The sequence below is a fragment of the Roseobacter sp. MED193 genome (assembly GCF_000152965.1).
In the GTDB taxonomy this organism is placed as follows: domain Bacteria; phylum Pseudomonadota; class Alphaproteobacteria; order Rhodobacterales; family Rhodobacteraceae; genus Pseudophaeobacter.
In genome coordinates this window covers 1,630,973-1,685,843 of record NZ_CH902583.1, presented here as the reverse complement: position 1 = coordinate 1,685,843, position 54,871 = coordinate 1,630,973, and the positions used below count along the sequence as shown (strand labels likewise).

Sequence of the window (54,871 nt, the reverse complement as noted above, 5' to 3'; positions counted from 1 at the left end):
GGATGGTTGGGATGAAATTCTAGCGATGCAGCTGGATTATCGTCACCGCCCCTGCAATTTTGTGGAAATAATGCCACGTTTGACCGAAACACAGCGACGGAAGTAACGCAGCCGCGCGTGTAAATCTGCAAGACAAAGAGTATATTCAAAGGTGAAGGCCACCAAAGAAGTGGCATTTTAAGGCTTTGACGGTGATCTGTCAGGGCTGATTATACGTAATAATCGGTAGCACGGCGGATCTCCGGCCACCAAAGGGAATAGAGCATGCGCTTTCTGCGGCATAGTTTGACAGGTTTGTTTCTCGCGGCGGTCACGGCTGCGCTCTTGCTTTATGCAGGGCAGATGGTGGTTAGCGCGGTGCAGTCGCGACTGAATGCAGAACCGCGTAAGCCCCCGGTGCGGGAGCGTGTCTTTGCGGTAAACCTGGTCACGGCAGAGTTGCAGGAGATCACACCGGAACTGATCGCCTTTGGGCGGGTGGAAAGTCGCCGAACGCTGGAACTGCGTAGCGCCCAGGGCGGGCGGGTTACGGTTTTGTCCGACAGCTTTGAAGAGGGCGGCAGGGTCAGCGCTGGCGAAATCCTGGTGCAGATTGACCCCTCGGATGCACAGGCTGCTTTGGAACAGGCTGAGGCTGACATGCTGGATGCCCGGGCTGAGGAACGCGATGCAGGGCGGGATCTCATCCTGGCCAATGATGAGTTGGCGGCGACGCAGGATCAGGCGCAATTGCGCGCCCGGGCGCATCAGCGCCAGTTGGATTTGCAGGCCCGTGGGGTCGGCACCACAGCAGCCGTGGAAGCGGCAGAGCTCACTGCGGTGCAGGCCCGCCAGACTGTGATTTCGCGCCGTCAGGCCGTCAGCCAGGCCGAGGCCCGCGTTGATCAGGCAGCCACTCGCGTTGCGCGCAGCCAAATTGCTCTCGATACGGCAAAACGTGACCTTGCCGATACCACCCTGCGCGCCCGTTTTGGTGGCAGGCTACAGGCCGTTACCCTGGTCGAGGGGCGCTTGGTCTCTGCCAATGAAAAGCTGGCAGAATTGGTCGATGCGGATCAGTTGGAGGCTGTTTTCCGGGTCTCGACCTTGCAATATGCGCGTCTCCTTGATGCAGAGGGGCATCTGACCCAGGCGCCTGTGCGGGTGACACTGGATGCGGCAGGCGCCGGGCTAGAGGCCACAGGCCAACTGTCGCGCGCCAGTGGCGCGGTCGGGGAGGGACAGACCGGACGTCTGCTCTATGCCAACCTGGATCTGGCACCGGGGTTCAAGCCGGGCGATTTTGTCACTGTCAAGGTGAGCGAGCCACCGCTCGCGGCCGTGGCGCGGGTGCCGGCCTCTGCGTTGGGTTCGGACGGGACTGTGTTGGTGCTGGGGGCAGAGGACCGATTGGAGGCGCTGCCGGTAGAGTTGATGCGCCGTCAGGGCGATGATGTGCTGATCCGTGGCGCGGGCCTTTCGGGGCGTCAGGTGGTCACTGGCCGCACGCCGCTCTTGGGGGCGGGAATCCGGGTGCGTCCCCTGCATCAGGGGGCCGAAGCCACGGGCGCGCCAATGCCAGAAATGATCGAGCTCTCCCAAGAGCGCCGCGCCAAACTTGTCTCTGCCGTCGAAGGGAGCGCGCGCCTGCCGGAGGCGGCGAAAGAACGGATCCTGGCGACCCTGGCCAAGACACAGGTGCCCGCCAAACTGGTTGATCGGATCGAAGCCCGGATGGGGGGATAAGCCATGCGTGATCTGTCTCGCCCGGCTGGTGGCCTGCTGAGCTATTTTACCAGACACCGCACCGCTGCGAACCTGCTGTTGCTGGTCCTTTTGCTGCTGGGCACTGCAGCGATCCCAAAGATGCGGGCGCAGTTTTTCCCAGATGTGATCGTGGAAACCGTCACCGTTAATGTGACCTGGGACGGAGCTGGACCAGAAGATGTTGACGGGGCCATTGTGCAGCTGTTGGAGCCCGCCCTGCTGGCGGTGGATGGCGTCGAGGAAAGCACGGCTTCCTCGCGCGAAGGCAGCGCCTCGATCGTGCTGGATTTTGAACCTGGTCGAGATATGGCCCTGGCGGCGGATGAGGTTCAAACGGCCGTAGATGCAATCACCAGCCTGCCGGAAGAGGCAGAGGAGCCCAGGGTCCGGCGTGGCGCCTGGCGTGACCGGGTAACAGATGTGGTGATCACCGGGCCGCTTGCGCCGGATCAGCTTGGGCTTTTAGCGGATGAACTGGTGGTGCGCCTGTTCGAGGTCGGCGTCACCCGCACCACCATTCGCGGACTTGCCGCGCCACAAACCCTGGTGGAGGTGCCCTCTTACAGTCTGATCACCCATGATATTTCCATGAGCGATATTGCCAACGCCATCGCGGCTGAGGTCGATGCCGACCCCGCAGGCGATGTGACCGGGGCCAATACCCGGGTGCGGACTGGGCGCGAAAAGCGCAGTCCGGAAGAAATCGAAGGCATCGTGCTACGCACCCAGGCCGATGGTTCGGTGCTGACCATTGGCGATCTGGCGCGGGTCACCCGCGAAGGGGTGGACCGCAACAGATCCTATTTTGTCGGCGAAAACCCGGCCATGTCGATCCGAGTGGATCGTTCGGATCAGGGCAATGCAATTGCCATTCAGGCCCAGGTGCAAGAGGTGGTCGATGCGCTGCAAACCACCCTGCCGAAGGGCGTGACCGCAGAGCTGATCCGAACCCGCGCTGCTGCGATTTCGGACAGGCTGAATATCCTGATCGACAACGGCCTGATGGGCCTTGGGCTGGTCTTGGCACTGTTGTTCTTGTTCCTCAATAGCCGCATCGCATTCTGGGTGGCTGCGGGTATTCCGGCGGCGATGTTTGCCGCCGTTGCGCTGATGTATGCCGCTGGTATCACAATCAATATGATCAGCCTTTTTGGGTTGATCATTACCCTTGGGATCGTGGTGGATGATGCCATTGTGGTGGGAGAACACGCTGATTTCCGGGTGCGCCGCCTGAATGAAACCCCGATGCAGGCGGCTGAAAATGCCGCCCGTCGCATGGCGATGCCGGTCTTTGCCGCCACTCTGACCACCATCATTGCCTTCTTTGGGCTCACGGCCATTGGCGGGCGCTTTGGCGATCTGATCCGCGACATTCCCTTTACCGTGATTGCGGTGCTGGCGGCCTCTTTGATGGAGTGTTTTTTGATCCTGCCACACCACATGGCCCATGCGCTGACCCATGCGCAAAAGGATCATTGGTATGACTGGCCCAACCGCATGGTCAATCGCGGCTTTCGCTGGGTGCGCGATCACCTGTTCCGTCCCTTGATGTCGCTGGTGGTGCAGGCGCGCTATGTGGTGGTGGCGGGTGCAGTGACCATTCTGGCCAGCCAGATGGCCCTGTTCATTGGCGGCGATGTCAAATGGCGGTTTTTCAACGCGCCGGAACGTGGCTCTGTCACCGGTAATTTTGCCATGGCCGAAGGTGCGACCCGCGCTGACACCTTGATGATGATGGCGGAGATGCAGCGTGCCACCGCCGCCACCGGTGCCTCCTTTGCAGAGCGCTATGATGGCATCAACCCGGTGGATTTTGTCATTGCCGAGGTCGGCGGTAATGCCGGGCGCGGTATGTCTGGGGTGGACGCCAAGGATAAAGATCTGTTGGGCGGCATCTCGATTGAGCTGATCGACGCGGATCTGCGGCCTGGCTATTCCAGCTTTGCCTTTGTGGCCGAACTGCAGGAGGAGGTGCAAAACCATCCGCTGGTCGAATCCGTCAGTTTCCGCAGTTGGCGTTCGGGGCCCGGAGGTGACGCGCTGGATGTGCAATTTTATGGCGCCGATGTGCAGACCCTGAAAGCGGCCTCTGAGGATCTAAAAACCGCGCTGCTGCGCTACCCGGAGGTTTCTGCGGTGGAGGATAACCTCGCCTATGACAAGGAAGAGGTGGTGCTGGAGCTGACCCCGCAGGGACAATCGCTGGACTTTACCATCGACACCCTGGGACGGGCGCTGCGGGCCCGGCTCAATGGCATTGAAGCCGCCACCTATCCGGATGGCCCCCGTAGCGCCGAAATCCGGGTTGAACTGCCCCGCGATGAGCTGTCAGCAGACTTTCTGGAGCGCACTCTGATGCGCAGTCCAGCCGGCATCTATGTGCCCCTGTCGGATATTGTGTCGGTGCAGCAGCGCACCGGGTTTTCAACTGTGCGGCGTGAAAACGGCATTCGCCTGATCAGCGTCACCGGGGATATCTCCGAGGATGATCCTGCCCGTGCCGCTGATATTGGCAAGGCGCTGGAGGAAGAGATACTGCCAGATATTGCCAGCCGCCGACAGGTGGAATGGCGCCTTTCGGGCCTCAGCGAGCAGGAGGATGATTTCCTGAATGACGCGCGCACCGGGCTGGTCCTCTGTCTTGCGGGGATCTATCTGGTGCTGGCCTGGATCTTTGCCAGCTGGACGCGGCCCATTGTCGTTATGGCGATCATTCCCTTTGGCCTGGTTGGCACGATCTGGGGACATTATCTCTGGGGGGTGCCGCTGAGCATGTTCACGGTGATTGGTCTGTTGGGGATGACCGGAATCATTATCAATGATTCCATCGTTTTGGTGACCACCATTGATGAATATGCCGAAACGCGAGGACTGGTTCCGTCAATCATTGACGGGGCGGCAGACCGGCTGCGGCCGGTGATGTTGACGACCCTGACCACCGTTTTGGGGCTGGCGCCTTTGATGTATGAAAGCTCGCAACAGGCGCAGTTCCTGAAACCTACTGTCATTACGCTGGTCTATGGTCTGGGCTTTGGCATGCTGCTGGTGCTGTTGGTGGTGCCGGCTCTGGTGGCGATCCAGCGGGACATGGCGCGGCCGTTGACAGCGCTGCGCCGGGCTTTGCGTGGAGGCGCGAACCCGCTGCGCTGGCTGGTCCTGGGCACCGCAGTAATGCAGTTAGGTTGGCTGGGCATCAGTCTTGGTTGGGCCATGGCGAATGGCACCTTGCATCCTGTTTTGCGCAGCGCCTGGCCCGGTCTCGGTGCAGTGGAGCCACTGCGGGCGGGGGTGCTCATGGCCTTGGCAGGTATCGCGGCCTTGTCGCTGCTGGCCTATTTACTCTCGGCGTTGGTCTATGGGATCCGGCGTCAACGGTCAGCCTAGCGCGGCCGACCTGCGCCTGTGTTTAACCTTGCTGGGACATCCTGCGCTGGGCCAGGCGGGCGACGTCACCGACCTGGTCGATCAGCTCTAGCCCCCGGTTTTCGATTTCATCCACAGGCAGCCAGCAGGCCTGCAGGGCGTCATCATCTGGCACGGGGGTGCCGCTTTCATAGGCGCAGAGCACAGCCGTCAGCAGGTATTGTTTTTGCACCATACCGACTGGGTCGCGCAGCAGCACATCGACATTGGTCAGGTACTCCAGGGGACGGGCAATAACGCCTGTTTCCTCAAACAGCTCGCGGGTGGCTGCCTGCAGCGCGGTTTCGCCCATCTCTACATGGCCGCCAGGAAAGCCCCACCAGCCGATATTGGGCGCGGTTTTGCGTTGGATGAGAATGACCTGCCCCAGGTGATAAACCACAGCGATGGCCCCAAGCACGGGGCGGGCGGGCGGGATCAAGGACATCTGCGGACCTCTCCGCACCTATCCTGCGCTGCAGCCGGAAATATCCACCGCATGTTTCTGGCCCAACACGGTTATTCGCAGTTGTGATCGGTCCACTGAGGGCAGAGCCCCCACGTTTGCTGGCAGCAGCTCGGAGGTGGCAATCAGGATGCCCCCGCGGCGATGGGTTGTGGTGGCTCCGGCGAAGAGATGGGGCGAGCCTGCTTCGATCACCGCGACCTCGGTGCCGCCGGCGCTGGGCATGGTGATGCGGGCCTCGACCTCGATGCCGTATTTGGTTGGCTTCAGGCGACAGGTGCTGGCGGAGACCCCGGCCTCGCGGGCCGAATAGGGGCGGCTGGCCAGAGCAGCCACAATAGCGGGGTTGCGCGTGGCACCGGCATCAAGCTGATGATCAAACGAGAGTTCAGAGGGCACGCAGACATCCTTGCAGATGCCGAGCTCCATCCGGCCCTTGAGACGTACAGGGCGGCCGGGTTTTTCCGGCGTGATCCGAAGGGGGAGTATCAGTTGATCGTGATAGCCAATGGTCTGGTAACCGGAGGTCGAAAACACCTGCGGAGCGGGCCAGGTCATCGACATCTCACCAACATTACGCGAACCGCGCCAGGTAAAACGCGGCGGAATGCCCGCCTCACCAGGAGCACGCCAATAGGTCTTCCAGCCCTCCTGAAGCGTCAGACGCAGAGCCCCTGTATAGGTCCCGTCGGAGGAGAGACCACCGTCCAGAATTTCGACCTGTACCAGCTCATCCATGCTGTTGGGCAGGGCGCTTTGCGCCTGAGTGGCTTGGGGGGGCAGTGCCGCGGCGAACAGGGCCAAAGCAGCGGCCATCAGACTGCGCAGACCAAGGGCCAGTTTTGGCGCGGAAGCTACAGTAGCGAAATGAGTTTTACATGCGATCATAGGAATATACATGGCCTCTTGAGGGGCAATTGCCAAGTCACGATCTGGTTAAAGGCCCATCTGCGCTGTTGTGACCTGATCGGCTGGAGCCTCTTGCACCTTGGGAAACAGGGCGGCATGCTAGAAAAGGTTGTCGGCACCAAGGGAAAGGGCGCACATATGGATCTCACCGGGAAGTTATTGATCGCAATGCCAGGCATTGGTGATCCTCGGTTTGAGCATTCCGTCATTTTCCTGTGTTCCCACAGCGATGAGGGGGCCATGGGGCTGATCATCAATAAGGTTGCCCCAGAGCTGCAGTTGGGCAACCTGCTCGAGCAGCTGGAAATTCCGGTGGCGGAAGAAGACAGGGGCCAAGAGGCAATCCGTTTTGGCGGGCCGGTCGAAACCCAGCGTGGCTTTGTGTTACACTCACCGGAGTATGAATCCAGCATCAATTCTTTGGTGGTTCCGCCAGGCTATGGCATGACCGCGACTCTGGATATTCTGGAGGATATTGCCCAGGGGAATGGCCCGGATAAACTTTTGATTATGTTAGGCTATGCAGGCTGGGGCCCTGGGCAGTTAGAGGCAGAAATCATAGCCAATGGCTGGCTCACCGCGGAAAGCACCGATGCGTTGATTTTTGAGACAGCAGACAGCGACAAATGGGGCGCGGCGCTGGGCTCACTGGGGATTGACCCGCTGTCGCTCTCGGCCAGTGCGGGCACGGCCTGAGCTGTGCAAGCGCATTAGGTTTCAGCTGGGGTGTCGCGTGGCGCGGCGGCGCGGCGCAGCCGGTCATTGATGGCGATTCCCAGACCCGTCTCTGGGATTGGGGCCACAGCGATGGGCAGCCCCTGTGCATCCAGACGATGCAGGTGGCCAAAGAGATTGGCGGCCGCCTGTGCGAGGTCGCCAGTGTCTGACAAGGAGAGATCGCAGGCGCGGGCGCCGCTGTAGGGGCCAAATCCCAGGTAGCATTCGCCCGCGCGGGGCGAGGTTGCATCGAGCCGCACCCGCTCTTGTGGCGCATAATGCGACAAAAGCTGGCCGGGGGCTGTCAGGGGGTCGTGGATGTCGCGGCTTGCCAGGGGCTGGCCCAGGACCGCCTCGATCTGCTCAGCGGCCAGGCCACCGGGGCGCAGCAGCATGGGCGCGTCACCGGCTAGGCCAACAATGGTGGATTCCAAGCCAACACTACAGGCGCCATCCGCAACCACAGCGGCAATGCGCCCCGCAAGCCCTGCCATGACATGATCTGCCGTTGTAGGACTGATCCGTCCAGAAGAATTTGCCGAGGGCGCGGCCACAGGGACGTCCAGTTCCGCCAGCAGTTTCTGCGCTGTTGGATGGGCGGGCACCCGCAGTGCCAGCGTGTCGAGCCCTGCTGTGACCAGCTCTGAAATGCCATGATCAGGGGCCAGGGGCAGGACAAGGGTCAAGGGGCCTGGCCAGAATGCCTGGGCCAGGGTTTCGGCCCAGGCGTTCCAAATGACGTACCGCTTTGCGGCCTCAACCGAGGAGACATGGGCAATCAGTGGGTTGAAACTGGGGCGCCCCTTGGCGGTATAGATCGCCGCGACCGCATCGCCGCGCCGGGCATCGCCGCCGAGACCATAGACGGTTTCCGTTGGAAAAGAGACGAGCTTTCCCTGCCGCAACAGCTGCGCCGCGCGGGTCAGGTCGCTGGCAGAGGCATCCAGCACCAGCGTTGCATTTTTGGCAGTATCTTGAGGCATTTTCGGTGACGCGGCGTTTTGGTTGATTGTGGGAGGGCGAAGGTTAGGTAATCGGTCAGCTAAACAGACAGCGCTACAGACATACCGGGCGGTTTGGGTAATGCCAAGCCTGAGCCCGCGATTCTCCCTAAGGCCGACAAGAGGACGCCCATGACCTTCCGTGCTCCCGTGACCGAATATGAATTCCTGCTCAATACCGTGATCGGCTTTGACCAGATCACCCAGACTGATCGATTCAGCGAGGCGAGCAGTGACTTGGTCACGGCCATCCTGACCGAGGCAGGCAAGCTCTGTGATGAGGTCATGGCACCGCTGCAACGTGGTGGTGATCTGCAACCAGCGAAGTTGGAAAACGGGGTGGTGCGGACCTCGCCTGGATTTGGCGAAGGGTTCAAGGCCATCGCAGAGGGCGGCTGGATCGGTATGAGTGCCGCGCCCGAACATGGCGGCATGGGGCTGCCGATGACCCTGACCGCAGCGGTCAACGAAATGATGTCAGGCGCCTGCCTGTCGCTACAACTCGCCCCACTGATGAGCCAGGGGCAGATTGAGGCGCTGGAGCATCACGCCAGTGATGCGCTGAAAGAGATGTACCTGCCAAAACTGATCTCGGGTGAGTGGACCGGCACCATGAACCTGACAGAGCCGCAGGCGGGCTCTGATGTGGGCGCGCTTAGCTCTAAGGCCGTACCCAATGGCGATGGCACCTATGCGGTGACGGGTCAGAAGATCTATATCTCCTGGGGTGATAATGATTTTGCCGAGAATGTCTGCCATCTGGTGCTGGCGCGTTTGCCCGATGGGGTACCCGGCACCAAGGGTATCTCGCTGTTTCTAGTGCCAAAATATATTCCCAATGCGGATGGGTCTCTGGGCGCAGCCAATTCTTTGGGTGTGGTCAGCCTGGAGCATAAGATGGGCCTGCATGGCAGCCCGACCTGCGTGATGCAGTTTGATGGTGCCAAGGGTTGGCTGGTCGGAGCCGAACACGCCGGGATGGCGGCCATGTTCACCATGATGAACAATGCGCGCCTGGGTGTGGGCGGGCAGGGGGTCGGCGTCGCCGAAGGGGCCTTCCAAAAGGCGACCGCCTACGCGCTGGAGCGCAAACAGGGCAAGACGCCTTCGGGGTCCATCGCAGATCATGCTGACGTGCGCCGGATGTTGATGGAAATGAAGGCGGATACCTATGCGTCGCGGGCTATCATGCTGGCCTGCGCCCATGCCATCGATATGGGCAATGCTACCGATGAGGCCGACTGGAAGGCGCGGGCGGCTTTCCTGACGCCGATTTCCAAGGCCTTTGGTACAGATACGGGCATTCGGATCGCTGATATGGGCATCCAGGTACATGGCGGCATGGGCTTTATCGAAGAAACCGGCGCGGCGCAGTTTTTGCGCGATGTGCGGGTGACCTCGATCTATGAAGGCACCAATGGCATTCAGGCAATGGATCTAGTGGCCCGCAAGATGATGGATGGCGGTGATATGGCGCATCGTATCATTGATGAGATCGAGGCCCAGGCCGAGGGCGCGCGGGCGACCCATCCCAACATGGGCGAGGCAGTCTGGCAGGCCTGCGAATCCTTGCGTGAAACCACTGAATGGCTGGTGGAGCAGGATGACCTGCAGGATCGTTTTGCCGGAGCGGTGCCTTATCTGCGGGCCTTTGCCCGGGTTCTGGGTGGCCATTACCACCTGACGGCGGCCATTGCCGACAAGGGTGGCCCGCGCGAAAAACTGGCGCGGTTCTACATCAAGCGGATGCTGCCAGAACATGCTGGCCTGCTGACCCATGTACAGGAAGGTGCTGCCGGCACCATGGCGCTCACCCTAGAAGAACTGGCAGGCTGATCATGGCAAGCGTTCCCGAAGTTGGCCCGCGTACCCCCTGGACTGAACCGCCTGAACTGGGTGAGGCGATCGAGGTCGCCGAAGGGGTGCTGTGGATGCGGCAGCCGCTGCCGATGAAGCTGGATCACGTCAATATCTACGCCCTGGACGAAGGCGACAGCTGGACCGTGGTAGACACCGGGTTCAACACCCGCAAAAGCCGCGAGATCTGGGAGACCCTGATGGCAGGCCCGCTGAAGGGCAAGCCGGTGAGCCGGGTTGTTGGCACCCATCATCACCCCGATCACATTGGCTTGGCGGGCTGGTTTCAATCGGAATACGGCGCCGAGCTGGTCACCAGCCGCACCGCCTGGCTTTTTGCCCGCATGCTAACGCTGGATGTGCAGGAAACCTGGCCCGCCGAAACCCTGGCCTACTACCGCTCGGCCGGGATGGATGCAGAGATCTATGACAAACGCGTCGCCGATCGACCGTTCAATTTCTCCGATATGGTCTATCCGATGCCGCTGGGCTTTACGCGTGTGCAGCAGGGTGACGTCTTTCGCATGGGTGGTCGCGATTGGGACGTGCATATGGGCAATGGCCATGCGCCCGAACATGCCACCTTCTGGAGTCGCGATGACAATCTCGTGATCACTGGCGATCAGATCCTAGCTTCGATCAGCCCCAATATCGGCGTCTATGCCACCGAACCTATGGCGGATCCTCTGGGGGAATGGCTGGAGGCCTGCGAGCGGCTGGCACCCCTATCCCGCCCGGATCATCTGGCACTGGGGGGGCATAAGCTGCCCTTTACCCGTTTGCCGCTGCGTATGCGGCAGTTGATCGACAATCACCACGGGGCGCTGGACCGGCTGATGAACCATCTTGAAACACCTCAGACGGCGGCGGATTGTTTTGCGCCACTGTTCAAGCGTAAGATCGGCGAAGGCGAATATGGGCTTGCACTGGTGGAGGCCGTGGCCCATGTCAATCATCTGTACCGCACAGATCGTGTCAGCCGCGTCAAACGCGAGGATGGCGCCTGGCTGTATCAGAGCAAGACTTAAGCGCCGGGGCAGCTTCTCGGCCAGGGAATACCAGGGGAGTGAGTGACCATGGACAATAAGATTTCTACCAGCGCCGAGGCGGTCGAGGCGGCAGCAATGCCCTGCGTGCACGAGGTGCATGCGGATCCGGAGGCCAAGAACGGCCTTACTGAGGTGCCTGAGACGCTGCAAAAAACCGATGATGCCAAAAGCCAGGCGCGCTGGGCCTATGAACGGCTGATCCTTTACATCCAGAACTTCGAGAAGCAGCTGGATGGCGAGCACGAGGTTGCCATGGGCTTTGTTGGCGGCGACGCCGGGGTGCTGCGGATCGAGGGTATGGGCTATTACGACCCTGATATCGTGACTTTTTATGGCACAGATGGCACGGGTGGAAAGACCCAGCTGGTACAGCATGTGAGCCAGATGAACGTGATGCTGCGGGCTCTGCCAAAACCCCGCCAAGAAGTGCCTGCCAATCGTATCGGCTTCCGTCTGGCCAGCGATCTGGAGAGCTGATTTCTCTTCAGGCTCGTTGATGCCCCACGGCTGGTCCTGGCCGGGGGCGGGGTAGGCAGGATTTGATTCGGCACAAAGCCAGATATGCCAACCAGATCCTACGGGCAGGGGCTGTTGTGCCTGCCGGGCGCAGGGCAAAAGGGGCGGCGGATTGGTCGCAGCTCCGGGTTTTTGCCCCCCTGCGCGCCAATGACGTGGTGACAGGCAATTTGAAATCCAGTATTCAGCAAAAAACATTCGCGAATAGAAAGATCCGTCATGGCTGAACATAAACACGGCACCATGGACTGCAAAGTTCAAGAAGACACCTATGCAGGTTTCATCACCTTCACCACGCGTTTCACTATCTTCCTGGTGTTTCTGGCGCTGTTTCTCGCCGTGTTTGCAACCTGATCCTTGCAAATGACATCTGGTAAAGCGGTTGCGCGCCGGGTGCCGAGTCGTATTGGCTTGGCCACGGCTCTTTTGGCGGGTTCTATTGTACTGGCGGGCTGCGAGGCCCAGAAAAAGCCCAATGCCGATGCAGCGACACTTGCAGCAGCATCCTATACTCACAGCGGGCCACCTGCGCTGACCTTGTTCACCATGGTCAACAACCGGACGGGCTCCGGTGGTCATACATCGCTGATGATCAATGCCTCTGAGCGGGTGATTTTTGACCCTGCCGGATCCTTTTATGCCGATGTGGTGCCAGAACGGAATGATGTCCTGTTTGGCATTACGCCCGCAGTGGTTCTTGCCTATCGTGGCGCCCATGCCCGCAGCACCCACCATGTGGTGGTGCAGCGCCTCGAAGTCACCCCTGCGCAGGCGCAGTTGGCCTATGAACTGGCGGTCTCAAATGGTCGGGTGCCCGGGGCCTATTGCGCCAATTCCACCTCCTCCATCCTGCGCCAAATTCCAGGGCTGGAAGGTTTGAAGACCACATTCTACCCTGTGAAGCTGTCCGAGCAGTTTGGTGCGCTCCCTGGTGTTGTCACCACAAAATACTATGAGGATGACGACGCGGATCTGCAAAAGGCCCTGGCAGAGGGCAATGTGGTCCTGAATTACGAGACCACGCAGAGCGAATAGCGTTGTGTACAGCGGAAATTAGGCGGCTGAGCACGGGTAACCGGCTCAGCCGTTTTTTTTGAGCAGTTGAGGCGAGGGTCATTCTACGTTCGCCAAGATCGCCTCAATCATAGGTCTGGTGAATTCTGTCTCCGGAGAGTCCGTTTTGTCTTTCTTGCGATGATATTCACCAGCGTCAAAAGCTTCATAAATCTCATAGAACGGAGAGGGCACCATCCCGCCGTTGAGGTGTCCCACCAGAACAGACCAAAGATCGTTCATGATGGAACCGCAGCGGGTGTAGCAGAGTATACCGCGTTGGTATCTCCGGGCGACTTCCAAGCTGAGAGAGTTGTAAAACACCTCTTTTGAAAGATCTTCAGTCAGGGAGCGAACATGGTTTTCCGTGATCCTTTGACCAGGAGATTCAGAAGCCAGGGTAATCAAATCGTCAAGCTTATGATTCATGGTTTTCCCTTTTGATCGACCGGGGTCTTGCAATTCTACCCAAGCAAAAACAGCAGCAAAAACCCACTGACACCGCTGAGCAGTGCCCAGAGCACATTGCGGGTGAAATAGCCCACCGCGAAGGTTAGGGCGGCGACCGCCAGATGTGGTAGGCTGGTTTCTCCGCCTGTGGGGGAGGGCCAGACCACCAGGGGCGTGACCAATGCCGGCAGGATGGCCACCGCTGTGTAGCGCAGATGCCGCATCAGCCAGTCCGGCATCTGTCTGCCGCCCATAAAACCGATAAAGGCAAAGCGCAGCACATAACTGCCCAAGGCCATGCCGATGATCACGATCCAGAGGCTGGTTTGGTCAAATGTGCTCATGGCGCAGTCTCCTGCTTGGCTTTGCTACGGGCGGTGGCCTGTTCCAGCCAGAGTTCGGTTTGGGCGCCGGCCATCATGCCGGCCAGACCGGCGACGATCAGACCCAGATTATGCGGCATCAGCGTGGCGGGCAAAGAGGCGACAATGGCCACAAAACAGGCAACCATATGGGCAGGCGTGCGCAGCATCGGCCCGATCATCGCCAGAAAGGCCAGCGGCAGGACAAAGTCCAACCCCCAGCTTGCCGGGATCTGAGCGCCAACCCAGGCCCCGACCACGGTGGCTGCCATCCAACTGGGGGCAATCACCGAGGTGGTGCCAAAGAAATAAGCCATGCGCTGGGGCACGCTCATCTCAGGTTCGTCTTCGAACTTTACGATCGACAGGGCATAGGATTGATCCACGGTCAGATAGGCCGCAATGGCGCGCTGCCACATCGGCGCTGCGCCAAGGTAGGGCGTCAAAGACGCAGAATACATTCCCATGCGCAGGTTCACCGCCAGCGCCGAGGTGAGCACGATCAGCAGAGGCGTGTTCTCTTGCAGCAGTTGCAGAGCGGTGAACTGGGCAGCGCCGGCGAAGACTGCGAGGGAAAAAGCCAGGGCCTCAAGGACATTTAGTCCCGCTTCGGCGGATAAGACCCCAAAAAGCAGGCCAAAAGGACTGGCCACAAGCAGAAATGGCAGGCTATCGACCAGTCCTTTTAAAAACAGGGATTTCGTGGTGGTGCTTGCCATGTGCGCGTCCTAGATTGACTGCCGAATAGCTAGGCAGCTTACAGAGGTTTTGCAATTGGTAATAAAATCTGACCTCACAGAAATTCTGGCCGAGTATCTGATTGCGCCTGATCCAGGCCGCGCAGGGCTCACCCGTCCGGTGCAGGGGCGGGATGAGCACGGCAGACTTGTGGATCTGTCGGTGGTAGAGGAGCGCCCGCTGACCATCTATCTGAACCGGCAGGAAATTGTCACCGCCATGACCATTGGCGACTACCCCGAATATCTGGCGCTGGGCTTTCTGCGCAATCAGGGCATGTTGCTGCCCGATGACGTGGTTACGCGGGTGGATTTTGACGAAGAGCTGGAAACCGTGGTGGTGCGTACCGCAGTGGAGACCAGTCATGAGGAAAAGCTACAGAAAAAGACCCGCACCTCTGGCTGCGCCGTGGGCACTGTCTTTGGCGATATGATGGAGGGGCTGGAGAATGTGCAGCTGCCCGCCACTCCGGTTAAAACCTCCTGGCTCTATGCGCTGGCCCATAAGATCAACCGCACGCCCTCGCTCTACCTTGAGGCCGGGGCGATCCATGGCACCGTGCTGTGCCACCGCGACCGCCCGCTGGTCTATATGGAGGACGTGGGCCGCCACAATGCGGTGGATAAGATCGCCGGCTGGATGCTGTCAGAGGGCGTCTCAGCCTCGGATAAGATCCTTTATACCACGGGGCGGATGACCTCGGAAATGGTGATCAAGACCGCGATGATGGGCATTCCGGTGCTGGCTTCGCGCTCTGGCTTCACCGCCTGGGGGGTTGAGATCGCCCAGCAGGTGGGCCTCACCCTGATTGGCCGCATGAAAGGCCAGCGGTTTACCTGCCTCTCTGGCGATGAGCGGTTAGAGCGTGACATGGACCCGCGCGACGCGCCGGTTGAGGCAAAGAAACACAAAAGAAAGGGTGAGCAGTGATGCAGCCGTTGCTGCCTGGGCTCCTTTGCAAGGGAATTTAATGTGACAAATGTCGAATTGAGCTTTTCGTTGACCAAACCGGAGGCGCGAGAAGGTCTGATTGTCCGAGATCGGTTGCGAAGCGGTTTGAGGTCTAGCCTATGGGTGCGGCTTGGAAAACAACTTCTTCTAGGTTTGTTGTTGAGTTTTTTAGGGGTTCTGTGTAGCCGGCTTTTTGGCCAGACAGATCCGACTCCCGGCATGTTTGGAGTACTGCTCGGGGCTGTCACAATTTTAATCATCTGGCAGGTCAGATGGATGAAGGCTATCAGCTCAGCCGCAGAGGAATTGGCGGATTTTTCCACGACGCATGGCCCGACAACGGCGGTATTTAATGCATCAGGTATGGAACTTGTTTCCTCAATGGGTCGGGCGAAGTTGCCTTGGTTTGCGATCGCTCAAGTCCTGACAGCCAAAAATGTGACAGTGCTTCGGTATGGCGCACAATCGATTGTCGTTCCTCATCGCTGTCTGCCAACCGGATTGGAAGCGCTCGAGTTTGATAGGCAGCTCGAAGCCTGGAGGGCCAGCACATGACCAAACCCCTTGGTGTAATCCTCGCAGGCGGTCTTGCCACGCGCATGGGCGGCGGCGACAAGGGACTGCTGCAGATCGGTGGTCAAAGCCTGCTGACTCGTGTGCGGGACAGGCTGGCACCGCAGGTTTCCGGCCTGGCGCTGAACGCCAACGGCGATGCGGAGCGCTTTGCTGATCTGGACCTGCCAGTAGTAGCAGACAGTATTGATGGTTTTGCCGGACCTCTTGCAGGCGTTCTGGCGGGGCTCGACTGGGCGGCGGAGCAGGGAGCAGAAGCAATCATTACCGCCGCTGCCGATACGCCGTTCTTCCCGACCAATCTGGCGGCGCAGCTGGTTGCAGCCTCTGAAGGGCAGAAACATCCGCTGGTGCTGGCCACCACTCCGCGCACCGGCGAAGAGCTGAAATCTGGTGGGCGCAGCAAGGTCAACCGCCACCCCACCTTTGGCCTCTGGCCAGTTGCCCTGCGCGAGGACCTGCGCACGGCCTTGAACGACGGGCTGCGCAAGGTGGTGCTCTGGACCGATCAGCACGGCGGGCGCGAAGCCCTGTTTGAGGCCCAGCCCTTTGATCCCTTTTTCAACGTCAACACGCCCGCGGATCTGAAACGGGCAGAGGAGTTGCTGAGATGAAACTCTATGGTGTCACCGGCTGGAAGAACTGCGGCAAAACCGGGCTGATGGAGCGGCTGGTGACTGAGTTCACCGAACGCGGCCTGAGGGTCTCCACCATCAAGCATGCCCATCACAGCACCGATGTGGACCAGCCCGGCACCGACAGCCATCGTCACCGCATGGCCGGCGCTTCCGAGGTGGTGCTGGCCTCGACCCATCGCATCGCCATCATGCAGGAGCTGCGCGGCGCAGAGGAGCCGCCCCTTTCAGAGCTGCTGGCACGGCTCTCTCCGGTGGATCTGGTCTTGGTTGAGGGCTACAAGCGTGAGCCTCACCCCAAGATCGAGGCTCACCGCGCTGCTGCGGGCCAGCCCCTGATCGCACCGCAGGATGCCAGTATTCGCGCCCTGGCCAGCGATGTGCCGCTGAACTGCGAACAGCTGGTTTTTAATCTGGATGACACCACAGCGATTGCGGATTTTATCGCCGCAGAGTTGACGCTTTAGCTCCCTCTTTTGAAAAGGCAGGACGCCGATGACCCTGACCCCACCTCCGCTGCGCAATGATTGTTTTTCCCTGCCCGCAGGTGTTGATTGGACCCCAGTAGACGAAGCCCTGGCGCTGCTGCGGGATCGGGTGCGGAGGGTGGTCTCCAGTGAGAATTTGCCGCTGGACAGGGCACTGGGGCGGGTGCTGGCAGCGGATGTCATCGCCAAACGTTCAAACCCGGCGCTGCCAAACACGGCGGTTGACGGCTACGGTTTTGCCGGAGCCATGGCTGAGGGCACACATGTCCTGCCCCTGGTGCAGGGGCGCGCCGCGGCCGGGCTTGCCTATGAGGGGGCTGTGCCTGCAGGGAAGGCCATCCGTATTTTGACCGGGGCGGCTCTGCCAACTGGGGTGGATACGGTTATTCTGGAAGAGGACGTGACCCTGGGGGAAGGCGAAATTGCTTTTCGTGGACCGCTCAAGCAGGGCGCCAATACCCGCAAGGCAGGCGAAGATTTTAGCACGGGCGAAGTAATTCTGACCGCTGGCCGGGTCATCACCCCAGCAGACTTGGCTCTCGCAGCTGCCGCCGGGGTTGACGCGCTTGAGGTCTATCTGCCTCTGCGGGTTGGTGTACTTTCTACCGGGGATGAGCTCTGCGAGGTTGGTGAAACGGCAGCCCCTGGCCAGATCTATGATGCCAACCGACCCATGCTGCTGGCCCTTCTGCGGCAGATGGGGTTTGTCCCGGTGGATCTCGGCCGGGTGGCTGACGATCGCGCGACCCTGCGCGCCCGGCTGGATAAGGCCGCTTCCGATGTGGATGTGATCCTCACCAGTGGGGGCGCCTCGGCAGGGGACGAAGACCATGTCTCTGCGTTGCTGCGCGAAAGTGGGGCGTTGCAGGAGTGGCGCATCGCCCTGAAACCTGGACGCCCCCTGGCGCTGGCTGTCTGGAACGGCGTGCCGGTCTTTGGCCTGCCAGGAAATCCAGTAGCCGCCCTGATCTGTACGCTGATCTTTGCCCGTCCGGCCATGGGACAAATGGCGGGTGCCAAATGGCTGCAGCCGCAGGGTTTTGACCTGCCAGCAGCTTTTACCAAACGCAAAAAGCCGGGTCGACGCGAGTATCTGCGCGCAAGAGTGCGCGACGGACAGGCCGAGGTGTTTAAATCCGAAGGCTCTGGCCGTATTTCGGGTCTAAGCTGGGCCGAAGGTCTGGTGGAGCTTGAGGATGGCGCCCTGGAGATCAATCCAGGTGATCCTGTGCGTTTTATTCCCTACGAAAGTTTCCGCCTGTAAGATCCGCTTGATGCGAGGCTCTGACTCGCGCTGCGAGATATTTAACGCCAAATGACGAGGGCCCCAAGTTTCATTGGCCCAAAATACCCTGGGGGTGAACGCCTGTGGCGCGAGGGGGTAAAGCCCCCATTCTTTGAGTGACGGGAGAGCTAGTCGAAAGTTCCCGCAACCCGCCCCACTAGCATAAAGGCGCGGGCGGTGCGGGTATCGCCCAGGGCGGTGATTTCGCCATCGCTGGCCTCAGCTTCAAACTCGGCGAACATCCGGTCAAAGCGGCGCAGGAAATGATGTGCCGCATCGCGAAAGATCGGATCCTGTTTCATCCGTGCCGAGGTCAGTGCCAATGAGGTGCGATCCCGTACGCCGCCCAGTGCTGCGACAGCTCGGCCACGGGTGCCCTGGGCAAATTGTCGCCAGATTTCAGGGCGCGCCATATCGGGGCGCAGGTCATCCATGTAGATGCCATCCTGGCTCAGCAGGGTCAGGACATCCTGGGCCGCCTGTACCACCTGCGAGGCCTTGCGATCCTTGAGCGCTGCGCGCAGGGCGGTGAAGCCCTCCTCGTCTTCTGCTGTTTCCGGGAAATTCAGCGCCCGAATGAACTGTTCTGCAGGCAGGGGCAGCGCCATATCCTCGGCTGAGGTACCAAGGGCAAGACTGCCCTGATCCTCTGTGGCCAGCTTCGTTGCTTCTGCCGGTATCGCGGGGCGGGCAGGCGCATGACGGCTGCTCTGGAATGTGGCCAGAGCGGTTTCCGTCTTGCGGGTTGCCTCTGCGATTTCTTCCAGCTTCTGGCTTACCGTTGGCTCACTGGCGGCTTCGGATTGCTGAACGTGGGTGAGATAGCTGTGGCGCAGACTGTCAATCGCAGCCTGCAGACGCTGGCTTTCGCTGCGCATCACCCGCGCCGATCGCAGCGCCGAGGTGCCGACCCAGATCATCACCAGTGGCATCACAACGGCCAGAACGGTCAGCACGGTGGGGGTCCAATGGGTAATACCCTGATCTGCCGGAGCCAGCAGAAACAGGGCCAGAACCAGCAAGAGCCAGAGCGCCGACAGCAAAATGGCCACCAGTTCGGCGCTCCCCATTCCGGCATCCGACTGGGCCGTTTCGGCACCGCGTCCCGTAAGCGAAGTGGGGCGTTTGGAGGCATCCTGGACGGTCATAAGCAGGCTCGCAATCCGAAGCTGGGGCTCTGGTTTCTAGTGGGTTTAAACAAGGCTAGCGGTTTCACTGGCAGAGGCAAGAGGAACCGCGCCGGGGGGCTCTTTAAGCTTAGTGGTTCAACCGTAGTGGATGGTCAGGATCTCATAGCCACGCACACCACCCGGCGTGCGGACTTCGACGCTGTCGCCTTCTTCCTTGCCAATCAGGGCGCGGGCAATGGGCGATTTGATGTTCAGCAAACCAGCCTCGACATTGGCTTCATGCTCGCCAACGATTTGCCAGGTTTTTTCTTCGTCGGTGTCCTCGTCAACCAGGGTGACCTTGGCGCCAAATTTGATCGAACCAGACAGTTTGGCGGGGTCAATCACATCGGCGAGGCTCAGAATCCCTTCCAGCTCTTTGATACGGCCCTCAATAAAGGACTGCTTCTCGCGGGCAGAGTGGTATTCGGCGTTTTCCGACAGATCGCCCAGCTCGCGGGCTTCGGCAATCGCTTTGATAATCGTTGGGCGTTCCACCGATTTCAGGTTCTTTAGCTCAGCTTCGAGTGCGGTGTGACCCGCAGAAGTCATTGGGATCTTTTCCATATCTAGGGTCCAGGTCGTTTGGCTAACGCAGTAGCGCTTGGGTCATATGTGATGTCGGGTCTACCAAAGCCAGAGCCCCGCAACAGCACTGCAGCGGGGCCCGTCTTTTGTGTTGGCATTTACCTGACCCAATCTGGGCAGAAATTTCAAGGGGGCGTAGTGCGCTCTCCACAGGCAAATCGGCTCAATCAGCGGATTTTACTGGTTTTGTTACTGTCTTGCGCGGAAAAATGCCGTGATCCGGGATGTTGGGCAGGTCCGCCTGCCATAAAAGATCAATCATCATATTGCACCGCTTCGTATTCGATGCCGTCAGCATCGTGGAAGTAGAAACGACGCCCTGGCTCATAGTCGCCATGGTTTTTTGGCGTAAAACCGGCGGCCTTCACAGCGGCTTCGGTCGCGTCGAGGTTGTCGACCACAACGGCCAGATGGTTAAGGCCACCAGTGGTCTGGTAACTTTCAGGGGCCTCCCCTGGCGCGGAAGGGGGGGCATAGAGAGCCAGGTAGCTGTTTGCGTTGCCCACATGCAGGCTGCGTCCGCCATTGATCGAAGGGCCAGACCAGCGGGTGTGCCAGCCAAAGACCTGAGCCATCCATTCAGCAGTGGCTTCGGGGTTGCTGACGGTGACATTGGCATGTTCCAGAATCGCGCTCATTTGGTGTCTCCTTTTTGAGTGACGTTGATTTATGAGTCGCCTTACGATAATTTCTAAACCTAACTTTAGCTCAAGCAGTTTTTTGCGCTTTTTTGAGAGGAACGCAAAATGGCAAAATCCGCAGGGGTGGCGATTGGCTACCTGTCCGAACGCTCTGGCCTCGCGGTCTCGGCTATTCGCTACTATGAGACCCAGGGGTTGCTGGAGCCCTGGCGCAATGCTGGCGGCCAGCGCCGGTTTCATCGGGCAGATATTCGTCGCCTTAGCTTCATCATGATCGCGCAGCAGTTTGGCTTTTCTCTGCCGGAGATTCGCGGTTTTCTGAAAACCCTGCCTGGTGGGCGCACCCCGACGCCTGAGGATTGGGCGCGAATCTCGACTGGGTTTCGCGATCACCTGGATGCGCGAATCGAAACGCTGCAAAAGATGCGCGATAATCTGGACGGTTGCATTGGCTGTGGCTGCCTATCCTTACCAAAATGTGCGCTTTATAATCCCCAGGATCAGGCGGCGAAGAAGGGCAAGGGGCCGAGATATCTGATGGGGGACAGTCCAGAGTTAGATGCGGCGCCGGAAAAAGGGGCGTGAACGGCGAAAATGGCCCATGCCCCTGCGGCAAAGCGCGGTTCTGAGGTAACTAACGCAGAGTTTGGATTGACCTTGTATGTTGCCAAACGCTAAGCAACCGCGAAAGAAAATTACTCCCAGCTCACTCCCAGACATGGGATCGGTAGCGAATACAATAGCCAAGGAGCAGCTCTATGGCCGAGATCGAACGCGAAACGATGGAATATGACGTAGTGATCGTTGGGGCAGGCCCGGCCGGTCTGTCTGCCGCGATCCGTCTGAAACAGCTGGATGCCGACCTAGAGGTCGTGGTTCTGGAAAAGGGCTCCGAAGTGGGCGCCCATATCCTATCTGGTGCGGTTCTGGACCCCTGTGGCCTGGATGCGCTGATCCCCGACTGGAAGGAAAAAGGCGCACCACTCAATACGCCCGTAAAAGAAGACAACTTTTATATGCTGGGCGAAGCTGGTGAAATCCGCGTTCCAAACTTCCCCATGCCGCCGCTGATGAACAACCACGGCAACTACATCGTCTCGATGGGCAATGTCTGTCGCTGGATGGCCGAGCAGGCCGAAGAACTGGGCGTTGAAATCTTTCCAGGCATGTCCTGTTCTGAGCTGGTCTATGGCGACAAAGGCGAAGTCAAAGGCGTGGTTGCCGGTGTCTTTGGTTTGGAAGAGGACGGCTCTTACGGTCCCAACACCGAGCCAGGAATGGAGCTGCACGGCAAATATGTCTTCCTGTCGGAAGGTGTGCGCGGCTCGCTGTCAAAAGAGGTGATCGCCAAATATGACCTGCAGGCCGGCAAGGACGTGCAGAAATACGGCGTTGGCATGAAAGAGATCTGGGAGATCGATCCCGCGAAACATAAGGAAGGCACTGTCACCCACACCATGGGTTGGCCGCTGAACTCCAATGCGGGCGGTGGGTCGTTCATCTATCACCTGGAGAACAACCAGGTTTATGTCGGCTTTGTGGTTCACCTGAACTACAAAAACCCGCATCTGTACCCCTATATGGAATTCCAGCGCTTCAAGCATCATCCAATGGTGGCTGAACTGCTGAAAGGTGGCAAACGCGTCGCTTATGGCGCCCGTGCCATCACCGAGGGCGGCTATCAGTCTATGCCAAAGCTGGTTGCCCCCGGTGTGGCGCTGCTGGGCTGTTCTGCAGGCATGGTCAACGTTCCGCGCATCAAGGGCAACCACAATGCCATGCTGTCAGGCAAAGCAGCAGCCGAGGCCGCCTTTGCCGCGATCAAGGCGGATCGTTCAGGTGATGAACTGCCAGACTACGAGGTTGCTGTCCGGGATGGCGCAATTGGCAAAGACCTGAAAATGGTGCGTAATGTTAAGCCCATGTGGTCCAAGTGGGGGCTGATGGCCTCGCTTATGCTGGGTGGTCTGGATATGTGGACCAACAACATTCTGGGTCTGTCCTTCTTTGGCACCATCAAGCACGGCAAAAATGATGCTGAGGCAACCGAGGAAGCCTCCAAGCACCAGCCGATTGACTACCCAAAACCAGATGGGGTGCTTTCCTTTGATCGCCTGACCAATGTGTCTTTTGCAGCGACCAACCACGAGGAAAGCCAGCCTTGCCACCTGCGTCTGGCTGATCCGAACCTGCCCATCGGGACCAACCTGCCAAAGTTCGACGAACCCGCGCAACGCTACTGCCCTGCGGGTGTCTACGAGGTGGTGGAAAAGGACGGCAAGCCCGAGTTCGTGGTCAACTTCCAGAACTGCGTGCACTGCAAGACCTGCGATATCAAAGACCCAAGCCAGAACATCACCTGGACCACGCCCCAGGGCGGCGACGGGCCGAACTATCCAAACATGTAAGTTCCGGCTTGGCAGGGACAGCAACAAAATGGGCGATCTTACGCTTGTGTTGCCGGTTTGATCAGGAAATCACGTAAAATTGGGGCGGCCTTCGGGTCGCCCCATTGCGTGTCACCAGGTCCCGCACTACGATTCGGTTTGACGCGAGCCGCCCACGTAGAGGAGAACTCCAGGTGCCGATTTCACATTTTCGCAGCCTTACGGCGCTGGCCTTGGTTGCCTTATCAGCATCAGGAAGCCTTGTAACCGCCCAGCAGGCTTCGGCCGAGGGTCTGGCGGGTTCCTATCTGGCCGGGCGGGCTGCCACTTTTGAGAGCGATTTTTCCGCCGCTGCAGATTACTACACCCGGGCGCTGGTGCGTGACCCTTCGAACCCACTGCTGATGGAAAACGTGGTCTTTGCCCAGTTGGCGCAGGGACAGATGAAAAACGCCATCCCAGTGGCCGAACGGCTGCTGCAAAGCGGTGCACGCAGCCAGGCAGGCAATATCGTCATGGCAGGTGGCTTTGCCCTCGCGGAGGATTTTCAGGCCATCCTGGATCGCGATCTGGACACCCGCGCTATTCATCCCCTTGTGGATGGTCTGATCGAGGCCTGGGCGCAGATGGGCGTTGGATCTGTAGACAAGGCAATTGCGGTTTTTGATCGCATCGGTGAGGAGGAGGCTCTGCGCCCCTTTGCGGCCTATCATAAGGCCCTGGCATTGGCCTCTGCCGGCAACTACGGCGGTGCCGAGGAGTTGTTTGCCGCCAATGACGGGCAGCTGACTCGATTGTCGCGGCGCTCGGCCTTGGCGCGGGTCGAAATTCAGTCGCAACTGGGCGAATACGAACTGGCTTTGGCGACCTTGAATGGCAGCTTTGGCTCCGGTAGCGACCCGGCGCTTGACGATATGCGCACCCGCCTGGAGGCCGAGGAGGCGCTGGGCTTTTCCATTGCCAGCACGGCCCGCGACGGAATCGCTGAGGTCTTCTTTACTCTGGCGGCGGTGATGAACGGCGAAGCGGCCAATGATTTTGTGCTGATGTATGCTCGTGTTGCCTCTGCGCTGAGCCCGCAACATGTGGATGCGGTGCTGCTGAGCGCCGAGCTGTTGGATCAGCTGGGGCGCTATGAGCTGTCGATCGCGACCTATAAACAGGTTCCCAGCGATCACCCCGAATACTACGCCGCCGAGATGGGCCGCGCCGAAGCGCTGCGCCGCGCTGCAAAACCGGATGCCGCCGCCGAGGTGCTGGAGCAATTGGTCGGAGATTTCCCCACCCTACCGCAGGTTTCGATCAGCTTGGGCGACCTGTTGCGCCAGCAAGAGGACTATGCCGGGGCGATCTCTGCCTATGATGCGGCCCTGTCCAATATGTCCGACGACTCTCGCAGTCGTTGGTTTCTGCATTATGCCCGCGGTATTTCCTATGAACGTCTCAAGGACTGGCCAAAGGCGGAGGCTGATTTCCGCGCGTCACTTGCGCTGCGTCCAGACAGCCCGCAGGTGCTGAACTATCTCGGCTATTCGCTGATCGAAAAAGAGGATAGCCCCGACAAGCTGGACGAGGCTTTGGGGATGATCGAACAGGCGGTCGCTGCACAGCCGAATTCGGGCTATATTGTCGACAGTCTGGGCTGGGTCTTCTACCGCTTGGGCCGCTACGCTGATGCCGTCGGTCATATGGAACGCGCAGTGGAACTGATGCCGGTGGATCCGGTTGTGAATGACCATCTTGGCGATGTCTACTGGGCGGTTGGTCGCCTGCGCGAGGCTGAATTCCAGTGGAAACGCGCGCTGTCTTTCATCAAATCCGGCGAAGGCGATGGTGAGGCAGACCCGGACCGCATCCGCAGCAAGCTGGAGCTGGGTCTTGACGCGGTATTGGAACAGGAAGGGGCTGCGCCTCTTCAGGTCGCCAATGGCGATTAAGGTCTTTGCGCCTGCCAAGATCAACTTGACCCTGCATGTGACTGGCCAGCGCGCCGATGGCTATCATCTGCTGGATTCGCTGGTTGTCTTTGCCGATTTCGGAGACCGGTTGAAGCTGGAGCCTGGTCCCGAGATGCGGATCGACCTCAGCGGGCCCTTTGCTGCAGGCGTGCCGCAGGATGAGCGCAATCTGATCTGGAAGGCCGCCGAAGGCGCAGGCTGGTCTGGTGCCATCCACCTCAATAAGCAGCTGCCCCATGGGGCTGGCATCGGCGGTGGCTCTTCGGATGCGGCGGCCCTGCTGACGGCCCTGGCCGCTCAAGGTATTGAGATCCCGGCGGACCTGCCCCTTTCGCTGGGCGCTGACCTACCGGTCTGCATGGCGGCTTCAGCCGCAAGGATGCAGGGGATTGGCGAGCAGATCACCCCGGTGGACTTGCCCGCACTGCCCGCGCTCCTGGTCAATCCCGGCTGCCATGTGCCAACAGGCGCGGTGTTTTCCGGTCTGCGCAGTCGTAACAACGCGCCCATGTCGGTTGAAATTCCGCGGTTCAACAGCGCCAGTGACTGCGCGTCTTGGTTGGTAGGGCAACGCAACGATTTAGAGGCCCCGGCGCGTGTCGCAGCACCTGAAATTGACCAGGTTCTGGGCGATCTGACGGCGAGCAGAGGCAATCTGCTGTCACGCATGTCCGGCTCCGGCGCCACCTGCTTTGCACTCTACCCGACCACAAAGGCGGCGCATATGGCAGCCTATGAGATCGGTGCCGAGCATCCCGACTGGTGGATCCAGGCGGTCACCCTGCGCTAGGGGCGGCCCCTAGAGCTGCAGGTGTATGTGGTCGTCATGTCGGGCGGCGCGACAGCCCTGAAAGCGGATCTTGTCGCTGGTCAGCCCCAAGGATTGCTTGAGATGCGGTTCGATAAAGATCTTGGCCACGCGCTGATCGCGCGCCAGGGTTTCGACAAGCAGCCTATTGCGCTGTGGCTCCAGCTCAAAAGTCTTCCATAGAGGCTGCAACCAATCCAGATCCCAGCGCAGGGACAGCAGGGTGTCTGGGCAGTTCGTTGGCCCTTGTTCAAAGGCGAAATAGCCGATCGGGCTGCGGACTTGGCCCGAATAGTGGTCCCCGGCAGCATCTGCATAGTAGAAAGCCAGGTCAACCTTTTCGCCATCGTCATGGGACAAATGCGGCAGCAGGGGAAAGCCGGTGAGAAAGGGGAAATTGGCATCCAAGACAAGCGTCTGGGTGCCGGGGTAGCTCTCTTCCACCTGACTTGAGGCCTCTTCCAGCACGGCCTTCAGTTCTGGCGTGACATAGGTCCGGTTGGTGGCGCAGTAGAACCAGGACTGCACCTGCAGCGGGCCGCGTTCAAAACAGGATAGTGCCGTTCTGCCGGTCAGCGGTGCCACCCAGACTGCAAGGAGAGCCAGACCGACATAGAGCGCGGCAAACACCGCGAAGGGGTGGCGAGACAATCGTGACAGGGCCCAGGCAATGCCGCCCAGCTGGGTCAGAGCCGTGAGAGCGGCAATGATGCAGGCGTGAAGGGCAAGGCGCAGCATGGGCAGGCAAATCAGCTTCTGTTCAATAGGGTAAAGGGTTTGGCGGAGAGCTAAGCACAAATGAAAACGCCCGCAAAGCTGCGGGCGTAAGAATTTTTGATTTACCTGTGGGACAGAGCCTAGTGCAGGCGCGAGACCACATATTCTGCCAGGTCGTGCAGCATCTGGCGGATGGGGTGATCCGGCAGGGCGCTCAAGGCCTCTGTGGCTTTTTCCGCCCATAGCAACGCGTCCTGGCGGGTGGCCTCTAGCGTGCCGTATTTCGCCATCAGAGCAAGAGCCTGCTCCAGGTCACCCTCTTGCTGTTGGCCCTTTTCAATGGTGCGAATCCAAAAGGCGCGTTCTTCGTCGGTGGCTTGGGCAACGGCCTTGATCACCGGCAGGGTCAGCTTGCGTTCGCGGAAATCGTCGCCGATGTTTTTGCCAGTGGTGGCTGCGTCGCCTTGATAATCCAGCAGGTCATCCGCAATCTGGAAGGCGATGCCAAGCGCATCGCCGTAGTCAAATAGCCCTTTGATCTGCGTCTCTGGCGCCGCAGCGATGACACCGCCCACCTGAGTTGCGGCGGAGAATAGCGCTGCCGTCTTACCGCGCACAACTTGCAGATAGACCGCTTCATCGGTGGCGAGATTAGAGGCTGCGGTCATTTGCAGCACCTCGCCCTCGGCAATGGTGGCCGAAGCATTGGCCAGAATATCCAGAACCTGCAACGAGCCGGTTTCGACCATGAGCTGGAAGCTGCGGGAGAACAGGTAATCGCCTACCAGAACCGAGCTTTTGTTATCCCAAAGCAGGTTGGCAGTGGGGCGACCACGGCGTTGGCCGCTTTCATCCACCACATCATCGTGCAGCAATGTGGCGGTGTGGATGAACTCCACCGTGGCCGCCAGCTTGACGTGATGTGCACCCTCATAGCCACAGAGCCGCGCTGCGGCGAGGGTCAGCATGGGGCGCAGGCGTTTGCCACCGGCCCCAACCAAATGCGCTGTTACTTCGGGAATGCGTGGCGCATGTTCCGAGGCCATGCGGGTTTGGATCAGCGTATTCACCGCCTCCATCTCATCGCTCAAAGTGGCGGCGAGCAATTCGTGTGGTTTTTGACTTGTGACTTGGTTCATTGCTTTCCCGGCTTTCAGGCTCGACAAGACCGCGACCTTGCCCTTAGATCCATCCCCATGAAAGAACTTTTGCGCAGCACCGATCCGACTGTCCTGGCCTTTGCATCCGCCCTTCTTGAGGGAGAGGATATAGACTGCTTTCAGATGGACGTAAATATGAGCATACTCGAAGGTGGCATCGGGATTTTTCCGCGCCGCCTGATGGTGCGCGATGAAGATTATTCCCAGGCCAAGCGCGCAATGGTGGACAACGAAATTCCGCTTGGCAATGAGACATGACCAAGCAGGGGGAGCCGGATCCAAGCGTTGAAGGGGGCTTTCCCGACGAGGACCTGTCTCTGAATGATTTCCTGGGCGGCCGGGTGCAGCTGTGGCAACCCCGTGAGGGCTATCGGGCCGGGGTGGACCCTGTTTTGCTGGCTGCGGCGATTCCTGCGCGGGCAGGGGAGCGTGTGCTGGAACTGGGCTGTGGCGGTGGTCAGGCTTTTCTGTGTTTGGCTGAACGGGTGCCGGGATTGGCGATCACCGGGGTTGAGTTGCAATCCGATTATGCCGTTCTTGCCCGGCGCAATGCGGCGCACAACGGTCAGAGCGTCGAGGTGGTTGAGGCAGATTTGGCAGCGTTGCCCAAAGATCTGCGCCAACGCCAGTTCGATCAGGTTTTGGCCAACCCCCCCTATTATCGCGCTGGCGCCCATAGCCCAGCGGAAGATGTCGGCCGTCAGATTGCATTGGGCGGAGATACCCCGCTGGAGATCTGGATTGACACCGCTGCGCGGCGACTGACCCACAAAGGCTATCTGCATATGATACAGCGGGCGGATCGACTGCCTGATATCCTGAGCGCCTGTATGGGGCGCCTCGGCTCGCTTGAGGTGCTGCCACTGGCGCCGCGTCAAAACCGTCCAGCAGAGCTGATATTGCTGCGTGCCCGTAAGGGAGGCCGTGCCGATTTCCGCCTTCATGCACCGCTGATCCTGCATGAGGGGGCGCGTCATTTGGCCGATACGGAGAGTTACCGTGCCGAGGTGCGGGAAATTTTGCGCCAGGGCACGCCTCTAAGTTGGCCCGCGGCAAGATAGGTGCCTACGGTGCAAAATGCAAGCTTTCGACGTGAGCTTGCTGCGCAGGTAGGCCAATTTGATTCATAAAAATAACGCTTTTGGCGGGCTTTGGCCGATGTGACAATTTCATGAAAAAACTATGCGTCTGCGGCGTGACAGTTGGCAAAACTTATGGTCCACTCAAACCAACCCCGCAGGTTCGGGGTTGAACGTCTCGCTTTAAAAGGAGGAACGCCATGAGCCTCAGCTCGCATCTCACCGAACTGAAAAAGAAGCATGACCACCTAAGCATGGAAGTTGAGCACGCCCAACGATCACCCAGTACGGACGGGTTGGAAATCGCCGGGATGAAGAAACAAAAGCTCAAACTGAAAGAAGAAATTGAGCGCCTGTCGAGCGCTACAGAGACAGCATAAACGCCAATCGGCCTTGGGGCGGGTGCCCTGGGTGATCGCATACCAGAGTTTTTCAGGGCTGCCGGAAATGGCGGCCCTTTTGTTTGGCGCCCCTTCAGGCGTTTTGGAAGCGGGTCTGGTTAGCCGCTCTTTGCCGCGATTGCCGCGCCTGCGGTGATCAGGGCCGCGGCCAGCGCCAGAGCCCAAGAGGGATTCGCCACCCCTGCCAGAACCAAAACCAGGGTCGACAGCAGGGGCGCGGCATAAGAGCTGGTTCCCAGCAACTGAATATCGCCCTGTTTGACGCCAATATCCCAGACATAAAAGGCCAGTCCTACCGGCCCCAGGCCCAACAACAGGGTTGAAGCCCAGCCAATTGTGCCTTTTGGCCAGACGGTCTCCTCGACCATGAAATGTAATCCCCAAGAGGCGAAAGCAGTGATCAGGCAGAAGACCGCGACGGAACTGGTCGGGGCGGAGCCAACCAGGCGCGATAGCACCGAATAGCCCGACCAGGTCAGCGCACAGAGGAAGGCAAGGACATAGCCTGGCAGGAACTCGACCTGAAAGCCGCCAGAACCGCCGGTGATGATGGCGGCAGCCCCGGCAAAGCCCAGCAGGGCCCCGATCAGATGACCTGCGCGCAGACGCTCCCCCGGCAGCAGGCCGGAAAACAACACGATCAATAGTGGCCAGAGGTAGGCAATCAGTCCCGCCTCGGCGGCAGGGGCAAGACGCAGAGCGGAAAAATACAGCGCGTGATAACCAAAGAGCCCAACAGAGCCAAAAGCATAGACTTTCCAGGAGATCTCCCGCAACTGGCCCAGCCCCCCTGTACGCGCGGTCCAGATCAAGCCCAGGGTGCCACCTATGGTAAAACAAATCGCATTGAGAAGCAGTGGCGGTACCGGCGCCGAACCAACCGTGAGCAGGGCGAGCAGCGCCCAGAGCAGAACAGCGACAAACCCAACTGCTGTGGCCTTGGTTCGGGTCATAATGCGGGGATCTCCTCGACCGGGACAATGGTGAATTGGTCGGATATATGCGCGGTTTTTTCGATCTCGGCCAGAAACCAATCGCGAAATGCTTCGATCTGCGGACGTTTTTCTGCACCGGGCAGGCAAAGAAAGCGAAACCGGGCCTTGGTTTCGATGGCGATCTTGAAAGGCGCTACCAGACGGCCTTCTTGGAGATCCGCGATAATCATCGGGCGCCGACCCAGCACAACCCCCATGCCGGCAACGGCGGCGTTGATGGCGTGGTCAGCATTGGAAAAATGGGTGCCGTGCTGCGGGGTGAATTTTATCCCCACGGCGCGAAACCAGGTGGGCCAGTCACAGGGCGGCTGCAAGAACCCGATAGAATCATCAAAGATAAGCGGCGCCTCTACCAGGCTTTGGGGGGTGGGAAACTGTTCCGCAAGTTCGGGCGTCATGACCGGTGTGAGCCATTCCTTGCGAATGGGAACGGAATAGAGATCTTCATCCAAACCATAGCCAAAGCGGATCGCCACATCGACGTCATCACGGGCCAGATCCATATTACGCAGAGTGGCAGAAAACCTCAGGTCAATCTCGGGGTGGGCACGGGCAAAATCATAGAGCCGGGGGGCCAGCCATTTTGCCGTCAGCGCAGGGCCTGCGGTCACCGTGAGGGTGCTGTTATCCTGTAGCCTTTTGGTCGCGATCCAGGCGGCAGACAGGGTCTGAAACCCCTCTGCTGCGCCGGGTGCCAGGGTGCGCCCCGCTTCGGTCAGCTCCACCGCGCGGTTAAGCCTGCGAAACAGCGGAGTGCCCAGGTGCTCCTCTAGGGACTTGATTTGAAATGATAGGGCGGCCGGTGTCACGTTTAGCTCGGAAGCGGCCTGAGCAAACGACATATGCCGGGCGGCGGCATCAAAGGCCCGCAGGGCGGTGAGGGGGGGGAGGCGATCTGACATGTTCACACAAGTAATATTTAACTGAAGCTTTGGAAAGTCTCGTTTGTGGCTTTTAGCTTAAAGGGGCATATTGGTTTCAGATAGACATTATTGATCCGAACGGAGGCCGATACGATGGGATACTCAGCAAATAGTAACGTCAAGCAGGCGATGGAACGTGCTCATGCGGAGCGCAGCCAGGCGCTGTTTTCGATCCTGGCCTGGGTGTTTGGGTCACGTAAATCCGGCACCACAAGGACCGCAGGTTTTGGAATTTCCCGCTGGGCATAGTGCACATGTTCTTACGGGATTAAAAAAGGGCCGGTCTGTAAAGACCGGCCCTTGCTTCTTTGTGCAGAGGCAAAATCAGACGAAGAACTGACCGCCATTGGCCGAGATAGTAGAGCCATTGATGAAGCCCGAGTCGTCTGAAGCCAGGAAAGCGACGCAGCGGGCGATTTCTTCGGGCTCACCCAGACGACCTGTTGGGATTTGCGCCACGATCGAATCGCGGACCTTTTCTGGCACAGCCATGACCATTTCAGTGGCGATATAGCCAGGGCAGATCGCATTGGCGGTGATGCCGGCGCGCGCACCCTCCTGCGCGAGGGACTTGACGATTCCCAGGTCTCCGGCCTTGGTCGCTGCATAGTTTGCCTGGGCAAACTGGCCCTTTTGACCATTGATCGAAGAGATCACGATGACACGGCCAAATTTGCGCTCGCGCATGCCGGGCCAGATCGGGTGGACGGTGTTGAACACGCCGGTGAGGTTGGTGTCGATGACCTCCTGCCACTGTTGGGGTGTCATCTTGTGGAAGGGCGCGTCGCGGGTGATGCCGGCATTGGCGACCACGATGTCGATAGGGCCCAAATCGGCCTCAACCTGGGCGATGCCTGCCTGGCTTTCCTCATATGAACCAACGTTCCATTTGTAGGTCTTGATGCCGGTTTCTTCGGTGAACTTTGCCGCCGCTTCGTCGTTGCCCGCGTAGGTCGCGGCCACAGTGCAGCCCTGGTCCTTTAGGGCCTGCGAAATTGCTGCGCCAATGCCGCGTGAGCCGCCGGTGACGAGTGCAGTACGTGCCATTCAGTCTTCCTCCAATTCGAGATTCTCTCGGTAATCTTGCTACCCATTGATAATGCTTTACGCAACAATATTGCGCAATGGATTTTTGCCGCAATGCCGCGTAAATTGTCGCACTTGCAGCAAAAGGCCGGTGTTACAATAAAAAGGGCGCCAAATTGGCGCCCTGTTCTATGTCAAAGACGAACGCTCCGTTATGGGCGCTCCAGACACATGGCAACGCCCATGCCACCGCCGATGCAGAGGGTGGCAAGACCTTTCTTGGCGCCGCGCCGCTTCATTTCAAACAGCAGCGTGTTCAGCACCCGGCAGCCCGAGGCGCCGATGGGGTGGCCAATAGCAATAGCACCGCCGTTGACATTGACGATGGCAGGATCCCAGCCCATGTCCTTGTTGACGGCGCAGGCCTGGGCGGCAAAGGCCTCATTGGCCTCGACCAAATCCAGATCGCTGACGGACCAGCCCGCCTTGTCGAGCGCTTTGCGCGAGGCATAGATCGGGCCAACGCCCATGATCGACGGGTCCAGGCCAGCCGTAGCGTAAGAGGCAATACGGGCCAGGGGCTCAATACCGCGTTTCTCGGCGTCATCGGCGCTCATCAACAGTGTGGCAGCAGCACCATCGTTGAGACCGGAAGCATTGGCTGCGGTGACAGAGCCCTCTTTGGTGAAGGCAGGGCGCAGTTTCTGCATGGCTTCCATGGTTGCGCCGTGACGGATATATTCGTCCTGATCCACCACGATCTCGCCTTTGCGGGTCTTGATGGTGAAGGCCGCAATTTCATCGGCGAATTTGCCGGCTTTTTGCGCGGCTTCAGCTTTGTTCTGGCTGGCAACCGCGAACTCGTCCTGCATCTCGCGCGAGATCTGCCATTTGTCAGCAACATTTTCGGCGGTCTGGCCCATGTGGTAGCCATTGAAGGCATCCCACAGACCATCGCGGATCATGGTGTCGATATATTTCATATCGCCCATTTTGTGGCCAGCGCGCAGGGCGGCAGCATGGGGCGATAGGGTCATGTTTTCCTGACCTCCGGCACAGACAATCGCGGCATCGCCCAGCTGGACGTGCTGAGCACCCAGGGCCACGGCGCGCAGGCCAGAGCCACAGACCTGGTTGATGCCCCAAGCAGAGCTTTCCTGCGGTAGGCCAGCATTGACATGGGCCTGACGTGCCGGGTTTTGCCCCTGAGCGGCGGTCAGAACCTGACCCAGGATGGTCTCAGAGACCTCGGCTTTGTCGACGCCTGCGCGCTCTACCACGGCTTCCAGCACAGCACGGCCCAGATCATGGGCGGGCGTATTGGCGAATGCGCCGCCAAAACTGCCGACGGCGGTACGCGCGGCGGATGCAATTACAACATTGGTCATTTATTTTTGGTCCTCTGCCATCAAATTCCATGTGAAGATCAGGGAGCCCGCGGTTTTTGACTGACCGCAGAATGTCACCTCTCCACCTCCCTATTCGGGACAGGTATAGCGTCTTGCTGCAGTTGCAGCAATTGACAGGGTGTCCCAGGGCTTAGGTCCGAGTCAACTGGCATAAGTCAGAAACGCAAAGCTCCGCGCAAAGGCGGAGCTAATTTCGCTGCGATGCAGCGTATTCCTATGGCAAGACAATATCTTAGCAGAGGCCCTGCAGGTCTCGGTGTCAGGCGCGATTGCGTTGCTTCATGTCTTCCAGCCAGGGCGGGGAAACAGTTGGTGCGCCATAAAGGAACCCCTGAAGGCAATCGACCCCAATTGAAACCAGATATTCAGCCTCTTCCTGGGTTTCGACAGATTCTGCGACGATCAGCATGTCAAACTGCTTGGCGATGCCGACGAGCGCACGCACGACAGCCTGATTGTCGGGATTGTTACAGATCCCTCGGATAAATTGCCCGTCAATTTTGACTGCATCAAAGTAGAAGTCGCGGAAATGGGCAATGGCTGTGGTGCCCGCGCCAAAATTGTCCAGCGCAAAGGCGATGCCGTGTTTCTGCATCCGGTCCATAAAGTCGATAACCAGCTCAGGGGCTGCCATGGCCGAAGCCTCGGTGATTTCCAACACCAGACGTTCGCCAATTGTGGCGTCCTTTTTCAGGAAGTTGTCCAGGACTTTGGACCAGCGGCTATAGCCAATGGAGCGCGCGGACATATTGATCGAGAGGCGAATCTGCGGTGAGCGGGCCAGGGCGCGCAAGCCGTGCTGCAAGGCGAGACAATCCAGCTCACGCCCGATTTCCTTGTCATAGACCACATGCATAAAGTCCCGCGCTGGGATGACCCGATCGGTGGCGTCCAGAACCCGGATGTAGCCCTCGTAAAAGGCGATGCCATGGGGCGGCATGGCCTGCATGACAGGCTGGTAGGCGAGCATCGTTTGATTGTGTTTTACCGCCTCTGCCACCATGTCCAGGGTCGAGCGGTCGCGCGACACAACCGCCGCGGAAAGCGGATTGTCAGATCCTTCGGCCATATTGGCCCGTTTTAGTTTGCGCTTATTGACCACGTGATGCCTCCTGCTGCTGACGTCTTCTGGGAAAACAATGCGTCATCGGGCACTGTCGCGCAAAAGGGTGAATTGAGGCTTAAACTTAAAGTTTTACCAAACGCTGAGGCACTGGTGCGCGGCTGTGGCTGCCAGCCTGGGGACTAAAAGCCAGGTGTGCCGCTGTCTTGCGGCTGGCGGGCCAAATGCTTGGCCTTGATGGTCTCTGAGGTGTCGCGACTGCCATCATGACTATAGCCGGGGGGCGCCAGCGCATAGAGCAGGCGCTCTTTTAGGCTCAGCCCGGGCTGGGTCACGTCTTGGTAGATCGCCACCCATTCATGAAATGCGACCCGTAGAGGGTTAAACGTGGCGATATTGTAGACCAGCCCGTAGTCCACCGGGTCGCTGTCTTGCTCGGGCACAAAGGTTCCGAACATTTTGTCCCAGATGATAAATACGCCGGCATAGTTGCAATCCAGATAACGGGGGTTGCGGCCATGGTGGGCGCGATGGTGGCTGGGGGTATTCATCACCGCTTCAAACCAACGGGGCATCTTGCCAATGGCTTCGGTATGGATCCAGAACTGGTAGACGAGGTTGATGCCGCCGACAAAGAGCACCAAGGCCGGGTGAAATCCCAACAACACAAGCGGCGCCCGTACCACCATCATAAAGGTGAAAGTGCCGGTCCAGGTCTGGCGCAACGCCGTGGTCAGATTGTAGTGCTGGCTCGAGTGGTGATTGACGTGGCTCGCCCAGACCCAGCGAATGCGGTGGCCAAAGCGGTGCACCCAGTAATAGCGCAGATCATCCAGCACAAAGCACAAGATGATCACCCCGATCGAGGTACCCAGATCCAGCGGCGTGATCTCCCACAGCACCATAAAGAATCCCCAGGCGATAAAACCCAACAGGATGCCCGAGGCGACGCTGCCGGCCCCCATGATCAGCGAGGTCACTGCATCGCGGGTCTCGTAGCGCCCGCCGCGCCCCTTGAGGGCGATCCAAAGAAATTCACCCAGAATGGCGGCGATAAAAATGGGCACCGCCAATTGCGTCACATCCGGAAAAGAGATCGTGTCCATGGCTTACACCTCTTGTACTGGGGGATGATTTTGCGGGTGGCTTTGCGGGGCCGATGCCCCCTCGATCATGCCTTGCCAGAGCATGGCTTCGGGCTGGTCCAGGTGCAGATGCACGGCCGGGGCCGAAAAATCCGCAAGGCGAAGGTGCAGTCCCTTTTTGCAGGGGCTCAATTTGGCATCTTCCAGAAACCGGGCCACGGTATCGGTCCCAAAGGACCAGACCAGGCCCAGCGGCGCGCTATCGTCGGCAGTCCGGATTACGGCTGCATGGCCGTCCCTAGCCAGGGTCAGGTCGGCAATTGGGCTTTCGGGAAACTGCCTCATCCAGGCGTCGCGGGCCTGGGGTTCTGTCATGACCTTAGACTTTGAACGCCCGCTCAGGTGCAAGAGCAGCGCAATCGCGCTGATGCCCCCCACAACGAGGATCAACAAAAGTTCCAGCGGCATTGTCCCCTCCCTAGTCACGCCATTTGCAGGACAGAATGGTGGCCGAAGGGCCTCGCTGTCAAAGGTGGCGTAGGGGAAGGCGCCCTCACAAGCCTGAGACCAAGTTTAGCCACCCTTGAACAGGCAGGCTATTCAGGCAGCATTTCGCGGTTGGCATACAAGGGCAGGAGAATGTGGGAGGGGGCCTTCGTGCATACAATTGACGGATGCAAAAGGCGGGAAGGACATGCAGCTGTCGTGGCTCAGGCAGAGGTTCTCTCAGCCCGAGCCGCCAAGCGGTGGGGTTACTCGGCTTCGATCATTGCGGCCACGATGGCCTTAGCGCTCTCGGAATTCCATTCGGCGTCGCCCAGCAGGCGGGCAACCTCTTTACCCTCGCGATCCAGCAGCACTGTGATGGGCAGGCCAATCACCGCCATTTCACGCGCCAGGGCCTGTTTGGGATCCTGGTGGCGCGGCAGGTTGGTGATGCCGTTTTCCTCGAAAAATTTGAGGATGCCAGCCGGGGAGTTGCGCCCGGCAGCAATGGTCAGGACCTCAAAGTCATCGCCGCCGAACTCTTCTTGCAGTTCGGCGATCTGCGGCATTTCCTTGCGGCAGGGGGCGCACCAGGTGGCCCAGAAGTTCAGTAGAACCACCTTGCCCTTGTAGTCCTGCAAAGTTGCCGTGCCGCTGTCGTCCTCCAGGAAAAACGAAGCTTCAGAGACATCGCGGGGCTCAGCATGCACCACCAGTCGTTTCAGGCTATCGGCGCGCAGGGCTTCCAGTTGTGCAACATCTGCAGCAGACGCCGCATTTGCACCCAGGCCCAGGGCGATATAAAGGGAAAGATGACGTAACAGACGCATATTATCTCCGGGATTCCACCATGACAGATCAAGCCTCGAACCAGATGTGGGGCGGCCGTTTCGCCGCTGGCCCAGACGCGATCATGGAGGCGATCAACGCCTCGATCGGTTTTGACAAACGGATGGCTGCCCAGGACATTGCTGGCTCCAGGGCCCATGCAGCGATGTTGGCCGCAACAGGCGTTATAAGCGATAACGACGCCGAGGCAATTCGGGAAGGGCTGCTCACGGTCTTGTCAGAGATCGAGAACGGCACCTTCCAGTTCTCCACCGCGCTGGAAGACATCCATATGAATGTCGAAGCCCGCCTGAAAGAGGTGATCGGCGAGCCGGCAGGCCGTCTGCACACGGGGCGGTCGCGCAACGATCAGGTGGCGACGGATTTCAAACTCTGGGTGCGCGATCAACTGGACGCTGCCGAGTCGGGCCTGTTGGCGCTGATCCGGGCCTTGCTGAGCCAGGCCGAAGCAGGGGCGGATTGGGCCATGCCCGGCTTTACCCATCTGCAGGTGGCGCAGCCGGTGACCTGGGGCCATCACATGATGGCCTATGTTGAGATGTTCGGCCGCGATCTGAGCCGGGTCCGCGACGCGCGCAAGCGGATGAACGAATCGCCTTTGGGCGCAGCGGCCCTCGCAGGCACTTCCTTTCCGATCGATCGCGACATGACCGCAGCGGCGCTGGGCTTTGACCGTCCTGCTGCCAATTCGCTGGATGCGGTCTCGGACCGTGACTTTGCGCTGGAGTTCCTGTCGGCCGCCTCGATCAGCGCCGTGCACCTGTCGCGCTTTGCCGAAGAGCTGGTGATCTGGTCCTCGGCGCAGTTCCGCTTTGTGACCCTGTCGGATCGCTTCTCCACCGGCTCCTCGATCATGCCGCAAAAGAAAAACCCGGATGCGGCCGAGCTGATCCGCGCCAAGGTGGGTCGGATTTTTGGCGCCAACACCGCGCTGATGATGGTGATGAAGGGTCTGCCGCTGGCCTATTCCAAAGACATGCAGGAAGACAAAGAGCAGGTCTTTGACGCCGCCGACAGCTGGATGCTGGCGCTCGCTGCGATGGAAGGCATGGTCAAGGATATGACCGGCAACCGGGCCGAGCTGGCTGCCGCTGCTGGAACCGGTTTCTCTACCGCGACTGATCTGGCCGATTGGCTGGTTCGGGTGCTGGGGCTGCCGTTCCGCGATGCCCATCACGTGACCGGATCGCTGGTGGCAATGGCTGAGGCACGCGGCTGCGATCTGCCGGATCTGACGCTGGAGGACATGCAGGGCGTACATGCAGAGATCACCGCCGATGTCTTTACTGTTCTTGGCGTGGAAAACTCGGTAAACTCGCGCATGTCCTACGGTGGGACTGCCCCCGCGCAGGTGCGCGCCCAGGTGGCACGCTGGACCGCCATACTGGAGGCCTAACCGGGCGACTGCAGAGAAGATAAATTGGCCATGGGCGGCCTTGAAATGTTGCCCATGTTGCCCATGTTGCCCATCTAGGCTCAGTAAGAACCGGGCCGGTTTTTGGAGATGCCACAATGAACAATTGGATGCTCAAACTGATTGGGATCGCCGTTTTGACTGGCGGTCTAAGCGCTTGTGGCGTGGATGGTGAACCCGTGCGCCCCTCGTTGAACGCAGGGGTTGGGGTTTCCAACAATGGCGTCCACGCAGGGGGCTCCGTTGGATTGCAAAAGGGACCTTTCAATCTCTCGCTTGGTTTCTGAGCCACACGATCTGGCATCCAGAGCGGCCAAAGACGTCGCATAACAATTCAAAACGCAAGATGGGCAGGAGCCTTTATACAATGATCCGTTTCCTACTGGTTCTGGGGCTGTTTGCCCTGTCTGCCTGCGATCTGCCACAGTCCTATGCGCAGCCCCCCAAGGCTGAGAAGGCGGAACCAGCCCCCTCTTCAGGGGTGAGCGTTTCGGGATATGCACGCGTCGGCGTCTCGCACAAATTCTGAGACCAGTCTACAACCCAGCCAAAGAGGGGGCTAAGTCAGGGAATCATTTGCCAGTGCTCCCGGTTTTGGTCTAATCGCCAAGGTATGGATCACTTTCTCTACCGCGACGGCGCGCTCTACGCCGAAGACGTGCCGGTTGCCGAGATCGCGGCTGCTGTGGGCACTCCGTTTTATGTCTATTCCACCGCAACCCTGTTGCGCCACTTCCGCCTGTTTGATGAGGCACTGGAAGGCATGGATCATCTGGTTTGCTACGCGATGAAGGCGGCCAGCAATCAGGCCATTCTCAAGACACTGGCCCAGGCCGGTGCCGGTATGGATGTGGTGAGCCAGGGCGAATATCTGCGCGCCAAGGCCGCAGGGGTTCCGGGTGACAAGATCGTCTTCTCTGGGGTTGGCAAAACAGCAGATGAAATCCGCTGTGCCCTGTCCGGCGGTATTCGTCAGTTCAACGTCGAATCCGAGCCGGAAATGGCGGTCATCAATGCGGTGGCGCTGGAGCTGGGGCAGGTGGCGCCGATCACTATTCGGGTAAACCCCGATGTGGATGCCAAGACCCATGCGAAAATTGCCACCGGTAAGTCCGAGAACAAATTTGGCATTCCAATTTCTCGTGCCCGCGAGGTCTATGCCCATGCAGCCACGCTGCCGGGGTTAAAGGTCATTGGCGTTGACTGCCATATCGGCTCGCAGCTGACGGAACTGGAGCCCTTCCGCAAGGCCTATGAAAAGATCGCAGAACTGACCGAGAGCCTGCGCGCCGATGGCCATGACATTCATCGCCTTGATTTAGGTGGTGGCTTGGGCATTCCCTATACGCGCTCGAATGAGGCGCCGCCGCTGCCAGTGGAATATGGTCAGCTGATCAAGGAGACGCTGGGCCATCTGGGTTGCGAGATCGAGATCGAGCCAGGGCGCCTGATTGCAGGAAACGCCGGATTGATGGTCAGCAAGGTGATCTATGTGAAATCCGGCGAAGATCGTGAGTTCTTGATTGTTGATGGAGCGATGAATGATCTGATCCGCCCCGCCATGTATGAGGCGCATCACGATATCGTTGCAGTCAACGAGCCCGCTCCGGGGATTGAGAATCGCCCCTATGATATCGTTGGCCCGGTTTGCGAAACCGGCGATACCTTTGCCAAGCAACGGGATATGCCGCCCCTGGCGGCTGGGGATCTGATCGCCTTTCGCTCTGCCGGCGCTTATGGTGCGGTGATGGCGAGCGAATACAATTCGCGCCCTCTCATTCCCGAAGTTCTGGTGCATGGGGATCAATTTGCGGTTATTCGTCCACGACCGGACTTTGACGAAATGATAAACCGCGATACCATTCCAGAGTGGCTCTAACAGATCCGGTAGATCTTGCCGGGGAATACGCCACATGCACCGCCTAAAGGAGGCAGAGCAACGATGGCGCGACCTGGTAAGCGAACTGGCAAAACTGACCCAAGACTATCCCCCCTGCGATGGCCGCTTCGGCTGACGCAGGCAGGTATGTTTTGCGAAAGAGCGTTGCGGAGCTTTTGGCCGCTGTTCTCCATTTTGGCCGCAACTGTCGCAGCCATGATGTTGGGGCTGCATGATCTGTTGCCATCATTTGGTTTCTGGAGCGTGGCTGCTGTTATCTTGCTCGCGTTTCTTGCGAGCCTGGTTTTTGGGGTCTGGGCCTTCCGCTTCCCACGACGCGCCGAGGTATTGACGCGACTGGATGCTAGCCTGCCGGGACGCCCGGTTACGGCGCTTCTCGACACGCAGGCCATTGGCGCTGAAGATGCGGCAGCCGCAGCCCTGTGGCATGCGCATCAGGCGCGCATGGCCCAGTTAGCTGCCAAGGCCCGCGCACCGGCCCCCAATCTGCGAATTGCTTCGGCGGATCCCTTTGCACTGCGCTACGTGGCCCTGGTCTCGTTACTTATCGCGCTGGTTTTTGGTTCTTTCTGGCGGGTAACCACCCTGTCGGGGCTATCCTCCGGCAGCGCCGAAGCGGGGGCGGTTGGCCCCTCGTGGGAGGGCTGGATCGAGCCGCCGCTCTATACTGGACTTCCGGTTCTCTATCTCAATGACCAGCAGGGTGAAGCCTTGGAACTGGCCGAGGGAAGTCGCATCACTCTGCGTTTCTACGGTGAGGTTGGCGCGTTGGCCCTGACGCAAAGCCTCTCAGACCCGGATCAGTCCGGCGCGGATAAGCCAGTACTGGAGCATGATTTCGCGGTCCAACACTCGGGTCACCTGGAGATCATAGGCCGCGGTGGGCGCAGTTGGAATGTCACGGTGCTGCCAGACCAACCGCCCAACGTGTCGATCACCGGCCTGCCCGAGCTGACCGAAGATGGGGCTTTGTCGCTGCCCTTCCTGGCACAGGATGATTATGGGATTGAGGGTGGTGTGGTGCGTGTTTCATTGGACTACCTTGCCCTGTCGCGCCGCCATGGTCTGCGTCTTGATCCCGAAACAAGTGCTGATATTGAACTGGATCTGCCGCTGCCGGTGAGCGGATCACGACAGGCCTTTGACGGTGTTCTGATCGAGGATTTTGCCGCGCACCCCTGGGCAAACCTGCCAGTTATCTTTAGCTTTTCTGTCCGCGATGCGGCGGGGCAATCCTCGGTTTCTGCCGGGCTAGGGGCACCCTTGGTTGCGCCACGATTTTTTGACCCGCTGGCGGCGGCGGTGGCTGAACAGCGCCGGGATTTGATTTGGTCGCGCGGAAATACGCAACGCATCACCCAGCTGTTGCGGGCGCTGTCACACCGCCCAGCGGATCTGTTTCGCGAGGCAGGAAGCTATTTGCAAATGCGCGGGATTCTGCGCGAACTCGAGGCGGCGCTGCTTCAAAGCGAAGACATCGGTCCACCGATCAGCGAGGCGCAGCGCGACGAAACTGCGGCGGCGCTTTGGGCTCTGGCCCAGGGGCTGGAGGAGGGAGATATCGGCGATGCGCTGGAGCGGATGCAGCGGGCCAAGGAACGCCTGAGCCAAGCCATGCGCGACGGAGCCAGCGATGAGGAAATTGCCCGTTTGATGCAAAAGCTGCGCGAGGCGACACAGGATTATATGCGCCAGCTGCAGCGCCAGGCGCAGCGGGACAACCAATCCGGTGACAGCAGCGAGGGTCAGGAAAACGCCATGACGCTGAGCCAACAGGACCTGCAGGCGATGATGGATCGCATTCAGGAGTTGATGGAACAGGGACGCATGGCCGAGGCCGAGCAGGCACTGGAAGAATTCCAGCGGATGATGGAAAACATGCGCATGAGCCAGAGCCAGCAGGGGCAGACCGGATCGGAGGGGCAGCAGGCAATGGAAGATCTGGGAGAGACATTGCAAGAACAGCAGGGACTGTCCGATCGGGCCTTTCGCGATTTGCAGGAACAGTTCAATCCAAATGCGCAGGCTGGTGAAAGCCAGAATAACGAGGGGCGCAACGGTGGTCAGGGCCGCGGACAGCAGCATCAAGGCGGCAGTGGGGGCGAAGGCCAGTCTGGCCAGAACGGCAGCGAAGGCCAGACTGGCGACCCAGGCCAAAGCCCAGGTGGGTCTGCTCAGGGGGGGGCGGAGAGTGGCGCTGGCTCACTGGCGGATCAGCAGCAGGCCCTGCGCGATACGCTGCGCCGCCTGCAAGAGGGGCTCCCTTTGGGCCAGGGCGCCGAGGGAGAAGCCACCGGAGAGGCGTTAGATCGCGCCGGTGAAGCAATGGATGGCGCCCAAGAGGCCCTGCGTCAGGGGGATCTTGCCGAGGCTATTGACCGCCAGTCCGAGGCGATGGAGGCCCTGCGTGAAGGCATGCGCGCCCTCGGCGAGGCCATGGCTGAGGCGCAACAACCAGGGCAGCAACCCGGACAGGGTGAAAATGCTGTCGGGGGGCGGGCGGATCCTCTGGGACGCGATCGCAATGCGGCGGGACTAGGGGATGAGCGGAATTCGGAGTTCGGCAATGGGCGCGCGCATCGCCGTGCTTGGGATTTGCTGGAAGAGTTGCGTCGCCGTATGGGTGAGCAGGGCCGCGAAGAAGACGAGCGGCAATATTTGGAGCGCCTGCTAGATCAGTTTTGAGTCACTGGGTAAGGGCGCTGCGTTTTCATCAGTTAGAACCCACTGTGTAGATTCTGTGTTTCATCTGAACTGATGTGGGCAATCAGGGCAGCCAGAACAGTGGCAGAAGCTTTCGCCTGGGGCGTGACCCTGGGCATATTAGCCTCACCTAGATCTGCGGGCCTTGCAGGGCGCTCACCTGGGAGTCCAGCCACAGACGCATGTGATCCACCCAGGTGACATAGTTGCTGAGGTAGGGATCCGTCTGAGGCAAGATTTCTGCAATTTTCGAAGCGTTACTATAGACCATCACCAGGGCGAGAACGGCCAGGATCGCCAAGGCAAATCCTCGCGTGAACCCGGATTTTCGGGGCGGCGGTGCCATAGGGTCGGAGACCGGTGGCGGTGTTGGGCTATCCGCTGCGCGTAGGGTCGAGTTGATCTCTTCAATGTCCGGCAAAACGCCCCGCTTTAGCCCGCTGGCCTCGGCGGCCAGTCGGCGCGGGTCTTCGCCGCGAATACGGGCCATGCGGTCCTTGGCCTGGCGAGATCGCCGGGTTTCTTCATTCTCAGGAAGGTCATCCAGTCCGAGGTTTGGCTGAGTTTCCAAGGATTGCGATTGGCTGTTGTCGGCGGCGCGCAGGCTTGCTTCGCGTTCTGCTTCCTCGCGCAGGATATCGCTGAGCGCAGGGTCCAGCCCGCGCGGCGATTGCGGCGCGCTGGGTGCAGGGGGCGCAGGCTCTACGAGGGGCTGCTCTTCGGTTTCAAGATTGTCGCGCCCCTGGGCAGCTTCGGCGGCCTGTGTCGGCGCAGGCGTCGTCTTCTCAAAAAACTCAGCGGCCCCTTGGTCGGAGCTGGAGACAAATTCAACCTCAGCCTCATGCGCATCAGAATCGGCGTCGTCGAAATCGGCAGGATCTGTCAGCCCATCGTCAGGGTCCCTGGAAGGATTTGCTGAGGCGGTGGCGATCTGAGGCTGAGGCGCATGCTCTGAGGGAGCAACGGTGGGCTCTTCCGAGGCGGCCTCAAAGCCCGGAGCAAAGCCTGCCGCCTGCTGAAACCAGGTATCGCCGCAGTTGGAACACTGCACATCACGACCTTCTTCGGGAATGACGTCATCCGGCACTTCGTACTGGGCACCACAATTCGGGCAGGTCAGACGCATAAAGATCTCCTTGACCCCGGCGGTCTCCGGGGAGCTGTCGGCAGTATTTTCAAATGACAATAGGCAGTTCGGCTCTTTGGTGAAAGGGTGAATTACGCTTTGGCGGCTCTGATACAGGCCTGCATGGGGGGCTTTGAACCATGGCCCATTGAAACTGGCGGGCTGCTGGGGCAAAACTGCTGAGCGCATACAGGGGACAGTCGTGATAGAGCTGGAAAACGTTGGCTACAACTACGGAGGCGGGGAGCTGCTGAGCGATGTCTCGGTGAAGCTGGCGCCTGGGTCGTTTCATTTCCTAACGGGGCCCTCGGGTGCTGGCAAGACCACGCTGTTGAAGCTCTGCTATGGGGCGTTGACGCCGACCTCAGGCCGGGTCCGTGCCTTTAATATGGATGTGCAGGGGCTGGATCGCGACCAGATGGCGCATCTGCGTCGCCGTGTCGGTGTGGTGCATCAGGATTGTCGGTTTTTGGATCACCTGCCGGTGATCGAGAATATCGCGCTGCCGCTGATCGTTTCCGGCAAAGACCTGTCCCAGGAAGAGGCCAACCTGCGGGAGCTACTGAATTGGGTGGGCCTGTCCCAGCGCGCCGATGCGCTGCCACCGGAACTGTCCGGCGGCGAGCGCCAACGAGCCGCCTTGGCACGCTCCGTCATCCTGTCGCCGGATGTCATTATCGCGGATGAACCCACTGGCAACGTGGATTGGGAGATGTCACAGCGCCTCTTGCAACTTTTGGTAGAGCTGAACCGCATGGGTAAGACCATTCTGGTTGCGACCCATGATATGGCGCTGATCCGTGCGGCAAAGAAACAGGTACAGGCGCGGGTGCTGCGGATTTCGGCCAAGCAGCTGATCCAGGCGGGGGCAGACCTATGAGTGAAGGACGGTTGCGCAAGCTCATCATGGGCGATGCCCAGGCGGACCGGGTGGTCCCCCCCAGCGGCTTTACTGCCCAGCTGACCCTGTTTGTTTCGGGGGCCATGGCGTTTCTTGCGGTGTTTGCTCTGGCCCTGTCGCTGGCCTCGGGGCGGCTGGCCACTCGCTGGGCGGATGAGCTGGCCCGGGCCGCCACCCTGCGGATCAATGCCCCCGCCGAACAGCGCGTGGCCCAGACCGAAGCGGCCCTGACCATTTTACGGCAAACCCCAGGTGTGGCCTCGGCGCGCGCTTTTACCACCGAGGAACAAATCGAGCTCCTGGCGCCTTGGTTTGGCTCGGCTCTTCCTATTGACAGCCTGCCCGTGCCACAGCTCATCGAGGTGATCGAAGGCGATCCCGGCTATGATGGCACTGGGCTGCGGCTTAGATTGCAGGCAGAGCTGCCCGGGGCGGTTCTGGATGATCACACCCGCTGGCGCGCGCCTTTGGTGGACGCAGCGCGGGCGCTGCGACGCTTGGGGGCGGTTTCTATTCTGCTGATTGCGGGGGCCACAGCGGCGATGATCACATTGGCGGCGAATGCGGCCCTTGCCGCCAATGCTCAGGTGATTGAGGTGCTGCGCTTGGTTGGGGCGCTGGACAGCTATATCGCCCATGCCTTTGTCCGCCGCTTTACCCTCCGCGCCCTGGGCGGGGCGGCCGTGGGCGTTGTGCTGGGCATGTTCGGAGTCTGGCTGATGCCGGCAGCCTCTAATGAGGGTGGGTTTTTGACCGGGCTTGGGTTTCAGGGCTGGGCCTGGGGTCTGCCGCTGCTCATCCCGCCATTGGGCGCTTTGGTGGCTTTTGCAGCAACTACCCGCGCCGCCAAGAAACGTTTGGGAGATTTGACGTGAGATTTGCAATTCAGTGGCTGCGGTCCTTTCTCTTTGTGTTTCAGATCTATTTCATGATGCCGATCTTTGGCCTGATGTTTGCGCCCTGGGCCATCTTTAGCAAACGCGGTGCCCGAATCTGCTGCAAAAGCTATTCGCGCTGGGTCTTTTGGACGGCCCGTTTCATGGTGGGCATCCGCTGTGAGGTGCGCGGTACGCCGCCATCGGGCGAGGTGTTGATCGCCGCAAAACACCAGTCTTTTCTGGATATCATGATGATCTTTACAGCGCTGCCCACAGCGAAATTCATCATGAAGAAAGAGATACTGCGGACCCCAGTCATTGGCCAATATGCCAAGCTGCTGGACTGTGTCGCCGTGGATCGCGGTAAGCGCGGGGCAGCCATCGACAAAATGGTGAAAGACGTCAAAGAAGGCCATCAGGAGGCGGGCCAGCTGATCATTTACTCCCAAGGCACCCGCGTCGCGCCGGGGGTTAAGGCGGACTACAAGGTCGGCACTGGTGTTTTGTATGAACAGCTGGGCCAGCCCTGTGTCCCGGTGGCGACCAATGTCGGTGTGCTTTGGCCGCGCACAGGCATCATGCGCAAACCCGGCGTGGCCGTGGTAGAGTTTCTCGACCAGATCGAGCCGGGCCTGGACCGTAAAGAGTTTATGGAAATCCTGGAGACGCGGGTTGAAGCAAAATCTGATACTTTGATGCGGGAATTGGGGTTTGATCCAGATGCAGTATCTTAAAACCATCCAAGAGCTAGAGACCCTCTATGGCACGCCTGGGGCGCCCTCGTTGCGCAAGGTGGCGCGGCGGATGACGCCGCTCTATCGCAAATGGATTATGGCCTCCAAGCTCTGTATGCTGACCACCGTGGGGCCAGAAGGGACAGATGATAGCCCGCGGGGTGATGATGGCCCGGTGGTGCTGGAATTGGACCCCGGAACCCTGGCGATGCCTGATTGGCGCGGTAACAATCGACTCGACAGTCTGCGTAATATTGTACGCGATGGGCGGGTCTCGCTGATGTTTCTGGTGCCCGGATCAAACAATGTTGTGCGCGTCAACGGTACGGCTCAGGTGACAGCGGATGAAGATCTGCGCGCCCGCTTTGAAAAGAAGGGCAAACAGCCCGCCACTGTGATCGTCATCGCCATCGATGAAATCTACAGCCAATGTGCCCGCGCTATGCTGCGCGCAGGCACCTGGAAAGGCGTGGATGAAAGCCAAGGCCTGCCAACGATGGGTGAGATCCTAGCCGAGCAGACCGATGGCGAAGAAGGCGGCAAGGACTATGACCAAGCCTGGGGCGCGCGCGCAGCCCAGACCATGTGGTGAACCAGCCAAGGCGCCGTCAGGCGATGACTTCCCCGATCAGTACCTGCGGCTGGATATTGGTGAAATTCGCCACATCGGCCATCACCGGGCCTGAGGCCTTCATCGCGGCGCCCATAGCCGCCTGATCGGCAAAGACGATTGTGGCCACAGCATGAAACCCGGCGGGTTGATCCGGGCCTCCGGCGAGCCCCTTGGTGACCAGAACCCGGTCGATATGTGGACCCATATGTTCCTGGACCAAAGCCATATGCGTATCGGCGTAATAAGCGTGATCAAATGTACTGTCGTCGCTGACTGGATAGATGACTTGTAGTGAAACGGCCATGTGTTTTCCTCCTTTGGGTTTCTGTGAAAACAGTAGACAGCTGATATGGCGGCTTTCCTAGCGATAGTTTCTGCGACGCTGCGCTGCGTTCAGATGGAAGACCTTAGCCCGATGGGGATGTCAGCATGAGAACACTGCCAGAACTATCGCCCCAATCTGGAAAGGCCCAAAAGAAGACACCCCAACGCTCAGGCGATTGCAAAGGTCCTTCAAGCCAGCCCTTGCTGAGTGTCTCTGGACCCATGGCGGCTTTGGGGTCAAAGGGTAAATCCGGGAATTCTTTCTCAACGATGGTTGCCACGAGATTGAGCAAATCTTCGGCGTCTTCATGGGACAGGGCAAATGGATGAACAGTGTCGATACTGCATTTACTAGCTCTTAGAGACAGATAGCTGGCGGTTTCATTGTCAATCCAGCGCGTCCCTGCCAGGTCGCTACTCTCTGCGACAAATTCGGCTAAAGCCTTGGGGAGCATGTTTTCACCGCGGTGATGTGGCAGGCAAAACTCAACAAAGAGCCTGGCCATGCCCTCTGCTCGACTGGGGCTGGGCCAAAGCTGTGAAGCCGAGACAAATCCGATTACCAGGCCGGTTAGAACAATTGGCACCAACACATATGTTTTCAAATGGATGCTCGCATAAAAGACGCCCCGGCTCGGGAAAAGCCGGGGCGTTGATTGCTTTAGCTGTGGATGGCGCCGGTGCCGCAGGCCAGGGCGGCTTCGCGCACCGCTTCCGAATAGGTGGGGTGGGCGTGGCAGGTGAGGGCGACATCCTCGGCGGAGGCACCAAATTCCATCGCAACGCAGATCTCGTGGATCAGATCGCCAGCGCCAGGGCCAATGATGGCGGCCCCCAGGATACGGTCGGTTTCCCTGTCGGTGATGATTTTGACAAAACCACCCTCGGCCTGATGCACCGCCTTGGCGCGGGCATTGGCCATGAAGTTGAACTTGCCAACCTTGATCTTGCGACCCTCAGCCTTGAGCGCATCCTCAGTCGCGCCAACGGTGGCCACTTCCGGCGTGGTGTAGACCACACCGGGAATGACGCCATAGTTCACATGGCCATGTTTGCCGGCAATCACATCAGCGACCGCCATGCCTTCGTCCTCGGCCTTATGGGCCAGCATTGGGCCCTCGATGACGTCGCCAATGGCATAGAGGCCGGGCACATTGGTGCGCCACTGGGCATCCGTCGCGATCTGGCCGCGTTCGGTCAGTTTAACCCCCAGTGCATCCAGGCCAAGCCCATCCGCATAGGCTTTACGCCCGGTGGCGACCAGCACCACATCAGCGTCGAGAGTTTCCTCGGTCTCAGGGGCTTTCTTCAGGGCATATTTCACTTTGGCTTTGGTCTTGGAGGCCTCGACCCCCTGCACAGCCGCACCCATGATGAAGTTCAGGCCCTGTTTTTCCAGGATCCGCTTGAAGCCGCGCTGCACGTCTTTGTCCATGCCAGGGCAGACCGCATCCATATATTCGACCACGGTGACCTCAGAGCCCAAGCGGGCATAGACCGAACCAAGTTCCAACCCGATGACACCGGCGCCGATAACGACCATTTTCTTGGGCACCTTGGGCAGATCCAGCGCGCCGGTGGAGGTGACAACGATTTTTTCGTCTACCTCGACACCGGGCAGGGTGGAGGGCACAGAGCCGGTGGCGACAACGATGTTCTTGGCCTCGTGGGTGTCATCGCCAACCTTGACTTGACCGGCTGCCGGAATCGAGGCCCAGCCTTTGAGCCAGTCGATCTTGTTCTTTTTCATCAGGAACTCAACACCGCCAGTGTTCTGGCCTACAACGTCTTCCTTGTAAGCTTTCATCTGGTTCCAGTCGACCGAGGGGGATTTGCCCTTGAGGCCCATACTGCCAAAGTTGTGTTCCGCCTCGTGCAGCATATGAGTCGCGTGCAGCAGCGCCTTTGAGGGGATGCAGCCGATGTTGAGGCAAGTGCCGCCGAGGGTCTCGCGGCCCTCTACGATGGCGGTTTTCAGGCCCAGCTGGGCGCAGCGGATGGCGCTGACATAGCCGCCGGGGCCTGCACCGATGATGATGACGTCGTAGCTTGCCATGAGTGAGGGTCCTTTGTTGTTGGCTGGGGGGGGGGCTCTGCCCCCGGCCCGATTGGGCCTCCCCCGGAATATTTGTTGGAAAGATGAAAGCCTATATGAGGGCGGCGATCAACATGGATGTGGTGGCCAGAAGGCCGATGAACCAGATCACCGACCGCCAGGGCGAGAGCCCCAGGGCATAGGCGGGGACATAGGCGATCCGCGCGCCAAGGTAGATCCAGGCGCAGGTCTGAGTGGTTGTGGTGGACTGGTCACCAAGGGTCACGACCAAACAGGCAATGGTGAAGAGGATGAGCCCCTCAAAATGGTTTTCCATCGCCCGTTTGAAACGGCCAGCGGTGCCGGTCAGCGTCACGGGTTCATCGCGCGGGCCTAGCGCCACGCGGCGGCTGACCTGCTGATTGGCGGTGAAGGAATATGCGCAGAACTGAAGGATCTGCAGCAGGCCGGCGAGGGTGAGGACGGTGAGTTCAGTGGTCATTCGAGGGTTCCATTTCTCAGGAACCAGACTGTCGCGAGGCAAATTACAATGGGAACGGTCGCTTGTAGGGCCCATGCCAGCCAAAAAACAAGAACCATGCTTTCTGGCAATACGCGACCAAAACCTAAGTCATGGAAAACGAGCAGAAAGCTGACAGCAAAGGAAAGGAGCCAAGCAAGAGACGCGATGACCGCAAGTCTACTGTGACGAAGCAACAGCAAAATCAGGGAAATCTTGGCCGCAATTGTTGAAACCGCCACCAGGTTCGTTTGGAGTTGACCGAGCCTTGGTGAAGGAAGGTCCAAAAATAAAGGAAGCAATGCGTTTAACAACGAGATCGCCAAGCTAAGGGCCGTAATGGCTATTACGGCCCAATAGCGCTTGGATTTCTGGGGAGCAATTGCGTCCATCGAAGGCTACAGATCCATCAGCAGGCGTCGGGGATCTTCCAGCGCTTCCTTGACGCGCACCAGGAAGGTCACAGCGCCTTTGCCGTCGACGATGCGGTGGTCATAGCTCAGCGCCAGATACATCATCGGGCGGATCACCACTTCACCGTTGATCGCCATGGGGCGGTCCTGGATCTTGTGCATGCCCAGAATACCGGACTGCGGTGGGTTCAAGATCGGCGAGGACATCAGCGAGCCATAGACGCCACCGTTGGAGAGCGTGAAGGTGCCGCCCTGCATATCCGCCATCGAGAGCTTTCCATCGCGGGCCAGTTTGCCCTTGGCAGAGATGGCTTTTTCGATTTCGGCAAAGGACATCGCATCGGCGTCGCGGATGACCGGGACCACCAGGCCAGTTGGGGTGCCGGCGGCAACGCCCATGTTGACGTAGTTTTTGTAGACGATGTCGGTGCCGTCGATCTCAGCGTTGACTTCGGGCACTTCTTTCAGAGCATGGCAGCAGGCCTTGGTGAAGAAGGACATAAAGCCCAGACGCACACCGTGCTTCTTCTCGAACTGGTCTTTGTACTGGCTGCGCAGCGCCATGACCTCGCCCATGTCCACCTCGTTATAGGTGGTGAGCATGGCGGCGGTGTTCTGGCTGTCCTTCAGACGCTTGGCGATGGTCTGACGCAGGCGGGTCATTTTCACCCGTTCTTCGCGGGCGGCGTCCTGTGCGGCAACAGGGGCGCGGGGCGCGGCTGGGGCAGGCGCCGGAGCTGCCGCAGCGGCGGCCTCCGCGCGGGCAACATCGTCTTTCATAATGCGGCCATCACGACCGGTGCCCGCCACATTGGCGGCAGAGAGCCCGGCTTCGGCCATGGCCTTTTCCGCCGATGGCGCATTTGCGATGTCCTTGCCTGCGGCGGCAGGAGCAGCCACTGCAGCGGGGGCTGTGGCCGGCGCCGCCGCAACTGCTGCACCAGAGCCAGAGATCACGCCGAGCTTGGCGCTGGCTTCAACGGTGCTGCCTTCGGCTGCAGTGATCTCGGACAGAACACCAGCAGCGGGGGCGGGCACTTCGACAGAGACCTTGTCGGTTTCCAGCTCACAGAGCATTTCGTCCTGCGCGACGCTGTCGCCGACCTTTTTGAACCATACGGAAACGGTGGCTTCTGTCACAGATTCGCCCAGGGTGGGCACCATCACATCGGTGCTGCCACCACTTGCTGCCGGTGCAGCGGCAGGGGCAGCAGCAGCTGCGGGGGCTGGGGCCGCGGCGGCGCCAGCGGCAGAGATATTGGCCAGCAGCGCGTCTACGCCAACGGTATCGCCTTCATTGGCGACGATATCTGCCAGAACACCAGCGGCAGGGGCGGGCACTTCGACGGTGACTTTGTCAGTTTCTAGCTCACAGAGCATTTCATCCTGAGCCACAGTATCACCGGGCTTCTTGAACCAGGTGGCAACGGTGGCTTCGGTAACGGATTCGCCCAGGGTGGGCACGCGAACTTCGGTGGTCATGTCTGTCTTCCTCAGATGGTCAGCGCGTCGTTCACGAGCGCAGCTTGTTGGGCTTTATGTTGGCTGGCGAGGCCGGTTGCAGGCGAGGCCGAGGTGGCACGGCCAACGTAGGCTGGACGGGTGTGCTTTGCCTTGATGCGGCTCAGCACCCATTCGATATTGGGTTCGATAAAGGTCCAGGCCCCCTGGTTTTTAGGCTCTTCCTGGCACCAGACCATTTCGGCTCCTTTGAAACGCTCTAGTTCCTTGACCAGCGAGATCGCCGGGAAAGGGTAGAACTGCTCAATCCGCATTAGGTAGATGTCATCAATGCCGCGGGCGTCGCGCTCTTCCAGCAGATCGTAGTAGACCTTGCCAGAGCACATGACGACTCGCTTGATCTTTTCATCTTTGACCAGCTTGGTGTCGGAGTTGCCATGTTGGGCATCATCCCAGAGCACCCGGTGGAAACTGGAGCCGGTGGTGAACTCCTCGGCCTTGCTGACAGCCAGCTTGTGACGCAGCAGCGACTTTGGAGTCACCAGCATAAGCGGCTTACGGAAGGAACGGTGCAGCTGACGGCGCAGGATGTGGAAGTAGTTCGCCGGTGTGGTACAGTTTGCGACAATCCAGTTGTCTTGACCACACATTTGCAAGAACCGCTCCAATCGCGCCGAGGAGTGTTCGGGTCCCTGACCTTCAAACCCGTGTGGCATCAGGCAGACCAGACCGGACATCCGCAGCCATTTGCTTTCACCGGATGAGATAAACTGGTCAAACATGATCTGTGCGCCATTGGCAAAATCGCCAAACTGAGCTTCCCAGAGGGTCAGCGCGTTTGGTTCCGCCAGCGAATAGCCATATTCAAAGCCCAATACCGCATATTCAGACAGGGCCGAGTCGATCACGTCATAGTGTGACTGCCCCGCACGGATATTGTTGAGCGGGAAATACCGTTCCTCAGTGTCTTGGTTGATGATACCGGAATGGCGTTGCGAGAAGGTGCCACGGGTGGCGTCCTGTCCAGCCAGACGCACAGGGAACCCCTCGGTCAGCAGTGAGCCGAAGGCCAAAGCTTCGCCTGTGGCCCAGTCAAAGCCCTCGCCGGTTTCAAACATCTTGCCACGGGTCGCCAGGAAGCGACCAACGGTTTTATGCATCGGAAAGCCCTCAGGCACCGAAGCGAGGCTTTTCCCGATTTCTGCCATGGTTTCGGGATCAATCGAGGTTTTACCGCGCTGGTAGTCCTCATCTTTTTTGTCCAGATGCGACCAGCGCCCATCCAGCCAATCGGCCTTGTTGGGTTTGTAGTCTTTGCCGATCTCGAACTCTTCGTTCAGGTGTGCCTGGAAAGAGGCCTTCATGTCCTCGATCTCGCCCTCAGGGATCAGCCCGTCTTTTACCAGACGCTCTGTGTAGAGGCTGAGCGTGGTTTTATGGCCCTTGATCTTCTTGTACATCAACGGGTTGGTGAACATGGGCTCGTCGCCCTCGTTGTGACCAAAGCGGCGGTAGCAGAAGATGTCGAGGACAACATCTTTGTGGAACTTCTGGCGGAACTCAGTGGCGACCTTGGCGGCATGCACAACCGCCTCTGGGTCGTCGCCATTGACGTGGAAGATCGGCGCCTCAACCACCAGCGCGTTGTCGGTGGGGTAGGGAGAGGAGCGCGAGAAATGCGGCGCGGTGGTGAAACCGATCTGGTTGTTCACCACGATATGCATGGTACCGCCGGTCTTGTGACCCTTGAGGCCGGAGAGCGCAAAGCATTCTGCGACGACCCCCTGGCCGGCAAAGGCCGCATCACCGTGCAACAGGATCGACAGAACCTTGGTGCGATCTGCGTCGTTTTTCTGATCCTGCTTGGCGCGGACCTTGCCCAAAACAACCGGGTTCACCGCCTCCAGATGCGAGGGGTTTGCCGTCAGGCTGAGATGGACGTTGTTGCCATCAAATTCCCGGTCTGACGAGGCGCCGAGGTGATATTTCACATCGCCAGAGCCATCGACATCTTCGGGTTTGAACGAGCCGCCCTGGAATTCATTGAAGATGGCGCGATAGGGTTTCTGCATCACATTGGCCAGCACCGACAAACGACCCCGGTGGGGCATACCGATGACAATCTCTTCGATGCCGAGATTGCCGCCGCGTTTGATGATCTGCTCCATCGCTGGGATCAGGCTTTCGCCGCCATCCAGACCAAAGCGCTTGGTGCCCATGTATTTCACATGCAGGAACTTCTCGAACCCTTCGGCCTCAACCATCTTGTTGAGGATCGCTTTGCGGCCTTCGCGGGTGAATTTGATTTCCTTGTCGTAGCCCTCAATGCGCTCTTTCAGCCAGGCCGATTGCGCCGGGTCAGAAATATGCATGTATTGCAGCGCAAAGGTGCCGCAGTAGGTGCGTTTGACGATATCAACGATCTGGCGCATCGAGGCAACCTGCAGACCCAGAACATTGTCGATGAAGATCGGGCGATCCATATCGGCTTCCATAAAGCCATAGCTTTGCGGATCCAGCTCGGGATGTGGTTCATCCGAACGCATGGCCAGTGGGTCAAGGTCGGCGGCCAGATGGCCCCGGATCCGGTAGGCGCGGATCAGCATCAGAGCACGGATGGAATCCAGCACCGCACGTTGGATCTGCTCGTCCGAGACCTCGACGCCGACCTTGGCGGCCTTCTCGGCGATCTTTTTGCCAGCGGCTTTGGTTTCGACCGGGGCAGGCCATTCGCCTGTCAACGCAGCGGTCAAATCATCCGTAGGGGCGGGCGGCCAGTCGCCACGCGCCCAGGAGGGGCCTGCGGCCTCTGCCTTCACATCAAGTTCTGCATCGCCCATCTGGCGGAAGAACTCACCCCAGGCGGCATCTACCGCTGAGGGGTCGGTGGCGTATTGCGCGTAGAGC

At 59.5% G+C, this 54,871-nt stretch carries 58 protein-coding genes (2 of these 58 cut by a window edge); 31 read left to right on the top strand and 27 right to left on the bottom strand.

The genetic code is table 11. From position 1 onward, the window contains the following. The 3 genes from moaB to MED193_RS10420 all read left to right on the top strand — a co-directional run. On the top strand, window positions 1-106 hold the final stretch of the coding sequence (gene moaB / locus MED193_RS10430) for a molybdenum cofactor biosynthesis protein B (protein WP_009809685.1). 437 nt of this gene lie to the left of the window's left edge; 106 of the gene's 543 nt are visible here — the last part of the coding sequence; its start codon lies off the left edge, out of view; its stop codon occupies window positions 104-106. Window positions 107-264: 158 nt separating this feature from the next. Then, window positions 265-1,725, top strand: a complete 1,461-nt coding sequence (locus MED193_RS10425) for an efflux RND transporter periplasmic adaptor subunit (protein ID WP_009809684.1) — start codon at window positions 265-267, stop codon at window positions 1,723-1,725. A gap of 3 nt (window positions 1,726-1,728) precedes the next feature. After that, window positions 1,729-5,130, top strand: a complete 3,402-nt coding sequence (locus MED193_RS10420; RefSeq protein WP_009809683.1) for an efflux RND transporter permease subunit — start codon at window positions 1,729-1,731, stop codon at window positions 5,128-5,130. 22 nt (window positions 5,131-5,152) lie between these two features. On the opposite strand, the gene MED193_RS10415 is transcribed toward MED193_RS10420, so the two are convergent. Together MED193_RS10415 and MED193_RS10410 are read right to left on the bottom strand one after the other, a co-directional pair. Continuing rightward, the gene (locus MED193_RS10415; RefSeq protein ID WP_009809682.1) at window positions 5,153-5,596 is read right to left on the bottom strand and encodes an NUDIX hydrolase; all 444 of its coding nucleotides are present in this window, start codon (window positions 5,594-5,596) and stop codon (window positions 5,153-5,155) included. Window positions 5,597-5,614: 18 nt separating this feature from the next. Next, complete coding sequence (locus tag MED193_RS10410) at window positions 5,615-6,430, bottom strand: protein-disulfide reductase DsbD domain-containing protein (protein ID WP_198133887.1); 816 nt, start codon at window positions 6,428-6,430, stop codon at window positions 5,615-5,617. Window positions 6,431-6,661: 231 nt separating this feature from the next. On the opposite strand from MED193_RS10410, the gene MED193_RS10405 reads away from it, so the two are divergent. Next, window positions 6,662-7,219: a YqgE/AlgH family protein gene (locus tag MED193_RS10405; RefSeq protein WP_039966824.1), complete on the top strand. Its 558-nt coding sequence runs from the start codon at window positions 6,662-6,664 to the stop codon at window positions 7,217-7,219. A 14-nt stretch (window positions 7,220-7,233) separates the two neighbouring features. On the opposite strand, the gene MED193_RS10400 is transcribed toward MED193_RS10405, so the two are convergent. Continuing rightward, a complete protein-coding gene (locus MED193_RS10400; protein WP_009809679.1) occupies window positions 7,234-8,223 on the bottom strand; it encodes an L-threonylcarbamoyladenylate synthase in 990 nt (329 codons plus the stop codon). A 150-nt stretch (window positions 8,224-8,373) separates the two neighbouring features. Between MED193_RS10400 and MED193_RS10395 the strand changes: the two genes are divergently transcribed. The 5 genes from MED193_RS10395 to MED193_RS10370 all read left to right on the top strand — a co-directional run bounded on the left by MED193_RS10395 (window position 8,374) and on the right by MED193_RS10370 (window position 12,698). Further along, the gene (locus MED193_RS10395; RefSeq protein ID WP_009809678.1) at window positions 8,374-10,077 is read left to right on the top strand and encodes an acyl-CoA dehydrogenase; all 1,704 of its coding nucleotides are present in this window, start codon (window positions 8,374-8,376) and stop codon (window positions 10,075-10,077) included. 2 nt (window positions 10,078-10,079) lie between these two features. Beyond that, window positions 10,080-11,126, top strand: a complete 1,047-nt coding sequence (locus MED193_RS10390) for an MBL fold metallo-hydrolase (RefSeq protein WP_009809677.1) — start codon at window positions 10,080-10,082, stop codon at window positions 11,124-11,126. A gap of 48 nt (window positions 11,127-11,174) precedes the next feature. Further along, complete coding sequence (locus MED193_RS10385) at window positions 11,175-11,624, top strand: DUF6173 family protein (protein ID WP_009809676.1); 450 nt, start codon at window positions 11,175-11,177, stop codon at window positions 11,622-11,624. Window positions 11,625-11,882: 258 nt separating this feature from the next. Then, on the top strand, window positions 11,883-12,017 hold the full coding sequence (locus MED193_RS10375) for an aa3-type cytochrome c oxidase subunit IV (protein WP_009809674.1): 135 nt from the start codon (window positions 11,883-11,885) through the stop codon (window positions 12,015-12,017). Window positions 12,018-12,026: 9 nt separating this feature from the next. After that, window positions 12,027-12,698: a hypothetical protein gene (locus MED193_RS10370; protein WP_009809673.1), complete on the top strand. Its 672-nt coding sequence runs from the start codon at window positions 12,027-12,029 to the stop codon at window positions 12,696-12,698. A 78-nt stretch (window positions 12,699-12,776) separates the two neighbouring features. Here the strand turns inward: MED193_RS10370 and MED193_RS10365 are convergent, their stop codons facing one another. From MED193_RS10365 to MED193_RS10355, 3 genes are read right to left on the bottom strand one after another with little or no spacing between them, the layout of a single operon-like run. Next, on the bottom strand, window positions 12,777-13,145 hold the full coding sequence (locus MED193_RS10365; RefSeq protein ID WP_009809672.1) for a hypothetical protein: 369 nt from the start codon (window positions 13,143-13,145) through the stop codon (window positions 12,777-12,779). Window positions 13,146-13,180: 35 nt separating this feature from the next. Then, window positions 13,181-13,510 (bottom strand): AzlD domain-containing protein, encoded by a 330-nt coding sequence (locus MED193_RS10360; protein ID WP_009809671.1) that lies wholly within the window; start codon window positions 13,508-13,510, stop codon window positions 13,181-13,183. Continuing rightward, window positions 13,507-14,247 carry an AzlC family ABC transporter permease gene (locus tag MED193_RS10355; RefSeq protein ID WP_009809670.1) on the bottom strand — a complete coding sequence of 247 codons (741 nt, stop codon included), beginning with the start codon at window positions 14,245-14,247 and terminating at the stop codon, window positions 13,507-13,509. The genes MED193_RS10360 and MED193_RS10355 overlap by 4 nt, the downstream gene beginning before the upstream one ends. 55 nt (window positions 14,248-14,302) lie before the next feature. On the opposite strand from MED193_RS10355, the gene fdhD reads away from it, so the two are divergent. From fdhD to glp, 5 genes are read left to right on the top strand one after another with little or no spacing between them, the layout of a single operon-like run. Next, window positions 14,303-15,196, top strand: coding sequence for a formate dehydrogenase accessory sulfurtransferase FdhD (fdhD, locus tag MED193_RS10350; RefSeq protein WP_009809669.1), 894 nt, complete (start codon window positions 14,303-14,305; stop codon window positions 15,194-15,196). A gap of 42 nt (window positions 15,197-15,238) precedes the next feature. Beyond that, window positions 15,239-15,772 (top strand): hypothetical protein, encoded by a 534-nt coding sequence (locus MED193_RS10345; protein WP_039966094.1) that lies wholly within the window; start codon window positions 15,239-15,241, stop codon window positions 15,770-15,772. Further along, the gene (gene mobA, locus MED193_RS10340) at window positions 15,769-16,404 is read left to right on the top strand and encodes a molybdenum cofactor guanylyltransferase MobA (protein ID WP_009809667.1); all 636 of its coding nucleotides are present in this window, start codon (window positions 15,769-15,771) and stop codon (window positions 16,402-16,404) included. Before MED193_RS10345 ends, mobA begins: the two co-directional genes overlap by 4 nt. Then, window positions 16,401-16,892 carry a molybdopterin-guanine dinucleotide biosynthesis protein B gene (gene mobB / locus MED193_RS10335; RefSeq protein WP_009809666.1) on the top strand — a complete coding sequence of 164 codons (492 nt, stop codon included), beginning with the start codon at window positions 16,401-16,403 and terminating at the stop codon, window positions 16,890-16,892. The genes mobA and mobB overlap by 4 nt, the downstream gene beginning before the upstream one ends. A 28-nt stretch (window positions 16,893-16,920) precedes the next feature. Then, complete coding sequence (gene glp / locus MED193_RS10330) at window positions 16,921-18,177, top strand: gephyrin-like molybdotransferase Glp (protein ID WP_009809665.1); 1,257 nt, start codon at window positions 16,921-16,923, stop codon at window positions 18,175-18,177. Window positions 18,178-18,326: 149 nt separating this feature from the next. Here the strand turns inward: glp and MED193_RS10325 are convergent, their stop codons facing one another. From MED193_RS10325 to MED193_RS10315, 3 genes are all read right to left on the bottom strand, one after another. After that, on the bottom strand, window positions 18,327-19,346 hold the full coding sequence (locus MED193_RS10325; RefSeq protein WP_009809664.1) for a hypothetical protein: 1,020 nt from the start codon (window positions 19,344-19,346) through the stop codon (window positions 18,327-18,329). A gap of 117 nt (window positions 19,347-19,463) precedes the next feature. Further along, window positions 19,464-19,934 carry a transcription elongation factor GreA gene (gene greA / locus MED193_RS10320; RefSeq protein ID WP_009809663.1) on the bottom strand — a complete coding sequence of 157 codons (471 nt, stop codon included), beginning with the start codon at window positions 19,932-19,934 and terminating at the stop codon, window positions 19,464-19,466. A 275-nt stretch (window positions 19,935-20,209) separates the two neighbouring features. After that, window positions 20,210-20,593 carry a VOC family protein gene (locus MED193_RS10315; protein WP_009809662.1) on the bottom strand — a complete coding sequence of 128 codons (384 nt, stop codon included), beginning with the start codon at window positions 20,591-20,593 and terminating at the stop codon, window positions 20,210-20,212. Window positions 20,594-20,701: 108 nt separating this feature from the next. Between MED193_RS10315 and soxR the strand changes: the two genes are divergently transcribed. The 4 genes from soxR to MED193_RS10295 all read left to right on the top strand — a co-directional run bounded on the left by soxR (window position 20,702) and on the right by MED193_RS10295 (window position 25,731). After that, entirely contained in the window at window positions 20,702-21,181 is a 480-nt protein-coding gene (gene soxR, locus MED193_RS10310; RefSeq protein ID WP_009809661.1) for a redox-sensitive transcriptional activator SoxR, read from the top strand. A gap of 173 nt (window positions 21,182-21,354) precedes the next feature. Then, window positions 21,355-23,004, top strand: a complete 1,650-nt coding sequence (locus MED193_RS10305; RefSeq protein ID WP_009809660.1) for an electron transfer flavoprotein-ubiquinone oxidoreductase — start codon at window positions 21,355-21,357, stop codon at window positions 23,002-23,004. Window positions 23,005-23,177: 173 nt separating this feature from the next. After that, on the top strand, window positions 23,178-24,920 hold the full coding sequence (locus tag MED193_RS10300) for a tetratricopeptide repeat protein (RefSeq protein ID WP_009809659.1): 1,743 nt from the start codon (window positions 23,178-23,180) through the stop codon (window positions 24,918-24,920). Further along, window positions 24,910-25,731 (top strand): 4-(cytidine 5'-diphospho)-2-C-methyl-D-erythritol kinase, encoded by an 822-nt coding sequence (locus MED193_RS10295; protein ID WP_009809658.1) that lies wholly within the window; start codon window positions 24,910-24,912, stop codon window positions 25,729-25,731. The genes MED193_RS10300 and MED193_RS10295 overlap by 11 nt, the downstream gene beginning before the upstream one ends. 9 nt (window positions 25,732-25,740) lie before the next feature. Here MED193_RS10295 and MED193_RS10290 read toward each other — a convergent pair whose 3' ends face one another. Further along, window positions 25,741-26,487, bottom strand: coding sequence for a hypothetical protein (locus MED193_RS10290; protein WP_009809657.1), 747 nt, complete (start codon window positions 26,485-26,487; stop codon window positions 25,741-25,743). A gap of 119 nt (window positions 26,488-26,606) precedes the next feature. Further along, window positions 26,607-27,605, bottom strand: a complete 999-nt coding sequence (locus MED193_RS10285; RefSeq protein WP_009809656.1) for a polyprenyl synthetase family protein — start codon at window positions 27,603-27,605, stop codon at window positions 26,607-26,609. Between the two features lie 57 nt (window positions 27,606-27,662). On the opposite strand from MED193_RS10285, the gene MED193_RS10280 reads away from it, so the two are divergent. From MED193_RS10280 to MED193_RS10270, 3 genes are all read left to right on the top strand, one after another. Further along, window positions 27,663-27,884, top strand: coding sequence for a DUF2007 domain-containing protein (locus MED193_RS10280; RefSeq protein WP_009809655.1), 222 nt, complete (start codon window positions 27,663-27,665; stop codon window positions 27,882-27,884). Beyond that, window positions 27,881-28,687: a tRNA1(Val) (adenine(37)-N6)-methyltransferase gene (locus tag MED193_RS10275; protein ID WP_009809654.1), complete on the top strand. Its 807-nt coding sequence runs from the start codon at window positions 27,881-27,883 to the stop codon at window positions 28,685-28,687. The genes MED193_RS10280 and MED193_RS10275 overlap by 4 nt, the downstream gene beginning before the upstream one ends. Before the next feature lie 218 nt (window positions 28,688-28,905). After that, on the top strand, window positions 28,906-29,085 hold the full coding sequence (locus tag MED193_RS10270; RefSeq protein ID WP_009809653.1) for a YdcH family protein: 180 nt from the start codon (window positions 28,906-28,908) through the stop codon (window positions 29,083-29,085). Between the two features lie 119 nt (window positions 29,086-29,204). On the opposite strand, the gene MED193_RS10265 is transcribed toward MED193_RS10270, so the two are convergent. Beyond that, window positions 29,205-30,059 carry a DMT family transporter gene (locus MED193_RS10265; RefSeq protein ID WP_009809652.1) on the bottom strand — a complete coding sequence of 285 codons (855 nt, stop codon included), beginning with the start codon at window positions 30,057-30,059 and terminating at the stop codon, window positions 29,205-29,207. After that, window positions 30,056-31,003, bottom strand: coding sequence for a transcriptional regulator GcvA (locus tag MED193_RS10260; RefSeq protein WP_009809651.1), 948 nt, complete (start codon window positions 31,001-31,003; stop codon window positions 30,056-30,058). The genes MED193_RS10265 and MED193_RS10260 overlap by 4 nt, the downstream gene beginning before the upstream one ends. A 114-nt stretch (window positions 31,004-31,117) precedes the next feature. Between MED193_RS10260 and MED193_RS22930 the strand changes: the two genes are divergently transcribed. Then, window positions 31,118-31,273 (top strand): hypothetical protein, encoded by a 156-nt coding sequence (locus MED193_RS22930; protein ID WP_157041331.1) that lies wholly within the window; start codon window positions 31,118-31,120, stop codon window positions 31,271-31,273. Between the two features lie 75 nt (window positions 31,274-31,348). Here the strand turns inward: MED193_RS22930 and phbB are convergent, their stop codons facing one another. The 6 genes from phbB to MED193_RS10230 all read right to left on the bottom strand — a co-directional run bounded on the left by phbB (window position 31,349) and on the right by MED193_RS10230 (window position 36,923). Continuing rightward, complete coding sequence (gene phbB, locus MED193_RS10255; protein ID WP_009809649.1) at window positions 31,349-32,071, bottom strand: acetoacetyl-CoA reductase; 723 nt, start codon at window positions 32,069-32,071, stop codon at window positions 31,349-31,351. 191 nt (window positions 32,072-32,262) lie between these two features. After that, the gene (locus MED193_RS10250; protein ID WP_009809648.1) at window positions 32,263-33,438 is read right to left on the bottom strand and encodes an acetyl-CoA C-acetyltransferase; all 1,176 of its coding nucleotides are present in this window, start codon (window positions 33,436-33,438) and stop codon (window positions 32,263-32,265) included. 280 nt (window positions 33,439-33,718) lie between these two features. Next, window positions 33,719-34,528, bottom strand: coding sequence for an EAL domain-containing protein (locus MED193_RS10245; RefSeq protein WP_039966818.1), 810 nt, complete (start codon window positions 34,526-34,528; stop codon window positions 33,719-33,721). 176 nt (window positions 34,529-34,704) lie between these two features. Beyond that, window positions 34,705-35,628, bottom strand: a complete 924-nt coding sequence (locus tag MED193_RS10240) for a sterol desaturase family protein (protein WP_009809646.1) — start codon at window positions 35,626-35,628, stop codon at window positions 34,705-34,707. Window positions 35,629-35,631: 3 nt separating this feature from the next. Then, window positions 35,632-36,075 (bottom strand): hypothetical protein, encoded by a 444-nt coding sequence (locus tag MED193_RS10235; protein WP_009809645.1) that lies wholly within the window; start codon window positions 36,073-36,075, stop codon window positions 35,632-35,634. A gap of 284 nt (window positions 36,076-36,359) precedes the next feature. After that, window positions 36,360-36,923 carry a TlpA disulfide reductase family protein gene (locus tag MED193_RS10230; RefSeq protein ID WP_009809644.1) on the bottom strand — a complete coding sequence of 188 codons (564 nt, stop codon included), beginning with the start codon at window positions 36,921-36,923 and terminating at the stop codon, window positions 36,360-36,362. A gap of 20 nt (window positions 36,924-36,943) precedes the next feature. On the opposite strand from MED193_RS10230, the gene argH reads away from it, so the two are divergent. From argH to MED193_RS10210, 5 genes are all read left to right on the top strand, one after another. Further along, the gene (gene argH, locus MED193_RS10225) at window positions 36,944-38,338 is read left to right on the top strand and encodes an argininosuccinate lyase (protein ID WP_009809643.1); all 1,395 of its coding nucleotides are present in this window, start codon (window positions 36,944-36,946) and stop codon (window positions 38,336-38,338) included. Between the two features lie 116 nt (window positions 38,339-38,454). Beyond that, the gene (locus MED193_RS10220) at window positions 38,455-38,643 is read left to right on the top strand and encodes a hypothetical protein (RefSeq protein WP_009809642.1); all 189 of its coding nucleotides are present in this window, start codon (window positions 38,455-38,457) and stop codon (window positions 38,641-38,643) included. Between the two features lie 80 nt (window positions 38,644-38,723). Beyond that, on the top strand, window positions 38,724-38,885 hold the full coding sequence (locus MED193_RS23075; protein WP_009809641.1) for a hypothetical protein: 162 nt from the start codon (window positions 38,724-38,726) through the stop codon (window positions 38,883-38,885). A gap of 84 nt (window positions 38,886-38,969) precedes the next feature. After that, window positions 38,970-40,235, top strand: a complete 1,266-nt coding sequence (gene lysA, locus MED193_RS10215; RefSeq protein ID WP_009809640.1) for a diaminopimelate decarboxylase — start codon at window positions 38,970-38,972, stop codon at window positions 40,233-40,235. A 63-nt stretch (window positions 40,236-40,298) separates the two neighbouring features. Beyond that, on the top strand, window positions 40,299-42,941 hold the full coding sequence (locus MED193_RS10210) for a DUF4175 domain-containing protein (protein WP_039966093.1): 2,643 nt from the start codon (window positions 40,299-40,301) through the stop codon (window positions 42,939-42,941). Window positions 42,942-43,089: 148 nt separating this feature from the next. Here the strand turns inward: MED193_RS10210 and MED193_RS10205 are convergent, their stop codons facing one another. Beyond that, complete coding sequence (locus MED193_RS10205) at window positions 43,090-44,085, bottom strand: zinc-ribbon domain-containing protein (protein ID WP_039966816.1); 996 nt, start codon at window positions 44,083-44,085, stop codon at window positions 43,090-43,092. Window positions 44,086-44,287: 202 nt separating this feature from the next. Here MED193_RS10205 and MED193_RS10200 point away from each other — a divergent pair, with 202 nt between their 5' ends. From MED193_RS10200 to MED193_RS10185, 4 genes are read left to right on the top strand one after another with little or no spacing between them, the layout of a single operon-like run. Then, on the top strand, window positions 44,288-44,965 hold the full coding sequence (locus MED193_RS10200; RefSeq protein WP_009809636.1) for a cell division ATP-binding protein FtsE: 678 nt from the start codon (window positions 44,288-44,290) through the stop codon (window positions 44,963-44,965). Continuing rightward, window positions 44,962-45,861, top strand: a complete 900-nt coding sequence (locus MED193_RS10195; protein ID WP_009809635.1) for an ABC transporter permease — start codon at window positions 44,962-44,964, stop codon at window positions 45,859-45,861. The genes MED193_RS10200 and MED193_RS10195 overlap by 4 nt, the downstream gene beginning before the upstream one ends. After that, a complete protein-coding gene (locus tag MED193_RS10190) occupies window positions 45,858-46,598 on the top strand; it encodes a 1-acyl-sn-glycerol-3-phosphate acyltransferase (RefSeq protein ID WP_009809634.1) in 741 nt (246 codons plus the stop codon). The genes MED193_RS10195 and MED193_RS10190 overlap by 4 nt, the downstream gene beginning before the upstream one ends. Continuing rightward, window positions 46,585-47,190, top strand: a complete 606-nt coding sequence (locus MED193_RS10185; RefSeq protein WP_009809633.1) for a pyridoxamine 5'-phosphate oxidase family protein — start codon at window positions 46,585-46,587, stop codon at window positions 47,188-47,190. Before MED193_RS10190 ends, MED193_RS10185 begins: the two co-directional genes overlap by 14 nt. A gap of 16 nt (window positions 47,191-47,206) precedes the next feature. On the opposite strand, the gene MED193_RS10180 is transcribed toward MED193_RS10185, so the two are convergent. The 7 genes from MED193_RS10180 to MED193_RS10150 all read right to left on the bottom strand — a co-directional run. Continuing rightward, window positions 47,207-47,515, bottom strand: coding sequence for an EthD family reductase (locus MED193_RS10180; protein ID WP_009809632.1), 309 nt, complete (start codon window positions 47,513-47,515; stop codon window positions 47,207-47,209). A 103-nt stretch (window positions 47,516-47,618) separates the two neighbouring features. Next, the gene (locus MED193_RS10175) at window positions 47,619-48,041 is read right to left on the bottom strand and encodes a hypothetical protein (RefSeq protein ID WP_254655450.1); all 423 of its coding nucleotides are present in this window, start codon (window positions 48,039-48,041) and stop codon (window positions 47,619-47,621) included. 155 nt (window positions 48,042-48,196) lie between these two features. Continuing rightward, entirely contained in the window at window positions 48,197-49,591 is a 1,395-nt protein-coding gene (lpdA, locus tag MED193_RS10170; protein ID WP_009809630.1) for a dihydrolipoyl dehydrogenase, read from the bottom strand. Window positions 49,592-49,682: 91 nt separating this feature from the next. Next, window positions 49,683-50,072: an MAPEG family protein gene (locus tag MED193_RS10165; RefSeq protein ID WP_009809629.1), complete on the bottom strand. Its 390-nt coding sequence runs from the start codon at window positions 50,070-50,072 to the stop codon at window positions 49,683-49,685. Then, on the bottom strand, window positions 50,069-50,482 hold the full coding sequence (locus MED193_RS10160; protein WP_009809628.1) for a hypothetical protein: 414 nt from the start codon (window positions 50,480-50,482) through the stop codon (window positions 50,069-50,071). Before MED193_RS10160 ends, MED193_RS10165 begins: the two co-directional genes overlap by 4 nt. Window positions 50,483-50,488: 6 nt before the next feature. After that, entirely contained in the window at window positions 50,489-51,985 is a 1,497-nt protein-coding gene (gene odhB / locus MED193_RS10155) for a 2-oxoglutarate dehydrogenase complex dihydrolipoyllysine-residue succinyltransferase (protein ID WP_009809627.1), read from the bottom strand. Between the two features lie 11 nt (window positions 51,986-51,996). Next, on the bottom strand, window positions 51,997-54,871 hold the 3' portion of the coding sequence (locus MED193_RS10150; protein WP_009809626.1) for a 2-oxoglutarate dehydrogenase E1 component. The gene runs 77 nt beyond the window's last position; only the last 2,875 of its 2,952 coding nucleotides appear in the window; the start codon falls outside the window, past its right edge; it ends in the stop codon at window positions 51,997-51,999.

Coding starts and splice junctions, on each gene's coding strand:
- MED193_RS10245 (WP_039966818.1), bottom strand. CDS start 34,528: ATGGCCGAAGGATCTGACAATCCGCTTTCCGCGGCGGTTGTGTCGCGC.
- greA (WP_009809663.1), bottom strand. CDS start 19,934: ATGGAAAAGATCCCAATGACTTCTGCGGGTCACACCGCACTCGAAGCT.
- MED193_RS22930 (WP_157041331.1), top strand. CDS start 31,118: ATGGGATACTCAGCAAATAGTAACGTCAAGCAGGCGATGGAACGTGCT.
- MED193_RS10405 (WP_039966824.1), top strand. CDS start 6,662: ATGGATCTCACCGGGAAGTTATTGATCGCAATGCCAGGCATTGGTGAT.
- MED193_RS10180 (WP_009809632.1), bottom strand. CDS start 47,515: ATGGCCGTTTCACTACAAGTCATCTATCCAGTCAGCGACGACAGTACA.
- MED193_RS10425 (WP_009809684.1), top strand. CDS start 265: ATGCGCTTTCTGCGGCATAGTTTGACAGGTTTGTTTCTCGCGGCGGTC.
- phbB (WP_009809649.1), bottom strand. CDS start 32,071: ATGGCACGTACTGCACTCGTCACCGGCGGCTCACGCGGCATTGGCGCA.
- soxR (WP_009809661.1), top strand. CDS start 20,702: ATGGCAAAATCCGCAGGGGTGGCGATTGGCTACCTGTCCGAACGCTCT.
- MED193_RS10395 (WP_009809678.1), top strand. CDS start 8,374: ATGACCTTCCGTGCTCCCGTGACCGAATATGAATTCCTGCTCAATACC.
- MED193_RS10175 (WP_254655450.1), bottom strand. CDS start 48,041: ATGGCCAGGCTCTTTGTTGAGTTTTGCCTGCCACATCACCGCGGTGAA.
- mobA (WP_009809667.1), top strand. CDS start 15,769: ATGACCAAACCCCTTGGTGTAATCCTCGCAGGCGGTCTTGCCACGCGC.
- MED193_RS10210 (WP_039966093.1), top strand. CDS start 40,299: ATGGCGCGACCTGGTAAGCGAACTGGCAAAACTGACCCAAGACTATCC.
- MED193_RS10295 (WP_009809658.1), top strand. CDS start 24,910: ATGGCGATTAAGGTCTTTGCGCCTGCCAAGATCAACTTGACCCTGCAT.
- MED193_RS10185 (WP_009809633.1), top strand. CDS start 46,585: ATGCAGTATCTTAAAACCATCCAAGAGCTAGAGACCCTCTATGGCACG.
- MED193_RS10205 (WP_039966816.1), bottom strand. CDS start 44,085: ATGCGTCTGACCTGCCCGAATTGTGGTGCCCAGTACGAAGTGCCGGAT.
- MED193_RS10240 (WP_009809646.1), bottom strand. CDS start 35,628: ATGGACACGATCTCTTTTCCGGATGTGACGCAATTGGCGGTGCCCATT.
- MED193_RS10415 (WP_009809682.1), bottom strand. CDS start 5,596: ATGTCCTTGATCCCGCCCGCCCGCCCCGTGCTTGGGGCCATCGCTGTG.
- MED193_RS23075 (WP_009809641.1), top strand. CDS start 38,724: ATGATCCGTTTCCTACTGGTTCTGGGGCTGTTTGCCCTGTCTGCCTGC.
- MED193_RS10375 (WP_009809674.1), top strand. CDS start 11,883: ATGGCTGAACATAAACACGGCACCATGGACTGCAAAGTTCAAGAAGAC.
- odhB (WP_009809627.1), bottom strand. CDS start 51,985: ATGACCACCGAAGTTCGCGTGCCCACCCTGGGCGAATCCGTTACCGAA.
- MED193_RS10230 (WP_009809644.1), bottom strand. CDS start 36,923: ATGCGTCTGTTACGTCATCTTTCCCTTTATATCGCCCTGGGCCTGGGT.
- glp (WP_009809665.1), top strand. CDS start 16,921: ATGACCCTGACCCCACCTCCGCTGCGCAATGATTGTTTTTCCCTGCCC.
- MED193_RS10280 (WP_009809655.1), top strand. CDS start 27,663: ATGAAAGAACTTTTGCGCAGCACCGATCCGACTGTCCTGGCCTTTGCA.
- MED193_RS10195 (WP_009809635.1), top strand. CDS start 44,962: ATGAGTGAAGGACGGTTGCGCAAGCTCATCATGGGCGATGCCCAGGCG.
- MED193_RS10275 (WP_009809654.1), top strand. CDS start 27,881: ATGACCAAGCAGGGGGAGCCGGATCCAAGCGTTGAAGGGGGCTTTCCC.
- MED193_RS10305 (WP_009809660.1), top strand. CDS start 21,355: ATGGCCGAGATCGAACGCGAAACGATGGAATATGACGTAGTGATCGTT.
- lysA (WP_009809640.1), top strand. CDS start 38,970: ATGGATCACTTTCTCTACCGCGACGGCGCGCTCTACGCCGAAGACGTG.
- MED193_RS10385 (WP_009809676.1), top strand. CDS start 11,175: ATGGACAATAAGATTTCTACCAGCGCCGAGGCGGTCGAGGCGGCAGCA.
- MED193_RS10315 (WP_009809662.1), bottom strand. CDS start 20,593: ATGAGCGCGATTCTGGAACATGCCAATGTCACCGTCAGCAACCCCGAA.
- MED193_RS10410 (WP_198133887.1), bottom strand. CDS start 6,430: ATGGCCGCTGCTTTGGCCCTGTTCGCCGCGGCACTGCCCCCCCAAGCC.
- MED193_RS10265 (WP_009809652.1), bottom strand. CDS start 30,059: ATGACCCGAACCAAGGCCACAGCAGTTGGGTTTGTCGCTGTTCTGCTC.
- MED193_RS10160 (WP_009809628.1), bottom strand. CDS start 50,482: ATGGACGCAATTGCTCCCCAGAAATCCAAGCGCTATTGGGCCGTAATA.
- MED193_RS10355 (WP_009809670.1), bottom strand. CDS start 14,247: ATGGCAAGCACCACCACGAAATCCCTGTTTTTAAAAGGACTGGTCGAT.
- mobB (WP_009809666.1), top strand. CDS start 16,401: ATGAAACTCTATGGTGTCACCGGCTGGAAGAACTGCGGCAAAACCGGG.
- MED193_RS10250 (WP_009809648.1), bottom strand. CDS start 33,438: ATGACCAATGTTGTAATTGCATCCGCCGCGCGTACCGCCGTCGGCAGT.
- MED193_RS10420 (WP_009809683.1), top strand. CDS start 1,729: ATGCGTGATCTGTCTCGCCCGGCTGGTGGCCTGCTGAGCTATTTTACC.
- lpdA (WP_009809630.1), bottom strand. CDS start 49,591: ATGGCAAGCTACGACGTCATCATCATCGGTGCAGGCCCCGGCGGCTAT.
- MED193_RS10365 (WP_009809672.1), bottom strand. CDS start 13,145: ATGAATCATAAGCTTGACGATTTGATTACCCTGGCTTCTGAATCTCCT.
- MED193_RS10400 (WP_009809679.1), bottom strand. CDS start 8,223: ATGCCTCAAGATACTGCCAAAAATGCAACGCTGGTGCTGGATGCCTCT.
- MED193_RS10390 (WP_009809677.1), top strand. CDS start 10,080: ATGGCAAGCGTTCCCGAAGTTGGCCCGCGTACCCCCTGGACTGAACCG.
- MED193_RS10285 (WP_009809656.1), bottom strand. CDS start 27,605: ATGAACCAAGTCACAAGTCAAAAACCACACGAATTGCTCGCCGCCACT.
- MED193_RS10165 (WP_009809629.1), bottom strand. CDS start 50,072: ATGACCACTGAACTCACCGTCCTCACCCTCGCCGGCCTGCTGCAGATC.
- MED193_RS10260 (WP_009809651.1), bottom strand. CDS start 31,003: ATGTCAGATCGCCTCCCCCCCCTCACCGCCCTGCGGGCCTTTGATGCC.
- MED193_RS10235 (WP_009809645.1), bottom strand. CDS start 36,075: ATGCCGCTGGAACTTTTGTTGATCCTCGTTGTGGGGGGCATCAGCGCG.
- MED193_RS10325 (WP_009809664.1), bottom strand. CDS start 19,346: ATGACCGTCCAGGATGCCTCCAAACGCCCCACTTCGCTTACGGGACGC.
- MED193_RS10370 (WP_009809673.1), top strand. CDS start 12,027: ATGACATCTGGTAAAGCGGTTGCGCGCCGGGTGCCGAGTCGTATTGGC.
- MED193_RS10290 (WP_009809657.1), bottom strand. CDS start 26,487: ATGCTGCGCCTTGCCCTTCACGCCTGCATCATTGCCGCTCTCACGGCT.
- MED193_RS10270 (WP_009809653.1), top strand. CDS start 28,906: ATGAGCCTCAGCTCGCATCTCACCGAACTGAAAAAGAAGCATGACCAC.
- MED193_RS10360 (WP_009809671.1), bottom strand. CDS start 13,510: ATGAGCACATTTGACCAAACCAGCCTCTGGATCGTGATCATCGGCATG.
- MED193_RS10220 (WP_009809642.1), top strand. CDS start 38,455: ATGAACAATTGGATGCTCAAACTGATTGGGATCGCCGTTTTGACTGGC.
- argH (WP_009809643.1), top strand. CDS start 36,944: ATGACAGATCAAGCCTCGAACCAGATGTGGGGCGGCCGTTTCGCCGCT.